Source organism: Kangiella shandongensis (assembly GCF_020005365.1).
In the GTDB taxonomy this organism is placed as follows: Bacteria; Pseudomonadota; Gammaproteobacteria; order Enterobacterales; family Kangiellaceae; genus Kangiella; species Kangiella shandongensis.
In genome coordinates this window covers 115,343-173,013 of the sequence record NZ_JACNML010000001.1, presented here as the reverse complement: position 1 = coordinate 173,013, position 57,671 = coordinate 115,343, and the positions used below count along the sequence as shown (strand labels likewise).

Sequence of the window (57,671 nt, the reverse complement as noted above, 5' to 3'; positions counted from 1 at the left end):
GTTGCTGAGTGGGAACTGGCGGCACTGGCCAGTGAAACACAGGCAAACGGAAGTCTTGAGTCTGGTTATAAACAACAGATATTGACTTGGTATAGCAAGCCCAGCCCAAAAACTCTACCGAGCGTTGGTGGGAGCCCTGCTAATTACTGGGGCGTTCATGACTTGCATGGCCTGGTCTGGGAGTGGACGGAAGATTTTAACTCGACGCTGGTCACAGGGGAGTCTCGCGAAGATAGCACCATAGATACCAAGCTCTTTTGTGCGGGAGGGGCGAGTGGTGCGGTCGACCCCGGAGATTATGCCGCTTTCATGCGGTATGGCTTCAGGAGTAGTTTAGAAGCCAAGTTTACATTATCAAACTTAGGCTTTCGTTGTGCTTCAGATATGAAATCAGCCAATGGAGATTAATATGAAACAATGGCTAACGAATATTCTAATTAGTAGTGTCTTAGGTCTTGCTGCTCATTCAGTAGTGATTGCTGGCGATATGCCTGGAGACTCTATTTACCAACTGGGTAGTCAGTGGACGACTCAAGATGAAGAGTCGCTAAACATTGGACAGTTAAAAGGCAAAAAGCAGGTAGTGAGTCTAATCTATACTCACTGTATGCATACCTGTCCAACAATTGTAGCGACGATGCAGGAAGTTCAAAAGTCACTTCCCAAAAATGAGCAGGAGCGAGTCGGTTTTGTGTTAATTTCATTAACACCAGACTCAGATACCCCTGAGGTGTTAAAGTCGTTCGCCAAACGGCGCAAGCTGGATCCGAAGAGCTGGACATTGCTAACCGGTTCAGAACAGGACGTTAGAAGTCTGGCCATGGCGCTGAATATTAAGTACAAAAAAAGCGATGATAACGAAGTCGCACACTCAAACTTGATGACAGTTTTAGACGAAAATGGGCGAGTTCTGTTTCAGGAAATCGGTGACATTGATAAAGCACAAGAAACTGTCCAGCGCATTATCAGCCGCTGAATCTAACCATTTATCCTTACATTTTACACTGTCATATAGAGCCGGTTAGTTACTAACTGGCTTTTTTTACTTTTCAGTTCTTAATCTTGCCTAAAGCGGCATATAAAAAAACACAAATAGTATTGAAGTCACAAATGAGAAGCGTTATCATTCGCGAAAATTTGATGCGATATTGCATTGTTGGGCTATAAAGCGAAGTTAAGGTTGAAGCATGTTGACAAAAAAAGTGTATGTTGCGGTGGCAGTAGTATTGGGGGCTTTGAGTATTCAGGGAGCCGATGCGGAAGAAAATACCACTAAGCAAGATGATGACAATCAAGAAACTGAAGTGATAGAAGTCGTTGGTGAAGGGATTGACGGAAACGGCGTTTATCTTGAGAAAGATGCCAGCAGCGCTACTGGCATGGGGCTTACGTTACGCGAAACACCGCAGGCGATTTCGGTTGTCACCCGTGCACAGATGGATGATTTTGCCCTGCAAAACATCAACGATGTGTTACAGGTCACCAGTGGCGTCAACGTTGAGAAAGTCGAAACGGATCGCACTTATTACAGTGCGCGAGGTTTTGATATCACGAACTTTGAATATGACGGTGTCGGTGTTCCTTTTGTCTACGGTAATACCTACGGTGACATTGATGTGGCGATCTATGATCGCATCGAAGTGATCCGTGGTGCTAACGGCCTGATGTCGGGTACCGGCAATCCGTCGGCAACCGTTAACTTTGTGCGTAAACGCCCAACGGATGACTTTCATGCTTCTATCGCTGCCATTGCTGGGTCATGGGATAATCAGCGTGTTGAAACGGATATCTCCGGTAGTCTGAATGAAGATGGTTCTATCCGAGGCCGTTTTGTTGGTGCCTATCAGAACAAAGACTCTTACTTGAATCGTTACTCTGTGGAGAAAGAGATCTTCTATGGGGTATTAGAGTTTGATTTGTCTGAAGACGCTATATTAACGGTGGGTCATACCTCGCAGGATAATAAGCCTAACAGCCCAATGTGGGGGGCTTTAACACTGAATTATACTGACGGGACTCAGGTCGATTATGACGTGTCGCGTAGCACTGCAACCGACTGGTCTTACTGGGATGGCACGATTAACCGTACCTTTGCCGAGCTAGTCTATAATCTGGGCCATGACTGGGAGCTGGTCACAACCATCAGCAAGCGAAAGGACACCATTAACAGCGCCTTATTTTACGCTTATTCTGCCGGTGGTTTGAATCCAGATCGAAGCGGTTTATTTGCTTATTCAAGTCTGTATGGCTATAAAAATGAACAACTGTTAGCCGATATTGCTTTGAACGGTTCTTTTAATCTGGCTGGGCGTTCGCATCAGGCGAATTTTGGTGTTAACTGGTCGCGCTCAGAAGCCGATGATGTATCTGTATACGGTCAGGATATCGGTACGTCATTACCATCGTTTGATGACTGGACTGGTGATTATCCAAGACCGGGCTTCGGACCTTATGAAAATGGCAGCGACTTTACCGATGAATTGAAAAGCTTTTATGCGGCAGCACGCTGGTCATTAGCGGATGAGTTGTCTTTGATTACTGGTTTCCGTTCAACCAGTATGGACTCGGAAGGAACCAGTTATGGTCAGCCGAAAGAGTACAATATTGATAATGAAATCACGCCGTATGCCGGTGTGGTTTATGACGTCAGTGATAACCTGTCATTGTATGGCAGTTATACTAAGATTTTTAACCCTCAACGTGAAAAAAATATTCATGGTGATCGTCTGGATCCAGTTGATGGCGTCAACTATGAGTTAGGCATCAAGGGTGAGTTCTTTGACGATATGCTGAACGTGAGCTTTGCCGTTTTTGATACTGAGCAAAACAACATTGCTGAATATGCAGGTACCGACACAACAACAGGTCAGGATTACTTTATTGGTGTCGATGGCGTGTCCAGTCAAGGCTATGAGTTTGACGTGATGGGGCAGGTGGCTAAAGGCTTGCAACTGTCAGGTGGTTTCACGCACGTGGATATCGAGGGGGCGAATGGTGAAGATGTTCGTACCTTTACACCGCGAAATACACTACGCTTATCGGGCTCATATACTTTCCCTGAGTTTGAAGCCTTACGATTGGGAATGAACGTCAGATGGCAGGATGATATCTATCGGGATCAGGGAGTTGCTACAACTGGTGTAAATGCAGGCCAGCCTTTCAGCGTTGAACAGGACAGTTATGCAGTCGTCGGTTTGATGGCAGGGTACGAAATTTCGGATAATCTCTCGGCAACCTTTAATGTTGACAACGTGACGGATGAAAAATACCTGACCAGTTTGTATTGGGCACAAGGCTACTACGGTGCACCACGCAACTATACACTGACCGTACGTTGGGGAATGTAAAACAAATCTTGTAGTCGTAAAAGGACTGGCACGGGCCTGTGAAAACAGGTTCCGTGCCTTTTCGTTAGTACTTTTCTTTAATCTGGGTTAGATAAAATGGCAATAAAAAATCGTCGTTTATGGTTTCAGGTTCATGGTTGGCTTTCGCTTCCCATCTGGATTTTGTTCAGTTTTATATGTTTAACGGGAACCATTGCTGTACTGAGTCATGAGCTTACGTGGCTGACCAATCCAAATGCTCGGGCTAATAATCCTCAGCAGCTGGAGGCTAAGCCGGTATACGAGCTGGTGGATGTGGTTAAAGAAGAAATACCCGATGCCAAGATTCAGGGGGTGATGGTGCTCGAGCCATATTTGGTGACACCGATTCGATTCAGTAGCAAAGATCACCCTGTCGGTATGGCTTATATCAATCAATATACTGGTGAGATCCAGGAAATTAACAATGGTTTCACTTTCGTCGAGTTTATGCGCTCATTGCATGGCTGGCTGTTATTTCCATGGCAGGAAGGCTACAGCATTGGATATTACCTGGTTTCGCTGATGTCCCTAGTGACTCTGGGTGCCTTGATCACTGGTTTGGTCGTTTATAAAAAGTTTTGGAAATCATTTACTCAGCCGCGTTTGCGGCGAAAGAAAGGCGCGCGGACTTTCTTTGGTGACTTTCATCGTTTGAGTGGTGTCTGGTCGATATGGTTTTTGATGGTGATGGGGGTGACTGGGCTCTGTTACTTTATACAAGCTATAGGCTGGCATAATGGCTCGGACGTCTGGGACGAACCCGAAGCCGTGATGATCCAGCAAGTGCCGACCAGCCAAAACCAGAAAGCGGTTCCGCAGCGAATTTCACTTGAAGCGGCAATGCACAGCGCCGAACAGGTCATGCCAGGGTTCGAGCCTTCCTATATCGCCATGCCAGAGCACCATCGTGGTCATTTCACGATCATGGGCTCGGGGGGCGAAGTATTTTATGATTCCTACAGCCACCAAGCTTACGTCAACCCCTGGACCGGGACAGTTGAGGAATTACGTCAGCCTGACACCATGAATGGGTTGCAAACCATCGTGCATATCACGGATCCATTGCACTACGGCACCTTGGGTGGGATCTGGACCAAGATTCTATGGTTCTTTTTTGGTCTGTTATTGAGCATGATGTCGATCAGCGGCTTTGTGATTTACAGTAAACGGACTGTAAAAAGCCCGAAGAAAGTAAAGTCCAAGACGTTACAGGAGGAATTGGCTAATGGCTAAACCTGCAAAAAAAGCAGCAACAAAACGCTGGAAATACTGCCTTAATGGGCTGTTGTTGATTTTGCCAATTTGGTATTTGTACCACCAGATGAATCCGACGTTCCCCGAGCCGTTAGAGCAAAAAGATATAGGTCCTTTTACCGTTCAGCCAATGCCGCTGAACAACGAAGCGGCTTACGATTATGGTGGTGGGTACCTCAAAGACTTCAGTTTGACGTTCTGCGAAGGCTGCACAGATAAAATCCGCTACGCCTACATGAGTGTCGGTGAATCACCAGCCCCCATGCCTGAAGGCGTAGACGGCGTGATCCACGGCGCCAGCGACCTCAAACACGCCCATGCACCTTTTCCCGAACAAGTGACTGAAAGCGATAAACTCTGGGTGACCGTGCAAGACTGGCAAGGTAAAAGTTACCATGCGTTTTGGGACTTAAAGTAATCAGAAGAAGCAACAAAAAAGGCCCACCTTTCGGTGAGCCTTTGTTTATTTGGTGGAGGCGGCGGGACTCGAACCCGCGTCCGCAAATCCTCTGCTTCAGAATCTACATGCTTAGAACCATTTTTAATTTAACCTTTAACGAGCCAATGGTCAGGCTTTCAAAGGCGGTCTCGAGGAAAGTTTAACAGTTGGCTGCCGAGCACAGTTACCTGCGAGTCCCTGTCTATGACTGTCTAGCTCCTACCAAGGACGCTCAGAGTAGACAGTTAGCCTTAAGCGGCTAAAGCGTAGTTGTCTTCGTTTGCAACTATAAGTTTTCAGCTTTGATTTTACGAGATTCGCTGAACATCTCGACATGCAACTAAAGTTTCGTAATCCACGTCGAAGCCAGATTCGCCCCCATGGAACAGTTCATTATAACTTATATGGGTACTATGTATATAGACTTCAAGTCACTAAAAGTAAATTGTGGCTTGGTTAACATTCCTAATGTAAGCAAACGGTTACACTCTGTGGGCTAGAGTAGGAGGGTTAATGTCACAACAAAAAACTCAACGCATTGCATCCGCAATGTTGTCTCATAAAGGTGTGTCTCGCCAAAATAACGACGATAAAGTGTATGGCTCATCCGAGTTAGGCTTATGGCTATTGTCTGATGGGGTTGGTGGTCTGAAGCAAGGCGAGCAGGCCAGTTTATACACGGTTAAAGAAATTAGAAAATCCATTATTGCCGGGGCAAACCTGTTTAATGCTGTCCATTCCGCTCACTCTGTGATTAAAGCGTATAATCGTCATGAAGAGCAAGACCGCGGGGCAACGGTGGTGGCTTTGCATTCGAAAGGTGATGCTTATGAGCTGGCCTGGGTTGGCGATAGCCGTGCTTATCTGTGGAATGAAATCACTGGTGAGTTAACGCAGTTGACTGAAGATCATACCTTAGTTCAAAAGTTGATGAATGCAGGATTACTGGAGCCCTCTCAAGCCAAACACCATCCGAAGCGTCACGTTATAACCCAATGCTTGGGGATTGAGAATGATCATCAATTAAATATTGGCTTTTTGACGCGAGAGTGGGATTATGGTGAACACATTCTATTAGCCAGTGATGGTTTATATGATGAATTATCGCGCACAGAGTTGATTGGTGCGTTACGCATGCAACGAGATAACCAAGCAAAAATAGAGTATATGGTCTCGCTTGCATGTAAAAATGGGGGTAGCGATAATGTCTCGGTCATTCTGTTGTCTTCGCCTGTTGTTGAACCGAAGAAACCTGAAAAAAAGAGTTTTATCGATCAAATTAAAGAATTATTAAAAATAGGTTAACGTGAGGTAAGTATGTCGTCACAAGATCCGTCAAAAAACAGACCTGTAAGAAAGAATAAAGAATATCGAGAAGATAAAGCAGGTCCGCAGGGAACATTGGTTTTTGACTCTAAAGAAGTTGATAGGATGATTGCTGCTGAAATTCAGAAGTTAGAAGATGATGGAACAAAAGTGCCTGCATTACTGGCAACGACCAAGCCTCATGCTGGTCAAACCTTTATTCTGGACTATGGTAAGAATGTTATTGGTCGTGGCAAAGGTAACGGAGTTACGATATATGACCCGGCAGCCTCTTCGACACACGCACAAATCACTTACTATAATGGTGAATGGAAAATTTTAAACCTGCTTTCGTCAAACGGTACTATCGTTAATGGTGAAAAGGTCTCTGAGCGAGAGTTGTCTTTCGGCGACAAGATTCAGGTAGGCCATACGGAGTTTTTATTTACTCTGGTCGATGCGCAGGAAAGTCAGGACGAAGAGCAGGCTGAAATCAACTGGATGTTGGTGGGTTCTCTTGGTGTTGCCGCGGTGTTGCTCATTGGCGTATTAATCTGGTTATTCCTTTAATCTTTTAATGTCAGATAAATTAACCATAGGTCGCTACGAACTGATTGAAGAAATCGGTCGTGGCGCTATGTCTGTTGTTTATTTGGCTAAGGATCCTGAAATTGGCCGCTCGTTGGCCATTAAACTATTGAAGCATGACTTAGTCGAGCAGGAAGAATATCGACAGCTCTTTCTTCGTGAGGCGAGAGCTGCTGGTGGCTTGAGTCACCCGGGCATTGTTACTATCTATGATGTTGGGATCTGGCAGGAGCGGCCCTATATTGCAATGGAGCTGCTGGAAGGTAAGAATCTGGATGATTATTTGAGCCATGAGGGGCCAATGTCACTGGATACCGCTTTGGAGCTAGCGTGCCAGCTGACTTCTGCTCTGCATTATGCCCATAAAAAAGGCGTGGTACACAGAGACATTAAGCCTGAGAATATCTTAGTTCTGGACGAAGGGAAACGATTCAAAATTACCGACTTTGGTATCGCGCGAATAGAGCATCAGTATCTGGAAGGGGAGAGTCAGGACGAGCAAGCTAAGGTTATGGGGACCCCGGCCTACATGTCTCCGGAGCAGATCTCGGGTAAAGGAACCGACTTTAAAAGTGATTTGTATTCTCTCGGCGTCATTTTATACAAGGTAACCAAGGGTGAGCTGCCATTTCAGGCCGCTAACTATGGTGCCATGATGCAAGCTGTTTTGCAGCAAAATCCAGAGCCATTAAATGCCTATTCTGAACAGGGTTTTATCTGGCAAAGCATCATTTTTCGCTTGCTGCAAAAAAATCCTGACCTTCGCTATAACGATACGGATGAATTAACCGAAGAATTACAAGAGCTTGCAAAAGAGGTTGAGCAAAGTGGGCAGGGTGTTGCCGGTATTCGGTTTTTCTCGATGCGGGCACGATGGGCTATTGCACTGTCCTCGTTGGTTTTCGTGGTAATGGTACTAGGCATGGTTTGGGTTTATGACCGTCAAAATGAACTGATGAGCCAGCTGGTTTATGATTATGGAAGTTCGATGGCGCAAATTATATCCAGTGAAACGGCAGAGCCCTTATTGTTGGGCGAGGATGTGGCTCTGCAGGCGATTACTCTGGATATTGTGGAAAACTCACAAATTTTATACCTCTCGATCCGAGATAAGTCGGATCAGATACAGAGTAGTAGCAGAGAGGAGTTGGTCGGTAGAAAGTTTGAAATTTTTGAAGGGAGTCGCCCGATTAGTGGGAGCAAGGGCAGCCGCATCTTTGAAAATAATGAGTCTTTTAGCCAAGATGCTTTTTTGTTTGATACTCCTATCTCATTTCAGGATAAGGGAATTGGCTACGCCACTATTGCGATTGGGCGAAATAACTTAATTAATGCAACGCGCTCTTCATTACTGACCATGATCATATGGATGTTTGTTATCATGTTAGCTGTGTTCTCGGGCGTCTATTGGCTCGCCAATAAATTCACTCAGCGTATTAATAAAGCGCGACAGGTCATTAAAGATATCAGAACCCACGGTCAGGCGGATTTGATTAGGGTTGATTCCCATGATGAGGTTGGTCGTCTACAGCAAGAAGTTAATGATTTAACTCAAAAGCTGGCAGGTTTGACCAAAACCCAGCATATGAGCATGGATGAGGTCAGCGAGTCGATTAAGGGACTGACCGAAATAGATAAAACGGTTTTGTTAGACTACTCGAACGATGACTCGAAACAGGAAGCCAATAATAAATGAATTAATTTATAGGTTATCCAGTTTATTTTGTAGGGCTTTTACCCTGTCTCTATACACCAGCGCCAGATCATCGTTTGGGTTAAAGGCTAAGATCTTTTTCCAGTAACCCAGGGCTTCTTCGAGCTCCTGATTTCGATAATGGCGTAATGCCTTTTGATGATAATGTTCAGAAACAGTGTTGCGTGAACCCGTGAATAAAATATTATCTTCTAACGGCTGCCCTATCTGTTGCCAAGCCCTCAATAGTATTATGTAGGCTTTATCAAATTCTTGATTATCAGCATAACGCTTAGCGTTAACAAGCTCCTGTTCAGCTGTTAGTACAGTTAGCTCTTTTTGCAAAGTATTTTTGTATGATGCATTTAATGAATCTTCTGCAATGAGCCCGGTCAGCAAGGTTTTGGCCTCATCTACTTTCTGTTGTCGTTTGTAAATCGTTACTTGTTGCTGAGCGCTGTCGACAAGCTTTTGTTGGAGTGCCGCATTACCAGCCCAGTCTTCTTGATTAAGAATCCACTGAATTGCCTGGTTGTATTGCTCATTCTTTATCAGCCTGGCCAAGTCTGGGTACTGTTCATGGTCGGCTGAAGCACTGCTGTCGTCCGTTTGAGAGGCGTCTTGCTGTGCCAGCTCTTTCTTTTCATTTGGTAGTTGTCTAAGTTCTTCTTGAGGAAGTTTTAACTTCTGACCAACATAGATGGCGTCATTAACATTCAGCTGATTAAGTTCTACTAATTCGGTGTAGCGGCTAGAGGCACCGAGAAATTTTTGTGCGATTAAGCCTAGCGTGTCACCGGATTGAACAGTATAGGTATGAGTTGAAGGCACTTCTTTCTTTTGCTTTTTAACAGGTTTGTGCTGAGACTGAACCTTTGCTGGGCTGGCATCAACAATAGGAACGATAACGTCGTCGCGCTCTTCCTTAAAAGAGCAGCCGCTAAGGATAAGTGCAGCACTGACGGCTGTTAATGTTGTCTTAGAAATACTTTGGGTTGCTTTCAACTGATTCAATTTCCTAATAATTTTGACAAATAATAGTAGCAGGATTTTTTTACGTTAACTGTGATGAGCCATTGTTTTTAGAACTGGGTCACACACTGTGCTTCATTAAGCGTTCTTTGGTTTTATTCCACTCACGTTCTTTTTCGGTAGCTCGTTTATCATGAAGCTTTTTACCTTTGGCCAGACCAATTTCAAGCTTTACCAAGGATTTCTTCCAATATAGCTTGAGAGCTATAACTGTGTGCCCCTGTTGTTCAACGCCACGGAATAGTTTTGCTATTTCATGATCGTGTAGTAGTAGCTTTCGTGTTCTCAAAGGGTCTGCTACAACATGAGTTGATGCACTAATTAACGGAGATATATGGCAGCCAAAGAGGAATGCTTCGCCATTTTTAAGGAGTACATAGCTTTCAGATAAGTTAACCTTGCCGGCTCTTAAACTCTTAACTTCCCAGCCCTGTAGCGCCAATCCCGCCTCAAAGGTTTCTTCTATGAAGTAATCATGGCGCGCCTTCTTGTTCAAGGCGATGGTATTACTCGACTGTTTGCTTTTACCTTTCTTTGCCACTCAATGTCTCTCTATGGTTAATGAAGATACTTCTCTAATATCAGGATTATAGGCTTCATGAGGCAGGGGCTCAATAGGTTAGGATTTTTCAATACGGCAATGTTACAATTGTTGTAAGTAATTTGATAGCGAGTTCCATGAAAACAATTAAGCGTGAGGCTTTGCTGCCCTATTCTGCGCAACAGATGTTTGAGTTAGTCGATGACATTGAAAAGTATCCTGAATTTTTACCGAATTGTGCAGGCGCTAAAGAGCTGGAGCGTTCTGCGAACACCGTTACAGCGAGCCTGGCGGTATCAAAGGGTGGCTTTGAGAAGGAGTTCACGACAAGAAATATCAATGCCCCGTATAAGACTATAGAGATGGAGTTGGTTGAAGGGCCTTTTAAGCATTTAAGTGGTTGCTGGACTTTTTCGAAACTCGATGAACAGGCGTGTAAGGTTGAATTGATCGTTTCGTTCGAGTTTACTAATCGCTTAGCAAGTATTGCTTTTAGCAATATTTTCAGCCACTTGGCTGAGTCTTTTGTGGATGCTTTTTCTGCTCGGGCTAAAGCTGTTTACGATCGGGTTTAAATTAAGACGGAGAAAGTTACAGTGGAGCAATCTTCTAAGAGCGATATTCAAGGAGCGGAAAACTGTAAGCTGAAGGTGGAAGTCGCTTATGCTTTACCAGAGAAACAAACCCTGTTGCAACTGGAAGTTCGAGCTGATGCAACCATTGAGGATGTGATTTCACAGTCAGGAATATTGGATTTATATCCAGAGATTGATTTAAATAAGCAGAAAGTTGGCATCTTCAGTAAACTGGCAAAGCTGGGTGACCATTTACACGATGGTGATCGAGTTGAAATTTATCGCCCCTTGTTGATTGACCCAAAAGAAGTTCGCAAGCAGCGAGCGCAAAAAGCCAGGCAAGAAACAAAAAAATAATAAGGATTAAGCATTGCTACGATTTATTTACACTCTCGTTTATTACCTGTGTGCCCCTCTGCTGTGCATTCGTTGGATTTATAAGAGTTTTAAGCCGCCACAGTATCGAGAACCTCTTCGTGAGCGTTTTGGTTTTGTTAAAAAACAAAGCAAACCGTCGATATGGTTTCATGCGGTTTCGATGGGAGAGGCGAACGCAGCCAAGGCAATTATTGACAGATTGCTTCAGGTGGAGCCTCAGCTTAATGTTGTCGTCACGACGACAACTCCAACCGGGGCAAAACAAATAATTGAAGGTCTTGGTGACAAGGTCACTCACCACTATTCTCCCTGCGATTTGCCTGGCGCCATTAAACGGTTTACCCGGCGTGTTAAGCCTAAGGCATTAATTATCATGGAAACGGAGTTGTGGCCAAACTGGCTTCACCATATGGAGAAGGTGCACATCCCTGTTGTACTGGCTAATGCCCGTATGTCGGCTAAGTCAGCCAGTAAATACCTTAAAATTGCTTCTTTAAGTCAACAGATGATGAGTACTTTTGAGCGAATCTTACCAGTAGGTAAAGAGGATGAAGCTCGCTTCATCAAACTGGGTGTAAGCAGTGATAAGTGTATGGTGACCGGAAATATAAAGTTTGATCAGGCTTTTGAACAGAACGGGAGACCATCCTTTTTTCCTCCATGGCAGGAGCAGGGCTATTTAGTATGGTTAGCCGCCAGTACCCATAAAGGGGAAGATGAGCTGTTGTTACAGGCCCACCAAAAAGTGAGAGAGGAATTACCTGACGTTAAGATGGTGCTTGTGCCGAGACATCCGGAGCGTTTTGATGAAGTGACAAAGCTGGTGACGTCTTATGGTTTTTCCTTTGCCCGCCGTTCTCAGCCAGAAGCATGGCAAGCTTCGGCTGACGTACTTGTTGGTGACTCTATGGGTGAGTTAATGCTGGCGTATCAGTTGTGTGATCTTGCGTTTGTCGCTGGTAGCTTAACCCCAATCGGTGGGCATAACATGATTGAACCTGCTTCAATTGGGAAACCTATTTTGTCCGGTCCATACGTGCATAACTTTGATGAAATATTTCATCAGTTAGAGCTGCATGGCGGGGCGGTGACTGTCGATAGTGTCGATGCTATCAGCACCATGGTTATTCAACTGCTGAAAGACCGAGAACAGCGCATGGAGATGGGACAAAAAGCGAAAGCGGTGGTTGAGCAGAGTCGAGGTGCCTTAGATAAGACGGTTGAAGCTTTAAGGCCTTTCCTTTAAAGCTTAGGGAAAGGCCCCAGCATCGAGCTAGTTATTCAGTAACCACTGGTTTACTTGCTCAAGATCTTGTTTCGTTAAGGTTCCAACCGCTTGCTTGAGCTGCAAGCCACTCTGTAAGTAGTCAAACTTAGCGCGGCTTAAAGAGCGTTCTGCGGCATAAACAGCGCGCGTGGCAGAAAGCACGTCAATGATGTTACGCGTACCAGCCTGATAACCGTCTTGCGTGGCTTCTAAGGAACTTTGGCTTGATTCAAGTACACGTTTATTGGCTTTGAATGATTGAATGGCTGCTTTTAAGGTTGAGTAAGCCGAACGAACATTTTTCTGAACCAGTCGAGCATTCTGCTCTAATTCGTGAGTTGCTTTTAAATAACCTTGTTTGGCCTGCTCTGTTTGAGCAGAGGTTCTAAAACCTGAGAATAGCGGGACTGATACGGTTATTCCTGCAGTGTAGCCATCGGACAGGGTGGATGAGTTGGTTATGGTCCCTGGCGGTAATGCAGGCGTTCCTGTTGTACCTTGAGGGAAAAGTCTTTCTGTATCTCTGTCTTGATCGCTATAACTGATCTTTAAGTTCGCGCTTGGATAATGCCCGCTGCGATTTCGTTTCACTTCATCTCGTGCAATCCGCACATTCATCTGCTGAGCTTTTAGGCCAAGGTTTGACTCATTGGCCACACGCATCCAGTCATCAACATTGTCTGGCGTTGGTTGCTGCATGGAAACACTGTTACCAATATCTTCAAGCTGGGAGTAGTATTTCCCCGTCAGTTCACGCAAAGTCTCCTGGGCATTGATCAAGTTGTTTTCCTGACTGATGACGTTGGCAACGGCTTGATCATAATTTGCCTGGGCATTGAGAAAGTCTGTAGCATTGGCCAGGCCTGCTTCGTATTGCTCTCGAGTCAGCTTGAGTTGTTGTTGCAGGGCTCCTTTTTCATTGACCGTTATGTCCAGAGCTTCTTCTGCGGATAATATATCGAAGTAGGCTTGAGTGGTGCGTAGCATCAGACTTTGTAAATTAGCTCCATGGCTTAACTCCGAAGCTCTGACCCGCATTTCAGCTTGATCTAAAGCTAACCATTGACTCCAGTCAAACAGTACCTGATCCAGTTGTACTCCATAGGTAGTGCTATTCACTACATTATTGAAGGGATCGGACGGGCTGCCATCGAGACCCTGACCTTCATTATCCGAGTCAGAACGTGAGCGGCTGATGCTACCATTAATTTGTGGCAATAAGTTAGAGCGTGTGATGCGGTATCCTTGCTCTGTGGATTTTAGATCCGCTGCACTGATCTTGTACTGAGTATCATTCTCTAATGCATCCGAATAGACCGTTAATAAGTCGGTGCTGGCAATGCTCAAGTTTGTCATTCCACCAAGCAAAGCAGCAGCGAGTAGTTTATAAGTGGTTGTCTGTTTCATTAAAAATGGTCTCTTAATGTGTTATTAATTTCCTGAGGAAGCAAACTCTAAAAGTTAAACTGTGGTTTTGGCTTACTATTAATCAGCTCTGGAATGACTGTTTCGTACAATGTTTCGTAGTGCCACTCTTCTTCTCCAAGGCGTGTAATCAGTTGAGCCTGCATAGCTGGCTTAGTTCCTGTTACACAGAATAGGCGACCACCTATCGACAGGTGTGTCATATAAGCCTCTGGTAACTGATAATAACTTCCGGTAATCGCTATGGCATCATAGGGCTTATGGTGCGGCCAGCCATTAACAGCATCACCTTCTTCAAACTCAATATTGGTAAGCCCTAAGCTCTTCGTTATAACGCTTGCGGACTCAATAAACTCTTCAATGATGTCCACGCTGTAAACTTTTTTTGCCAAGCTTGCCATTAAGGCTGTGCAGTAACCGGTCCCTGTGCCAATCTCTAACACTGAGTCCGTTGGTTGAATGGCCAGGGCTTGTAGCATTCGGGCTTCTTCCTTTGGAGTCATCATGATCTGACTATGACCAATATCGATTTGGGTATCTGCATAAGCAATGTCACAATACCTTTTCGGAACAAAACGGTCACGGGCTAACCCCTGGATTTTGTCCAGCACGCGCTGGTCAAGAACATTCCACGGGCGAATTTGTTGTTCTACCATGTTGTGTCGTGCCTGTTCGAAATCAGCGGCCATATCTGTCATGATTACCTCACGTTACCTTGTGCAAAGAATAGTCATTTCTAATATTTCAAACAACAGGGTAAGTGTAACAGATTATGAAAGAGTGGTATGCTCAATCTAATAGTGAGTCGAAATAAGGCTCTGCATTGCAAAATAAATAGAGGTATCATGTCCTGCTTTACACACGACGATATTAAATTTATTGATAGTGAAGATCTGTACAAGGGCTTTTTCTCGATGAAAAAGTACCGTTATCAGCATCGTCGTTATCAGGGTGATTGGAGCCCCGTTGTCGAGCGTGAAATTTTTGAACGAGGCAATGCGGTTGGGGTTTTACTGTATGATCCCGGTAAACAGAAGTTTATTATGGCCGAACAGTGTCGACCTGGCGCTTTAAAAGGTGACGATACCCCTTGGTTGGTCGAGATCGTGGCAGGTATGGTTGAAAAAGGCGAGAGTCCAGAGGATGTTGCAAAAAGGGAGTCACTAGAAGAGGTGGGCTGCCACATTCAACGGTTGATTCCAATGTCAGGCTACTGGGTCAGCCCGGGAGGAACGACAGAATATGTGGATTTATTCTTGGGTTTAGCCGATAGTGATGAGGTCGCCGATTACGCTGGGCTTGAAACTGAGCATGAAGACATTAAAGTATTAGTGCTCAGTCGAGCGGAAGTATTGAAATTATTAGAAGAAGGCCGCATTAATAATGCGATGGCGATTATTGCGATACAGTGGTTTTTATTAAATGAAAGTAAGCTGAGCTTACCCTGAATGATTATGTCGAGTCGAGTTAAGAGAAAGTATGTCCCTGATTTAAAAGAGTTTATGGCACTCTGTGCCAGTAACTATGCAAAACTCGCTCGTCTAATCAATTTAGCTGAGCTCGAGGTTGGGCAGGGCTTTGCTTTGCCCGTAGAAAAACAACCAGATTTACAGCTCTGCCTTAAACAGAAAAGTCAACATACTGCGACTTATGAGTTAAAGCAGGAGTCGTCTCAAATCAGTCTTCAGCGTAATTATTTGGTTCGTATGTACCATGATGCTAAGGTAGCCGAAGTATTGTCAGGGCTCAACAAAGGGATGCTGCCTCCAGTGTACCCCTATCCTAATAATAAAATGAAACAACCTGATGAAAAGATTCAATTGAACCGTTTTTTGTCAGAATGGTTAAATTTTTGTTTAGAATTTGGCCAACCTCACAGTTTCAATAGGACTCAATTGGTTTTTTTTGATTAGTGAACGCGAGATAATAATAAGTAAATAGAAAAGGGGTGCGTTTTGAACAAAGAGCAAACACGTCTTTTTATTGGGCGTCCCAACATGACTGTATTACATCTTTCCGATCCGCATCTCTTTGCCGATCGTGGTTCGACGTTGCTTGGAGTAAATACGAACGAAAGCCTGATGGCTGTCTTAGAAGATATTGATAATCGCAATATCCGTCCAGACTTGATAGTGGTTACTGGAGATATTTCACAAGACTATACTCCAGAGTCGTATCAAAACTTTATTCAGTACCTATCCCGTTACAACAAGCCCGTATTCAGCTTGGCGGGCAACCATGATGAGCGGCCTAAGCTCAAGCAGTATCTATCGACTTCCTTGTTCTCCACGGCTGAGCAGCTGATTACAGAGCATTGGCAAATGCTGATGTTAAATAGCCATGTTCCAGGTAAAGTTCATGGAGAAGTCAACCAGGACGAGTTGGCCTGGCTCGAAAAATGCCTGGATGAGAATAACGACTTACCTACGATGGTTTTCACACATCATCATCCTGTGCCCGTCGGTAGCATGTGGCTGGATAAGATTGGTATTGAAAACGGCCAGCAACTGGTTGAGCTATTATCACAGTACCCGCAAGTTCAGATGTGTGCCTTCGGCCATGTGCACCAATCATCGGCCATCGAGCATAAAACGGTCGATTATCGCTCTGTTCCGTCGACCTGTGTTCAGTTTAAAAAGCATTCTAAAGACTTCTCTGCAAGTGCGGAAAAACCGGGCTACAATATTTACCACTGTCGCAAAAATGGACAGATTGAGGTAGAAAGCTTCCGCGTTGATGATTATTTACCGTCGGTAAACCTGGCCATCTCCGGTTATTAACTGACGCAAACCTTAGCCGCCGAGTCTTCGGCTCAAGAGCTGATATTTTACTTGCACAAATAGATCCGCCTTTATAGGATAAGGCGTTATAACAATATTGCGTCTTTAAGACTCGACAATCACAAAACTACAAAGAATTTATGGCAAACAATCAATATACTGCTGATGATATTGAAGTCCTCAGCGGTTTAGATCCCGTTAAAAAGCGTCCCGGCATGTATACTGATACTTCGCGTCCTAACCACTTGGGGCAGGAAGTTATTGATAACAGTGTGGATGAAGCCTTGGCAGGTCATGCCAAAACCATCCTGGTGACGTTAAATAAAGATAACTCTCTGGAAATACAGGATGATGGTCGCGGTATGCCGGTGGATGTTCACCCTGAAGAAGGTGTTCCGGGCGTCGAGTTAATCATGAGTAAGCTGCACGCAGGTGGTAAGTTCTCTAACAAGAATTACCAGTTCTCAGGCGGTTTACATGGTGTGGGGATTTCCGTGGTCAATGCTTTGTCGACCCGTGTGGAAGTCAACGTCAAACGTGATGCCAAACAGTATTTTATGGCCTTTGAGAACGGCCTTAAGGTATCCGAGCTAGAAGTGGTCGGTGAGGTGGGTAAACGCAATACCGGGACATCAGTCAAGTTTTGGCCCGATCCTCAATATTTTGATAGCCCGAAATTTTCTATTTCAAAGCTAAAGCACCTACTCAAAGCAAAAGCCATACTATGCCCTGGTCTTAAGGTGGTATTCGATAACAAGAGCAGTGGTGAGAAAGATGAGTGGCACTACGAAGACGGGCTGACTGACTATTTACTAGAGCAGTCTGGAGACTTTGAAAAGCTGCCGGAAGAACCTTTTGTCGGCTCCTTGGCTGGCGACACAGAAGCCGTTGACTGGGCTTTTTTCTGGTTACCAGAAGGCGGAGAATGCCTGGCTGAAAGTTACGTTAACTTAATTCCGACACCACAAGGCGGAACTCATGTTAACGGTATGCGTAACGGGCTTTTAGAAGCCATGCGAGAGTTTTGTGAGTTCCGTAACTTATTGCCCAGAGGAGTGAAGTTAACCGCCGATGATGTCTGGGAGCGAATCAGTTATGTGCTATCGGTAAAACTCGATGATCCGCAGTTTTCCGGTCAAACCAAAGAACGCTTATCGTCCCGTCAGTGTGCAACTTTTGTCGCTGGAACGGTGAAAGATGCTTTCAGCTTATGGTTGAACCAAAACTCGGTTATCGGTGATGCATTAGCCGAAAAGGCTATCAGTAACGCCCATAAGCGAATGCGAGCGAGTAAGAAAGTGGTGCGTAAAAAGGTGACCCAGGGCCCTGCACTGCCGGGTAAACTGGCTGACTGTGTTGGCCAGGACAGCATGAGTAGCGAGCTGTTTTTAGTCGAGGGTGATTCGGCCGGTGGCTCAGCCAAGCAGGCGCGCGATAAGGAATATCAGGCGATTATGCCACTGCGCGGTAAGATCCTGAATACCTGGGAAGTGGAGCCAGAGCAAATTCTGGCGTCGCAGGAAGTGCATGATATTTCGGTCGCGATTGGTCTGGATCCAAATACTGATGACTTGTCTAAATTACGTTACGGCAAAATCTGCATTTTGGCGGATGCAGACTCGGATGGTTTACACATTGCAACCTTACTCTGCGCCCTATTCGTACGTCATTTCAGGCCTCTGGTTAAAGCCGGTCATGTCTATGTGGCGATGCCGCCGCTATACCGGGTGGATATTGGTAAAGAAGTTTTCTATGCGCTGGATGAAGACGAAAAGCAGGGTATTGTTGATCGTATTAAGGCTGAGAAAAAACGAGGGAAAATTCAGGTCACGCGTTTTAAAGGTCTGGGCGAGATGAACCCAAAGCAACTGCGTGAAACGACCATGGCGCCAGCTACCCGTCGCTTGGTTCAACTGACCCTCGAGAGCGGGGATAATTCAGAGCGAGTCATGGATATGCTGTTATCGAAAAAGCGCTCGGCAGACCGTAAAGACTGGTTACAAGAAAAAGGCAATAAAGCCGAAATCGAAGTATAGAAGAATAGTGAGTTAACGTGGAAGAAATAGATTACGAAGGTATTGAGAAGCGATCGCTAGCCGAATTTACAGAAGAGGCGTACTTAAATTATTCCATGTACGTCATCATGGATCGTGCTTTGCCGCATATCGGTGATGGTTTGAAGCCAGTGCAGCGCCGTATCGTGTATGCCATGAGCGAGCTGGGCTTAAAAGCAACGTCAAAGTATAAGAAGTCGGCGCGTACGGTGGGTGATGTCTTGGGTAAGTTCCATCCGCATGGTGATTCAGCCTGTTATGAAGCGATGGTTCTGATGGCGCAACCTTTCTCCTATCGTTATCCTTTAGTTGACGGGCAGGGCAACTGGGGAGCACCTGACGATCCAAAATCATTCGCGGCAATGCGATATACGGAATCCCGACTTGCGGCATACTCCGAAGTATTATTGAAAGAAGTTTCACAAGGCACGGTCGACTGGATCCCGAATTTTGATGGCACCATGCAGGAACCAAAGGTGTTACCGGCCCGCGTTCCGAATTTATTGCTGAATGGAACCACCGGCATTGCCGTAGGCATGGCTACCGATGTGCCGCCACACAACCTGACCGAAGTGGCTAATGCCTGTATACACATGCTGGATAATCCGAAAGCGACAGTTGAAGATTTGATGGAGCATGTCCAAGGGCCGGACTTTCCGACCGATGCTGAAATCATTACGTCGAAATCGGATATCCTGGAAATGTACCATAAAGGCCGTGGCTCGATTAGGATGCGCGCCTACTTTGAAAAAGAAGAGGGTGAGATTGTCATTACAGCGTTACCACACCAGGCTTCTGGTTCGAAAGTCCTGGAGCAAATTGCGAGCCAAATGCAGGCCAAGAAACTGCCCATGGTGAGTGACCTGCGCGATGAGTCGGATCATGAAAATCCTACACGCCTGGTGATTGTTCCTCGCTCCAATCGAGTGGATACCGACGAGTTAATGCGCCATCTGTTTGCGACAACGGATTTGGAAAAGACCTACCGTGTCAACATGAATATGATCGGTCTGGATGGCCGTCCTCAGGTGAAAAATCTGCAAGTGTTCATTAAAGAATGGCTGGATTATCGTCTGGAAACCGTGCGTCGTCGTTTGCAACACCGTTTAGACAAGGTGATGGATCGTCTGCATATTCTGGATGGCTTGCTGATTGCTTACCTCAATATTGATGAGGTCATTCATATTATTCGAACGGAAGATAAACCAAAGCCGAAGTTGATCGAACGCTTTAAACTATCGGATCGACAGGCAGAAGCCATTCTTGAGCTTAAGTTGCGTCATCTGGCTAAGCTTGAAGAAATGAAAATTAAAGGCGAGCAGGAAGAGCTGGAAGATGAAGCTGACTGGTTGCAATTAACGTTAGGCTCTAAGCAGCGTATGAAAACGGTGGTGAAAAAAGAGCTGAAAGAAGTCATCGACGAGCATGGTGATGAGCGTCGTTCGCCGATCGTTGAGCGAGATGAAGCCAAGGCGTTATCTGAAACTGCTCTGATACCTACGGAACCCGTTACTGTGGTCTTGTCAGAGAAAGGGTGGGTACGTTGCGCTAAGGGCCATGATGTGGATGCTGCTGGAATGAATTATCGTTCTGGTGACTCTTATCTCGATTCGTCTCAGGGCAAGAGTAATCAATATGCGGTATTTCTGGACTCGACTGGTAGAAGTTTTTCGCTACTGACAAATACGCTGCCTTCTGCCCGAGGTCTTGGCGAACCGGTAACTGGTCGAGTTAATCCTATTGCGGGCGCTGAGTTTTTAGCTACCATCATGGGAGAAGATGACGATAAGTTCCTGTTTGCCTCTGACGCCGGGTACGGCTTTGTAGCTAAGTTTAGCGACCTGGTGTCTAAAACGAAAAATGGTAAAGCCTTTTTAACGCTACCGTCAGGGGCCAAGGTGCTAAAGCCGAAACGGTTGCCTCAGGAAGGCGAGCTTTATTGCATCGCGGTTTCCAACGAGGGACGCATGCTGGTGTTTCCGCTGAAGGACTTGCCCGAGCTGGCAAAAGGTAAGGGAAATAAGATTATCAGCATACCAACTGCCAGAGCCAAGAGTCGCGAAGAGTTTGTGGTTTCGATCGCTGTGGTGACGGAGGGTGATAGTTTAGTGATTTACTCGGGAAAACGACACCTCACGTTAAAGCCAAAAGATTTGGAGCACTACCGAGGTGAGCGAGGCCGTCGAGGCAGTAAGCTGCCTCGTGGCTTCCAGCGGGTTGATTCTATGGCGGTTGAAACTAAGGCTTAATCGTCGCTAATAAAGCGAATCTGACGCTCAATCAGAGTTATCTGTTGGGCGTCGGGTTCGGGTAACTGACACAGCTCCACTATCTCTTTATCCTCTAATTCTATATCAATCGTTTTTTGAGCTGGCCAGGCTTCTTTTGAGCTTGATACTTTCAACGACTTTTCAAACCATATACCCGGCTCGATAATACTGAAAAAAGTTTGGCAAACATCCTGCCCAACGTCGAGCTCATGAAGAATAATTTTAGGTTCTAACTGAAGGTTCTTCAGACTTTGCTCTAAGGCATAGACAGGGTTTCTTCTTAATGGTGAGAAACTACTGTCTAAGCCGAGAATCAGTAAGTCACTGTTGAATTGGGTCGCAATAAGTCCATTTTGTGGCAGCCAGCGGCTGAGAATTCTTAACAGTTTATTGTTGGTTTGGTTATCCAGTTTTGTCCAGTCAGCCTTTATGATCAGCGAGCCATCAAAGTTGGCATCCTTACTTTGTTTTAGGTTTTGTTTTACCAATTGCTTCAGTAGCCTTGAGTTATCAGACTGGGCCAGTTTCTCGGCGTCAGTGGACTGGTGGTGCTGGTTTGTTTTTGGCGATGAGGTTAACCAGCGCTTGATATTTAACGCAATAAAGAAAAGTAACCAAACGCCTGCCCCTAGCAGCCAAATGACATTGCCCTGTAACCATACTTTATCTTGATCGGCAGTTAATTCTGATGATGGTAAAAAGTAGGCAATAAAATAACCATTATAATGATCGTCATAACTGATATTGGCTATGACTGGATCACTATGAGCTGTGGAGCTCTCACCTTCTTCATGTATTAATTCGCCGGTTCTTTGATATATTGCAACCTTTTGTATATTAGGGTGCTTTGACAGGCGCTGACCAATGTTACGGATAGCTTCAATATCACCATCTTCTATTAACTGGCCTAAGAATGAGGCCGTACTATCCGCCAACCCCTGGTTGTAAGTTACTGAGAAGCTATGCTGTTTATAATCAACGACTTTTTCATACCAGGAAGAAATCAAAAAGCATAGAGCGACAATCGCTAATGCTGAGGATATGAGTATCGGCAGGCGAATCGATTGAAGATAGGTTTTATTTTTACTGTTCTTATGGCTCACGAAGTTACATAGTGCGCTTATTTGTGGATAATATATCACAGATTATGTGGCAGAGAAGCACGACCCAGTTCGGCTTCGCAATGAATGTGGAAAAATGAAACAATACGAACACTATCGATGGTTACTCTTTTCGTTACAGCCCTTACCTTTGGAGAGGTTAGAGCTGTGGCTAAGAGAATCTCAGGAGTATTTGAACGAACTCGGGATTGTTGTTAAGCAGATTACAGAATGTGACGCCAGGCTACAACATTATAGCTCATGCAATGCGTTGATGATGACAACTGAAGAGCCAGATCATTTCCGTCGAGCGTTGTCTGAGTTAGCCCAGGAGTTACAGTGTGACTACTGTATTTTGGGGCAGGATTTCTACCTGGACAAGGTAGAGCTTGCAGTTTTTGATATGGACTCCACCTTGATCCCGATGGAGGTCATTGATGAGCTGGCTAAAGAAGCAGGTGTTGTGTCTCAGGTAGCAGCTATTACTGAGGCTGCAATGTTAGGGGAGCTGGACTTTAATCAAAGTTTTGAGAAAAGGCTGGCTTTGCTCCAGGGCATGCCGCAGGATGCGGTGGAAAAGGTCCTTGCTCGACTGTGTTTTAAGCCCGGGGTTGAGGACTTCCTTCGCTGGGTCATAAGTCAAGGGGCAGAGGTGGCTATTGCCTCAGGTGGTTTTGACGTCTTTGCTCGAGCGCTTTCTGAGTGGATCGACTTTAGTGAAGTTCGTTCCAATCAGCTAGACTTTGAGCAAGGGCGGTTAACGGGTCAAGCCTGCTATCCTATCGTTAACGGAACTGTTAAAGCGGAATCACTACTACAATGGCGGCAGGCCCGTCAGTTAAAGCCGCAGGCTACTATTGCCGTAGGCGATGGGGCTAATGACTTATTGATGCTTCAGGAGGCAGGATTTGGTATTGCCTATAAAGCAAAACCATTCCTGCGTGAGGGGGCGGACTGTGTGTTGCACTTCGCTGATATGAACGCCTTGCAGGATATTATCCTTACCGTTATGTCTGTCACTAACAAAAAAAGGCCCTGAATAACAGCAGGGCCTTTTTAACCGATGATTAGCATTCGTGTTAGAAGTCACTATCGGCAAAGTCATAATTGAGCTTAGGGATCGGTTTTGAAACATAGTTACCCATGACAAAATCAATACCTAGAGGCCATATCTGCGCTAATGTTGAAGCATCTTCTAAATTCGAGATAATGGTTTTGGCTTCTATATCTGCTGCGGCATCAATAACAGGCCGTACCTTTTCAGCACCCTCTTCTTTCAGTGTGTCGATAAAGCTTGGAGCAAAGGCCACGAACTGTGGTTTGATTGAACCTATCAGCTCACTATCTTCAATATCAATGCCTGACAGACAGAACGGCACTCCAGTTTTCTTAAGAGAGCTTTTCAGCTCAACCACTCTTTTCAGGTAAGTTTTAGCGATATGTCCTTTTAAAGTTAAGATAAGGTTTTCGCTATTAATACCGGCTGCAGAGACTAGTTTGTCTAACCAGCTCTCAAGATCCTCTCGCAATAAAGTATTTGGATTAAGCGCCAGGAATAACTTGTTATCGTTACCATTCGCTTGGTCTTTGGCCAATACTTTAAGGCTATGCTTTAGAGTGATTTTATCGATATCGGCATCAATTCCGATTTTTTCAAAAATTGGGAAAATATCTTCGCCCAGTCCCCAGCCGCCATCTTTGAGCTGATAGCGGAAGTAACACATGTACTGCTTTTTCGGGCTACCTTTTAGGCTCATCATAGGCTGATAGAACAGAGTCATCTTGCCTTCTTCACGAGCTAAGGTGAACTCTTCGTAAATTTTGCGCTCTTTTTCATTTAGCAGGCTGTCGATAGAAGGGTTGAATATCTGATATTTATTACCGCCTTCTTCCTGTAAGTTGTGAGCTACAGTTGTCGCATGAAGTAATAACTTGGTGGGCTCAACGTCATTGTCTTTACTTGGAACGCCACCGACGCTGAAGCTAACTTTTAGGGTCTGTCCAGAGACTTCAAATAATTGTTGCTCAATTTCTTGACACAGACGCTTAGGTAACTCTGTAGGTGCTTTTTCGGTATTGCTGAGTAGTATTGCGAAACTACTGTCGCTAATTCGTCCAATAACGTCGCTACTGTCCACATGATCACGCAACCAGTCGGCTGTATCTTTCAAGAGAACGTCACAATCGGCAATGCCAAATTTGCTTCGATAATCCATAAACTTGTCAATTTCTACAAGATAAAGCAGGGCTTCCTGCTTATTGCTTCGAGTCGTGAGTATGGTTTGCTCCAGATGTTCCATAAAGGCAGGGCGGTTTAATGCACCGGTCACCTGGTCAATCTGGCTGACTTCCTTAAGCTTTTTGATCAGTTCTTGTTGATCTCCAATATCCCGCACCAGCAGCTGGACACAGTCTTCATCATCGTAAATTGCAGAACTGATGATAAAGTCAGCTTCGAACTCTTCACCAGAAGCTGTTTTGCCTTTGAGTACTTCGCTAACTTCGGTTCCTTCCTGTGCCTGGCGTTTGAGGAGAGCTTTAATTTTATCTTTATCGTCGTCAGCAATGATGTCCATAATGGTCATAACGATAATCTCATCTTCTTCATAACCAAAACGTTTGGTATACGTTGGATTGGTATAAATGTGCATACCGTCATGAATATAAGCGATGGCGTCTTTTGAGCTGTCAAGAAGTAACTCGTTACGCTTATTGGTTTCGTAAACAATCTTATTCGCTTGCTCAAGAGACTGGAGACTATTTACCAGTTGTTGCTCTCGTTTGACCAATAATGCGAGCAGATCAAGTGATTTCGTCGGGATACAGTCTTTCAGGCCTTGCGCAATCGTCTCCAAGCGCTTTTCTTCGCTGTAGTGATTACTCAGTAGAATAGCCGGAACGGCATAAGGCTGGCTGCGCAGTTGTTTTAACGCTAACTTGATAGGTAGATTATCAAGCTCATCAATAAAAATAGCCTGCTGCCAGTGTTTGGTTTGTAGCGCGTCCTTTAGTTGCTCGCTATCTGAAATGACCTGATGGCGAATCGGCAGTCCCATATTTTTTAAATGGCTCGCCACCTGCTCGCTGTCATTAGGCGAGGAGGAAAAGATGATTGTATTAATCGGTGATTGTTTAACCTTTTCTTTCATCATTGCTATCTAGTCATTATTAATTATTCCCCAAGCCTACATTCTAAAGTGTTTCCTCGGGGGTTACTGTAACTGGCCCACAAATTCTACAATATTTCACGATTATGACAATCGTACGTAGGCTAAAACTGCTTTTGTTTCTGTCTGAACTGGAACTGGATGAAATTATCGGTTTCAATAACCTTCTTGTTAAGTTCTAATTTGAATTCATCGTCAGGAGTCATGATAGCAACGGTTTGTCCCGAGCGATATCCCAGCGGGGGCAAGATAATGGTTGCATCAATACCGACATTCGGCATCTCGGGTAGCAAGAGGCCATTGTGATGATAGGCTGGCTTTGCATAATCCCAATCTAGCGTCGCCCTTACCGGCGTTGGTTCCGGCGATATAATCTCAATGCCGATGAGGAATAGTGAATCTTTATGCCAACGATTCCAGCGAATCATGCCCAGGCTATACTGTTCCTGACGGTCTTTTAGGTTTTTGACGGTAATAAGCTCGTTGGCTTCGGCGTAGGACGAAGGAGCTTTATCAAATGCCAGGCAGAAACCAGCTGGGCTGGCATCACGCACGCTACCGGATGTCCATTGGTAGCGGGCTCTGGTCTTTATATTCTTAAATGGCTTATCTTCTTTGATATGTTGTTGATCTTCCTTGCTGATGGGTTTGTAGATAGAGGCGAAAGCATCCTTTTGCTGTTCACTACTGAGCCCCATCCCACTGGAGCGTGTTTTCCAGACAAAACTGTGCTGGCTATCACCTTCATCCTGGTCAAGCTGTAGTACTTCTGGTTCCAGTTCCATTGTTTTGTTTTTTTTCTGCCCAAAAAAACGCTCATGAACCTTTTTTCCTAATTTTTCGACCAGAAAGTGGTGAGAAGCTGCCAGTCCAATGCAAACTTCGGTGCTGGCTTGTGAGTTCATACGAATGAAGTTGCGGTTGAGCGTTTTGCTCCAGTGAGTAATCAGGTGCTCTGATAAATCGACATCTAACTCGAGCTGGGGGGGGGTCTTCTTAAAGCGGCTGAAAAAGCCTTCAGAATTACTTTTTAAGTTACGCTCCAAGGCTTTAACTGGTTGCTGTAAGTTAATACCAACTACCGTCAGTGACTCTTGTTCTACTGCATTGACTGGCTGTGGAGCTATATCGTTGTCAGGTAAAAAAGCAAATAAACAGCCCTGAGTGCCCTCAGGCTGCAGATCCGCCAGTTCGGCAAGTGCGTCCAGGCTGTTGTAAACTTCGTTTATTTCACCGTGTTTCAGCTGGTAAGGGTTGGATACCGGCAACATGAGATTGATCAGCAGTTGCTTTTTGATGGTGCCGAGTGATGCAGAGTCTTTTCTCAGCTTATGCTCGAGCAGATCGTACTTCTGGGCCAACTTATAGATAATGTTTTGTTGTACCCAGAGTTTGGAGCCAACGGTTTTATACAGCTGATAGCGCTGTAGTTGAATAAAGCCTTGAAACTGCAAACTGTTGGCACAAGCTGCAGGGAGTATGGTCTTCTGGTATTTCTCTATAGCTGCAGGATCGTCACAAATATCTTCGATTACCGTGTTAAAGCCGAAGACGGTTTCAGAGGCAATGGCATGCACCAGCTCTGAAGCTGACTGAAGTTTTTGAGAGTATTTTAATGGGCTGTGGATATATACCGTGGCCAAAGCGTTAAGAATGTTAAGACAAGACGGTTTGATCGCTTCTAGAATTTGTAAGCGGGTCTTGGGAGCCAACGAGGATTGGTTTAAATCATACAGATAGTGGAAAATTTTCGAGGCAGTTTCGCCCATATCCGCGACTGGTAGCATGTCTATCCAGTGCTTAGCTTCTTTTATCGATGAGGGTATATCAGGCACAGTCGAGTCATTCTGGACTCGAGTCGTTAGCCCCACAGTTCCTTGAGTAAGCGCCACTATCTTTCCCCGTATATTATGGCTGTTTAAGACTATCTTAGCGAAAAGTCACATGCGGTGCTAGTGGTTTGGGGCTTAACTTATTGATTATTATTGGCTAAATCAATCCAGGATTTGTGGGGCTTTCCAGCTTCTTCGCGGACTAATTTGGGTACCAGAAAACCGGCCAGTCGATACTGGAGTTGTTGCATAATATCAACGGCCACCGCTTCCTCGGTGTCAAAGTGATGTGAGCCCTTGACCTTGTCCAGTAAGTGCAGGTAATAAGGCAATATGTGGTTGTCGAATAGTTTTTCGCTCAAGTCGGCCAGAGTCTCGGCATTATCGTTGATATGCCTTAGTAACACTGTCTGGTTTAATAGGGTAATTCCGGTCTGGTGAAGACGCTGCATCGCTTTGCCCAACAATTCATCGATCTCATTGGGGTGATTGATATGTGTCACGAATACGCATTGCAGCCGACTTGAACTGAGCAGCTCAACTAATTTTGAGGTGATCCTTTGCGGAATAACCACGGGAAGGCGGCTGTGGATACGCAAGCGTTTAATGTGTTTTACAGTTTCTATTTGTTTGATAAATGCAGCTAGATAATCGTCATTGGCTATTAACGGATCGCCACCGCTGAGAATGACTTCGTTAATGTCTTCGTCTTGTTGCAAATAATTGATAATCGCTGTCCAGTCTCCTTTGCCCAGCTTGTTATCTGAGTAGGGAAACTCGCGGCGAAAGCAATAACGGCAATTGACGGCACAGGCGGTAGCCAGCATCACCAGTACTCGACTTTGGTATTTGTGCAGTAAGCCCGGTAACGTACTGTCATGTTCGCCTAAAGGATCCTCTACATAACCGTCGACTTCCTCTGCTTCTTGCGCCAGTGGCAATACCTGCAACAATAATGGATCATCAGGGTTACCGGCTTCCATACGATCAACGAACGGTTGAGGCACGCGCTGGCGAAATGGGTGATCGGGCAGAACCCGATAGGGCAGCTGCTCTGGAGCCAGTTCTAAGTGCTGCAGGAGGTTGTTTGGTGAAGAAAAAGCGCCAGAAAGCCACTTTTTCCACTCATTGTCCTGCCAATAAGAGTCATTTCGCGTTAAAATCTGCACGTTTTGAATCATAAATATATTCAGTATTAGAGGATTTCATGGGAACAATTACAACTAACGACCTACGCAATGGTACCAAAATCATGTTAGATGGCGAGCCTTGTACAGTGGTTGATAATCAATTTGTTCGTCCGGGTAAAGGCCAAGCCTTCAGTAAAACAAAGGTATTATACTTATTAACCGGGCGTACTGTTGAGAAAACTTTTAAGTCTGGCGAAAGTATCGAAACTGCTGATGTTATTGATACTGATATGGATTATATCTATAACGATGGAGAATTCTGGTATTTTATGGATCCGAATACTTTTGAGCAGGTCTCGGCAGATTCTAATGCCGTTGGGGATGCACAGTACTACCTGATTGAACAGGACAAGTGCCAGGTAACACTGTGGGATGGTCGTCCTATTGATGTTTCACCGCCAAACTTCGTTGTACTGGAAGTAACGGATACCGATCCTGGTTTACGTGGTGATACTTCCAGCGGTGGCTCTAAGCCAGCAACCATGCATACAGGTGCGGTCGTTAAAGTACCTTTGTTTGTGAATATTGGCGACAAACTGAAAATCGATACGCGTACCGGCGAATACGTTTCACGCGCCTAGCTTGTTAAAATATCCTTATGCTTTGTTATCAGGTTTGATTAGATGCTCATTTGCTAGAGCAAACTCCGCGTCTAATTAAACCGGATGCCTTGCCTAAGAATATTTTTCCTGCGCTAGGTGGTGGATTACATTCCGTGTTTCAAAAAGCAGTAAGTCTTGTCTAGCAAAAACTTTACTGAGCTAGCAAACGTAGGGTACCCAAAGGAACAGACCCTACCTTGTTATCGATATAGAGACCACCATGTCTGACTGGAAACCAACCGCTTCAATTGAAACCTTAAAGACTCGTGCTGAGCTGTTGGTACAGATCCGTCAGTTTTTTGCCGAGCGCGATATTCTTGAAGTTGAGACGCCACTTCTAAGTCATCATGGTGTGACGGATCGATATATGAAGTCGTTTCAGGTAGACGGCTTTGCGGGCGGCGTAGGCTTTTTGCAGACGTCGCCGGAGTACGCCATGAAGCGTCTGTTGGCAGCGGGTTCCGGCTCCATTTTCCAAATTTGTAAGTCCTTCCGTCAAGATGAGTTGGGTCAGCGGCATAATCCTGAGTTCACGATGCTCGAGTGGTATTGCGAAGGATTTGACCATCATCAATTGATGGAGCAGGTGTTTGAATTGTTGGAGGCATTAGCGCAAACGCAAGGCTTTTCGGTTGCTTTGAATAAAAGAAATTACACCGAAGTGTTTACTCACTATTTGAATATTAACCCTTTGTCGATAAGCGACTCTGAACTGGTAGAGTTGGCTGGAAACTTATTGGGCGATCTACCTTCGGAGCTGGAGCGTGATGATTATCTGGTGCTGTTGTTTGAGGATCGGATTGAGCCACTGCTCGGTCAGAATGGTGACATTGATTGTATTTACGATTACCCGGCGAGTCAGGCGGCATTGGCGCGTTTAAATCCTGATAATCCTGAAGTGGCTTGCCGTTTTGAGGTCTATTGGCAAGGTGTTGAGTTAGCCAATGGGTTTTATGAATTATCCGATGCCGCAGAGCAGCGTCGACGCTTTGAGGCGGATAACCAGTGGCGGGTGTCTCAGGGGTTGCCTCGGATGACTATCGATCAGCACCTGATTGCTGCATTAGAGCGCGGCCTCCCTGACTGCTCGGGAGTCGCACTTGGCGTTGATCGACTTTTAATGATTCTGCTTCAAGCAAACACACTGCAGGATGTTATCGCCTTTTCAGCGGACAGGGCTTGAATTACTAGGCCGCTGAGGGCGTTTTGTCTAATGGTATATCCGTTTCTCGTTGAACAGCTTGTACAATTTTGTTAAAAGTCCTGTCGTCGGTAGAGGCAACAAAGCGCCGACCATCCTTCAGTTTAGCCATAAAGAATGTTTGATCACGCTTGGCATTTTTTATGAACTCTTTGGTGCTATCACTGATATCTAAAAGCAGTAGGAGTTTTTCAGTGGCATTATTCAGAGCTGTGATTTGATTGGCTGCTACGGTCTCACATAAATAGTGATTCTCGTCTCCAGGTAGCGTGAAGTTTCGGATAGTGAAACGTCCAGCGCCGACAGGGAAGTCTCCAGCTAATATGGTCAATTTCGACATATATCTTACCTCATTGATTCCCCAGTTTTTGGTATTATGGTTCTTCGATATAAGATGTATTTTAGAACCATGTTTACAGTATTAGGGATCGTCAGGAGACCGTCAATTTTTTTGACACTCTTAAACGAAGAGTTGGGACAGAGTTGTTGTTTTTTGCAAATTTGACTTGTTTGTTCAGCTAACTTGTTGAGCTGAAATAGATTTTAGCATCGGTGCCAATGCTCGTGGACCTCTGAAGTTTCTGATCCTGCCCGTTACGCACGATTACCGAGATAAGAGGCCGGGGTTAGAGATAACTCTTCCAGGCTATTCTTTATTTTGTCGTAAGTCGCTTGATCCGTTTCCGCGATAAATCGTCTTTGATCGGCTAATCTGACCATAAAAAATACATCATCTTCGTCGGCAATACGAATTTTTTCTTCCAGCTCCAAGTGGATTTCTTCGGTTAACTCGGGATCTTTATTGAGTAAGAGAGCCATTTTCGGAGTGGCTTCGTTAAGAAACTCAACTTGTGTGATACACACAGTCTCGCAAAGGTAATGTTCTTCATCACCGGGCAATGTGAAGTTGCGGAAAGTGAAATGACCCGTCCCTCGTGGAAAGTCGCCTGCTAAAATTGTAACTGTCGACATAATTCTCCTTTCAAAGCGCCTGCTTGGGGTCGCTTTATGCCTATTTCGATCGTTACTCTGCTAAGAGCGCGTTTCCTTTCCAGCTATATTTTTAGAAGTGTATCGTTCTTTTTATACTATATTGTCTTTAGTGATACGTTAAATTGGTGCATTTTTCAAGTGATATCACCGATTCACACCCGGTTTGGATATAATTAGTCGGTATTCAGCCATTGATTAACTAAGGTACGTGAAATGGAATATTTAAAAGGTAGCACGAGCTTACCGTTTTCACTCTCTCGTCTTACTTCTTCTCTGGTAAACCATCGTGCATGCTCCAGTTCTTTATCCAGCAGCTTAACTGTGTCATGGTTTGCTTCCGCGGTAAATCCCACCATTAACGATTGAGGGAACGGCCATGGCTGGGATTGGTAATACTGGATGTTGCTGAGAGGTAAGCCCGTCTCTTCATAGGCTTCACGAGCAACAGCTTGTTCCAGGGTTTCACCTGGCTCAACAAAGCCGGCAATAACTGAATACAGGTGTTCCGGCCAATTCTTCTGACGTCCCAGCAACAGTCTATCCTGGTGGGTGATGGCGCAAATAACTGCGCTGTCAGTTCGTGGAAAATGCTCTGTTTCACATTGCGGATTGGAGCAGGTACGAACAAAGCCGGACTGGGTGGCATAAGTGGCATGGCCGCAGACACCGCAGTACTGATGGGTGTTATGCCAGTGCTCCAAAGCCACTGCTACATTGCACAGATGTGCCTGATTAGGTGAAAGGTGTTTAAATAATTGGCGCAGATCGGTCAGGACTACATTGTTATGTCGGGCGACCGCTGCAAAACCTTCCACCAGTGCTTTCGATTTTAAACGAAAGGTAAAATAGTGTTGCTGCTCCATCTCGCCCAGGTAAATCAAATGCTTTGTTTCGATATTTGAAATAACGGATTCCAGCTCTCCTTGTTTTAACAATAAAGGCTGCATTTTTCCGTCTGCGTCTTCAATGCTGAGGATAGACTGGCGAATCACGGGTAAAAAGCGTGTATTCGCCTGTTGTAAGCACCGTCGAATAAATTGTGAGGTGTGTCGGTTATGGCCGTGGCGGTTTAATGGATTGGTTTGGAAGGTAAACATAACGAGCTTACATACCTTTTGTATTTTTTAGAGCCAATACAGTACCACTAGCAATGTGCCAATGGATAGTATCAACCACAAAATGATTCCTAGTAACATTGCTTTGAAGGGGATGGCTTTTATGGCCTGTTTATTTAAGCTGGTGCCCATCCATAACAAACTCATGGCAAACAGGTTTTTGGCTGCTGGCTGAATATAGTTGGTCAATGGCGACATATCAAGCCAACTTCCAAGGCTACTGGCTAATAAGAAGAAAATGATAAAAAGCGGGATATTCAGTCGCCACTTTCCTGAATGAGCCACAATGGAGGCAATAAGCGCCACTGGGATAATCCACAGAGCTCGAGCCAGTTTGGTCGTTGTCGCAACTTCTAATGCCTGCTTGCCATAGTCGGCGGCGGCACCGACCACGCTGCTGGTATCGTGGATGCCTAACGCTGCCCAGACGCCGAACTGTTTTTGCCCCAGTTCGAGCCAGTGCCCTATTGCAGGGTAGGTAAACAGGGCTACGGCGTTGAGTAAAAACACGATTGCCAGCGATATCACCATTTGCTGCTGGTTGGCTTTGATGGATGAGCCAACTGCTGCAATAGCACTGCCGCCGCATATGGCTGTACCGGAGCTGATCAGCCAGTTCTGTTTATTATCGGTTTTCAGCAGCTTACCCAGAAGCAGGCCCAGCACAATTGCTCCACCGATAACCAGAACCGTGAGCCAGAAGTTTCCGCCGGCGTTAGACACCAGTTCATCGAAAGGTAGGGTGAAGCCAAGTAAGACAATGGCGACTTTTAATAGTAGTCCTGCCCAGGAGCCAAGCGGCAAAGAATGGCTTCCGGCAAAAAACCACCCCCAGATCAGCCCAAGCGCCAACGCATAGCTTGCTTTAAGCAAACCGGCAATACATAAAATGGATAATAAGATCAGTAAAGAGTTAGCAACAAGCTCAAACTTTTTATTGCTATCCAGGGCCATGGGTTATATTAGAAAGTCTTAAACTTTGGCGCACAGTGTACTCGGGTTGAGATTAATCTGCATCTCTTTTTGCTTTCTGCATAAAAATAATACAAAAAAGTGCTTTACTGATTAGGTGTTGTATGTAAGTATAACACCATAATCGGTATGGCAGTGATGGTGAAACCAGTCATATTGAATCGAAACTAGCCTACAGAATGACTTATAAGTCAGTGGCTTACAAAGGTACTAAGAGTATGCAAATACAGTGGGATGACTCACAGCCAATTTATCTCCAGCTTAGGGATCGTGTCCAGAACATGATTCTGGAAGGCAATTTAGCAGAAGGGGAGGCTTTACCATCGGTCAGAACGGTATCAGCTGAGTATCAGTTAAACCCGATAACCGTATCGAAAGCTTACCAGTTGTTAGTGGATGATCAGTTGGCAGAGAAAAAACGAGGACTGGGTATGTTTGTGGTGGAAGGTGCAAAAGATAAGTTATTGCAGCAGGAGAGAGAAATGTTCTTAACGACAGAGTTGCCTGCACTGATAAGAAAATTGAAAAGGCTCAACATAACAAAAGAACAATTCATGGAAGCCTTTGATAAGGAGGAATCGGATCATGGCTAATGTCATTTCAGCAAAACAGCTCAACAAGTTTTACGGCGACTTTCAGGCGCTTAATGATGTTAGCTTTGATGTGAAAAAAGGTAGTATCTTGGGACTGATTGGTCCTAATGGGGCCGGTAAGACGACGTTGTTAAAAGCGCTACTTGGTTTGACCAACTATTCCGGCGATCTGAAGGTATTAGGGCTGGATCCACATACGCAGCGCGATGAGTTGATGAAACGAGTATGTTTTGTGGCGGATGTAGCGGTATTGCCGCGCTGGATCAAAGTGGAGCAGGCGATTGAATTTGTGGAGGGAGTCCACCCTAAGTTTAATCGTGAGCTTTGTGAGAAGTATTTATCTGAAACCAAGATTAAACGTGAGAGTAAAGTGAAGTCATTGTCCAAAGGCATGGTCGCTCAATTGCACCTGGCTTTGATTATGGCGATTGATGCAGACTTACTGATTCTCGACGAACCGACCCTTGGCTTGGACATTCTCTATCGTAAATCCTTTTATGAAACGTTGCTGAACGATTACTTTGACGGTGAGCGAACCATTCTTATCACGACGCATCAGGTAGAAGAGATCGAGCATATTTTAAGCGATCTGGTATTTATTCAGGATGGTCGCATTGTGCTTGATGACAGCATGGAAGAAGTTGCTCAGTCTTACTTCGAAGTGATGGTTGAGAAAGAGTTTGAAGAAGCAGCATTGGCACTTAAACCGATGAATGTTCGTGACGTATTTGGACAGAAGGTCTGCTTATTCAATGGTGTTGAGCGAGCACAGTTGGAAGAAATGGGTAAGGTAAGAAAGCCAAGCGTTGCCGACCTGTTCGTGGCGAAGATGAAAGGGGAGGTAGCATGAATACATTTGGAACATTGCTGAAACGTGAGTTTTGGGAAAACAAAACGGGGTTCTACTGGGTTCCTCTGGTTATTACGGGCATATCATTATTTACTGCCATACTTGGTTTGATTATTGTATCGAACGGCAATATTGAAACCGTTAATTATGGTTCGCACGATTTGAGCAGCTTGTTCAAACTGTACGATGTCACGGTGGATAATGATATTAAGGCATTTGCTACCCAGAGTGCGCTCTACTCAGCGATATATAGCTATTATATAGTGCTTGGCATCGTCGGCTTCTTTTATTGTCTGGGTTCACTTTACGACGATCGTAAGGATAAGAGTATTCTGTTCTGGAAGTCGATGCCAATTTCTGATACCCAGACCGTCTTATCCAAAGTTGTTGCAGTGGCAGTTATCGCGCCCTTTATATACTGGCTGGTGATTATCGCGACAAACTTTGTCATGTTAATTATTGCAACAATTTTTGCCTGGGTATCTGACGTTAACGCCTGGTCAACGCTATGGGCGAACTCGGGTTTCATTAAGGTGTCGCTATACCAGTTGGCTGCCATCTATATGGCGATGTTATGGGCGATACCATTTATCGGCTATTTGTTGCTGGTGTCCAGCTGGACCAAGAAGGTGCCATTTTTGGTTGCAACGGTACCGCCAGTATTGGTTATTATCGCTGAAGGGATGATCTTTAAAACGGGCCACGTCTTAAGCTTCCTTGGTGAAAAATTATTTGGTGTGGTGCAGGCGCTGATGGCCCCATTTAACGCTCTGGCAAGAGAATTCTCACAAAAGCGGGCAGAGGTCGATGATGATCTATCGTTCATAGCTGACGAATTAGAGTTCATGAGTTTTGGTGGTCAGCTGAGTGATACCGGGTTCTGGGTGGGTATCGTACTGGGTGTCATCATGATTGGTGCCGCTATTTATATCCGTCGCTTTAGAGATGAAGCATTTTAATTGAGTGCAGTTAACGTAAATTTAAGGAGGCACTTATGACCTACAACAGGAAATCGAGTAAACGGATTAGCCGAATCTGTTTATACATTGCTCTGGCGGCTATTGGTTATACCATCGCGGCGAAGCTGGATCGAGTACAGCCAGAAGTCGGCTTACTGAATACTCTGGAAACGGTGCAAACTATTCATCATGGCGTAAAAAACCTTTTTGTGAGTCAGGTTGATTAGTTTCTGACCTTCATCAGGTTATCGTGAGCAACCAGCTAAGTTTACCTATCAGGCTTGGCTGGTTTTTTGTATCTGGGTATTGCATCTCCCTTAGCGGCTAACAGAGTTGTAGAGAGGGCATATATTGCTTTGATTTTCCGCAAAAAGTTGCATTTAGCCATCTAAATCCGTCTCTCCGTTATATTTCTTGCTAAAAAGTGGACATTATTGATAGTATGCAGTTTAGCAAGTGGTATGACGTCTTGGAAAAGCCGCTTCCGGAATAATGTAATAAACAGCTAATTCCTGTCGATGGGGGAAGGAATTGTATGAAAAGAAATAAACCAATAATGACCTTGTCAAAGATTGCAGCGGGTGTCTCTTTGGCTGTTGCTGCTACTGCATCGAACGCTGTCAGTTGGGAAAGTGAAAGCTTTGAATTTAGCTTTGACTCCACCATCTCAGTCGGTGGGAGCATGCGTGTTGAAGAGCGTGACCGCAATCTAGTCGGTAAAGCTAACCTGTATCAACTGGAAACTGGCATGCCAGTTACCTCTCTTTATGGATCAGGTACCGTGCCTGATGGCGCCTGGTCGAACAACTCAGACGATGGCAACCTGAACTTTGACAAAGGGGACTTCTTCTCTCAAGTTATCAAAGGGACTCACGAATTAGATATCCGCCATGAAGACGGTGATTATGGTTTGTTTGCCCGTGGCTTGTGGTACTACGATCGCGTTTTAATGGATAAAGAACTCCGTTTCCGTGACCTCGACACCTATCCTGCAGGAGCTTATGCTGCTGGTGAAACAACAGTCCGTAAAGAACAGGGTTATGATGCACGCATGTTAGACGTGTATGCCTGGGCAACCTGGGACCTGAGTGACTATAGCGTTATGCAAGTACGTTTAGGTGAGCAGGTGGTCAGCTGGGGCGAAAGTACCTTTATTCAACACAGTCTATCAGAAGCCAATGCCGTTGATTTAAGAACTTTGCGTAACCCAGGAGCCGAGCTGAAAGAAGCATTTATTCCATCCAGCATGCTGTGGGCATCGGGTGAGTGGATTAGCGATAGCGGCAGCAGCTTTACTCTTGAAGGTTTCTATCAGTTTGAGTGGGAGCCTGTTCGTACCGATGAACCTGGTACTTATTTTGCCACACGTGACTTCTTAGGCCTGAAGGGCTCCGAAGTACATTTGGGCTTTGCACAATTCCCGGAAGGGCAGCCAGGAACGGTTGCTATCAGAAGGGACACACGTCCAGCCGATGATAACGGTCAATACGGTGTTAAATTAGGCTACTTTTCTGAAATGGGAACCGAGTGGGGTTTCTATTACATGAATTACCACAACCGTCGTCCAATTATCTCTGCTAACGCAGCCGATCAAACTGGTACGGTATTTGGCTTCCTGGAGTATCCGGAAGACGTCCAAATGCTGGGGGTTAGTGTGAATACGGCGACTGATGGTGGTGTTTCGGTTGCGGGTGAAATTTCATACCGTATCGATGAGCCGCTGCAGGTTGATGATGTTGAGCTGCTATTTGCAACTCTGGAACCTATCGGCCAAATTCCAAGCGGTACCAGCCAGGTGGCGAATGGTGTCGGTCTGGGTGAAGAAATTTCAGGTTACCGTCTGCATGATACTATTCAGGCACAAATGACACTGACCAACCTGTTGGGTTCTGTATGGGGCTCCGATCAAACGGTCTTCTTAGTCGAAGTGGGCATGAATCAGATCTTGAATATGCCTGAGGAAAATGAGTTGCGCTATGAAGCCGAGGGTACTTTCCGTTCAGGTAACCCGGCTCGTGCCGTTGACGCCAATGGTAACGGTACTGTTGGAGGTTTATTTGAACTGGCTCCTCCTGGCAGCACGCCTTGTGGCTTTACTAACCCGGCTACAGGTAATCGTGTAACGACCGAATGTGAAGGCATGACAGATGGCTTTGCCACCGACTTCTCATGGGGTTATCGCGTTGCCATGCGTTGGGAGTATAACGATGTCTTTAGTGGCTGGAATATGAAGCCTCGTGTGGTTTTCCAGCATGATGTCAAGGGTAATACACCAGCTCCGATTTCGAACTTCCTCGAAGATCGCCAGTCTATCGCTCTAGGTACAAGTTTTGACTACCAAAGCCGTTGGAAAGTCGACTTTGCTTACAATGTATTTATGGGTGCCGAAGACAAAAACTTAATCTCAGATCGTGATTATGTCTCTCTGGCACTAAGTTACTCATTCTAATAAAAGGGTATTAACAGTTTATGGCTAAGATGATGAATAAATGGTTATTGGCGAGTGCAGTCGCTTCGGTACTCTTTTCTGGTGTAGCAACTGCTAAGGTAACAGCAGAAAAAGCAGCGGAGCTTGGCGGTGATGTTTATACCCCGATGGGCTCGGAGAAAGCGGGTAATGAAGATGGCTCTATTCCGGCCTGGACTGGTGGTATACAGGAAGTACCAGCCGGTTATGAAGCGGGTGATCACCATCCGGATCCATTTGCGGAGGATGAAGTCTTATTCACTATTACAGCATCTAACTATAAGGATTATGAAGATTACTTAACGGTTGGACAGGTTGCGCTATTTAAAACCTATCCTGAAAGCTACAAGATGCACGTGTATCAAACACGTCGCTCGGCTTCATTTCCACAGCACGTTTACGATGCGATCAAAGTGAACGCTCCTCGCGCGGAGCTGGTCCAAGGCGGTAATGGTATCTCAGGCGCATCTATAGGTGTTCCTTTCCCATTCCCTGAAAATGGCTTACAGCTTATCTGGAACTCATTAACTCGTTATCGCGGTGTATCGGTTGAGCGTGAAGTGGGTCAGGCAACACCGCTTCCTGACGGTGACTATGTATTGGTCAAGTTGAAAGATCAGCTACATCACATTTACAACGAACCTGAAATGACCCCGGAGAAACTGACGGAAGGTAATGTGCTGTTCTTGTTCCGTCAAATCGTTGAAGCGCCAGCACGATTAGCTGGCACTGCATTGTTAGTCCATGAAACCATGGACCAGGTGAAAGAGCCGCGTAAGGCTTGGACTTATAATCCGGGTCAGCGTCGTGTGCGTCGAGCTCCGAATGTAGCTTATGATGCACCGGGTACAGCATCGGATGGTCTTCGTACTACTGATGATTTCGATATGTTCAATGGTGCGCCTGATCGTTATAACTGGACGATTAAAGGTAAGAAGGAAATGTACATCCCTTACAATAATTATAAGCTACACTCAGATGAGGTGGAGTATGATGATATCGTAAAGCCGGGTGTGATTAACTCTGATCTGGTACGCTATGAAAAGCATCGCGTTTGGGTTCTGGAAGCTAACCTGAAATCAGATACTCGTCACCAGTATAAAAAGCGTGTGTTCTACATTGATGAAGACAGTTACCAAATCGTAGCTGAAGAGATGTATGACGAGCGTGATGAGTTGTGGCGTGTCGCTATGGCATACCCGATTAATTACTATGATGTTCCGACTCTTTGGTCGACCTTGGAAACTTATTATGATTTACCATCGGGTCGTTACTTAGTACTTGGTCTGGATAACCAGGAAGACATGTACGATTTTGAAATAGAGTTTAATGCTTCGCATTTCACTCCATCGGCACTGCGTAGAATTGGCCGCCGATAATCGTTACGTTAACAGCGGTCGGGTTCACCGGCCGCTTTGCTATTAACCCCATAGAAATACTAATCACAAATGAAAACCGTCCTACAACTTCTTTGCCTTAGCCTGATGTTTGTTATGTCATGTACCGGGCAGGCTAAACCTGCAGTCATTGCGCCAAAAGCAGATTCCTCGTTACTTCTCGATATAGTTAAGGTATCGGAAGGGCGCTATATCACTGTCGGTGAGCGTGGTCATATACTCATTTCAGAGGATAAAGGTGCGAGCTGGCGTCAGGTCGAGGTGCCTGTAGATGTTAATTTAGCCGCGGTTGACTTCCTGGATGAGCAACATGGAGTTGCCGTAGGCTTTGACCAAACTATTTTGCTCACAGAAGACGCTGGCGAGACCTGGACTATAAGCCACCAGCAAGTATCCAATTATCAGCCTGCACTGTTCAGTGTATTGTATGCATCCAGCGATAACATTACTGCGGTTGGCTCTTATGGTTTATATCTGGAAACCAACGATGGTGGTGATAATTGGCAGGTACGTGAGATAACCAGTTTGAGCGATGTTTATGATGGCTTCAGCCATTTTTATGACTTGGAAAAACGGTCTGACGAAACCTGGTTTATGGCTGGCGAAAAATATATTGCTGAAGCGAATGATATTGGTGAAGAGTTTAGTAAAGGCATGGTGGCTGTTACCCGGGATGCCGGCAAAACCTGGGAAAAGATAAACTCCCCTTATGAAGGTTCCTTTTTTGGAATCAGCGTAACCAATGGTGATTTGTATGTGTATGGTTTGAGGGGGAATTTGTTTCATTCTGAGGATCAGGGTGGTAGCTGGAAGAAGCTCAAGCTGGCAAATGAAGCTGGTTTGCATGATATGTTAATTACGGAAAATAATGGCTTGGTGCTGGTTGGCACCGGTGGCGTTCTGGTTCATAAGCAGGGTGACAATATATCTGTGGCCAAACGATCTGATCTGAAAGGACGGGCAGCTCTAGTGAGTCTGGGTAATGAACGTTTTATCATTGTTGGCGAAGGTGGTGTTGAAACTTATGATGCTAATAATGAAAAGAAAGCTTCTGCAGTGAAAGGTCAATAATATGGCAAAGAATAAATTAGAACCTTTGGTTAAGAGTATTTTATTTAGCAAGCGCGGTTTATGGGTAGCTGTATTCGCCGCAGTTACAGCTATTATGGCGTATTTCGTTTCACAGCTTCGAGTTGATGCCAGTTTTGAAAAGAATATTCCCCTGAAACATGAGTATATGCAGACCTATTTGCAGTATCAGGATGAATTCGGTGGTGCAAACCGGGTGTTCGTTGCTTTGGAAGCAAAGCAGGGGGAAATTTTTAATAATGAGTTCTTTAATGCGTTAAAAGAAGCCGATGATATTGTTGAAGGGATCGAAGGGGTTAATCAGTCTCAGGTAAAGTCCTTATTCTCACCGTCAGTTCGCTATATTGAAGCCAGCGAACAGGGCTTAGAAGGTGGGCCGGTCATTCCTCCTGAGTTTGAGCAGGTTGATAAAGAGCAAGCATTTTCTAAAGTACGAGAAAATATCCTTAAAGCTGGCATTCGAGGTCGCTTAGTCTCCAATGACTTTACCTCGGCAATGATCTCCGCCCAACTTTTTTCTGAGTATAACGATCCAGATGCTGAACTGACGTTGGATGGTAATGGTCAGGTAGCGTCGCAGATGGTGAAGACCGACTATGTTAAAGTCGCACATCAGCTGGAAACGCTGAGAACCGATATCGAAGCTAAATACCCGAATATCGAAGTTCATATCATTGGTTTTGCCAAAATGATCGGTGATGTCAGTGATGGTGCCGGTAACGTTATTTTCTTCTTCTTGATCGCATTCCTGATTACTGCGTTGCTGGTCTATTGGTATTCGCGTTCTATTAAGCTGACCTTATTGCCGTTGCTGACATCGAGTGTTGCAGTGGTTTGGCAGCTGGGCATATTAACAGCTCTGGGTTACGGCATCGATCCTATGTCGATCCTGATTCCATTCTTGATTTTTGCCATTGGTGTCAGTCACGGCGTGCAGATGATCAATGGTGTGCAGCATAATGTGGGCAAAGGCTTTAAGGTTTATGATGCGGCCATTGCGGCATGCGCTGGTCTGATCGTTCCCGGTGGCGTCGCTTTGTTGAGTGATACCATTGGCTTTTTAACGTTGCAGCTTATTGAAATTGATATTATCCGCGAACTTGCCATTACTGCGAGTATCGGTGTGGCGGTATTGATTTTAACTAACCTCATTCTGCTGCCGCTGCTGCTTTCTTACACTCACTTCCCACAATCTTTTGTTAAAAGTGTACAGCAACGGGAAAAGTCGCATGAAAAGTGGTGGGGGAAATTGTCGGTTTTTGCTAAACGTCCCATGGCTACCGTTATCGTTGTTGTTGGTATTATACTGGGATTGATTGGTTATTGGGGAGCCGAGAATATGAAGGTGGGCGATCTGCATGCGGGTGCGCCTGCCCTGAAGCAAAACTCACCTTATAATCTGGATACCAAGTACGTTACTGAAAAGTACTCGATAGGTACGGATGTCATTTCGATCTTGGCAGAGACCCGTGCTGACGGTTGTACCTTCTACAATATTATGGAGACCATTGATGACTTCCAGTGGCAGCTTTCCAATATCAAAGGGGTTCAATCGACACTTAGCCTGCCGCAAATATCAAAAGTAGTTAACGGTTTGCTGAGTGAAGGTAACCTGAAGTGGAAAATGTTACCGAAAGATGAAGCGGTACTGCCGTACACCATTGCCCGAGTAGAAACCAGTACCGGCCTCCTTAACTCTGGCTGTAGTGTTATGCCGATCATGGTGTTCCTGACCGATCACAAAGCAGAAACTATTGAGCGAGTGGTTGGCTCGGTCAAGTCGTTTCAGAGTGATTACCTTGACGCTGAAAAATCGAAAGTCATGACTTTAGTTGATACAAGTTTTGGTTCACTGGAAAGCTCTGAAAGAGAGGTTATCAAGTCGGAACTGGCGCCAGTGTTAGACGGTTATAGTGAGCTTTCGTACCATGAGGATGATGCTAAGCCTGAGCTCGAAGAATATGTTACTGATCAGCTCAGTGGTTCAGAGACGATAAGTGAGGATCAATTAAAGCAGCTAACTTCAGCACTTGAGGACGAACTGCCGGCAAGTGGCTTCAAGCCAGTGAAGTTCCGTTTGGCGACGGGAGCCGTAGGGGTCATGGCGGCAACTAACGAAGCGGTTGCAGCGGCACAAATGCCGATGATGATCTGGGTATATCTGGCAGTAACTTTATTATGCTTAATTAGTTTCCGCTCGGTTCGTGGCACTATCTGTGTGGTATTGCCTCTGGTAGTGGTTTCCCTATTAGCGCAGGCTTTGATGACCTGGCTAGAAATTGGTCTCACCGTGGCGACCTTGCCAGTGATTGCTCTTGGTGTGGGTATCGGGGTTGATTACGGTATTTATATTTTCTCGCGCATGGTCGGCTTTATACGGGAAGGTCGCAGCGTCTCGGAAGCATATTTTGAAACTTTGAAGCTGACAGGTAATGCAGTGTTATTTACTGGTTTAACTCTGGCCATTGGTGTCAGCACCTGGATTTTCTCAGCACTACAATATCAGGCTGACATGGGGATCATGTTAACTTTTATGTTCCTGGTGAACATGCTGGGTGCGATCTTCCTGTTACCTGCACTCGCTTCGATATTTTACCGTCGCTAGAAACAACATAGCACTGGTATTAGCAGTGTAAAAAATGGCACCTTTATCGTAAATTAAGGTGCCATTTTGTATATAAATGTCCTAGAATTAGGTAACGTTTAAAACAGCGTTGATTTAACCCATATATTATTCTTGGACAGGACAATGGCCAGTGTAAGTAATTCTTCCGAATTGTTGGAAAAAGTCCAGCAAATCTGTGAAAAGCAATTCTCAAAACGTCAAGCAGAGCTTGTTAAGCAATTCTCCGAATTAATCTATCTTAGTGTTTCTGAAGATGAGTTTGTTGAACGCAGCCCTCAGCACATTTTTGATTCTATCAGTAGTTTATGGAAATTTATTCAGGACTTTGATGGTTCCAGTAAAGTAAGAATATTTAACCCCGACGAAAAAACTGATGGTTGGGAGTCCCGCTACAGTATTATCGAAATTAATCATAAAGATATTCCATTTTTGGTTGATTCGATTCGAATGGAACTAAATCGTCATGGTATTGACGTCCACCTTCATATTCATGTGCCGATGTACATTAAGCGTACAAAAACAGGCCGAGTGTCCGCTCTTCATGTTTCTTATGACAAAGATAGCGCTCATAATGAGAATATTGAAACGCCAATGTATCTCGAAGTGGATCGCATCATTGATCCAAAGGTGATGAAAACTGTTGAGGAGGATCTCGTCAGGGTTTTACACGATGTCCGCTCGACGGTTTCGGACTGGAAGCCGATGCGGGATAAGATGGGGGGGATTGTCACTGAGCTTGAATCCGATCCACCGCCATTAAGGCAGGACCGTATTGAAGAAGCCGTTGATTTTTTACGCTGGGTTAAGGAAAACCACTTTGTCTTCATGGGCGCGAGAACTTATGACTTGTTAGGCGAAGGGGATGAGCTCCACCTTAAATCGGTGAAGGGCTCTGGTCTCGGGATTCTTTCTGATGAACGTAAGTATTCTGAGTATCACTTATCACGCTCTCCGAAAGGTGCTAAAAAGTTGGCCCTGTCAACCGAGCATATTCTAGTGTTGACGAAAACCAGTAGCTTATCGACGGTTCACCGCTCCAGCCATATTGATTATATCGGCGTTAAACGCTTTAACGATAAAGGCGAGGTTATCGGTGAGCACCGCTTCTTTGGTTTATTCACATCTGCTGCCTATAACATGGATCCACAGCTGATCCCGGTATTGCGTAAAAAGATTAATAATGTTCTGACCGAGTCTAAGTTGAAACCCGGCGGCCACGACTATAAGGCGCTAAAAAATATTCTGGAAACTTATCCTCGAGATGAGTTATTCCAGATCCCAACCTTGAAGCTGTTGGATATCGTTATGGGTATTCTGCATATTCAGGAGCGACGTCAGGTTAGAGCTTTTGTTCGCCGCGATCCTTTCGGTCGTTATTTTTCCGTGCTAACTTTTGTTCCGAGAGATACTTACAATACACGTATTCGTCTGAAAATGACGGACATTCTCTCCGAAACCTTTAGTAGTAAAGGCGAAATTGAGTTTACAACCTATTTTTCTGAGTCGAATCTGGTTCGAACTCACTACCGTGTGCCGGTAGAGAATACAGAGTCAATTACCTATGATCTAGATGAGCTTCAAGCCAGACTGGAGCGTGCGGCACTAAGTTGGGAAGAAGTACTGAGTGACGAAATCAATAAACGTTGCTCTGGAGAAAAAGCTGCATTATTACTGAAGAAATATCGTGAAGCCTTTCCACCAAGTTTCCAGAATCAGCAAAGTGTCGATTCAGCCATGGTGGACATCGATAATATCGAAGACTTAAGCGATGACTGGCCGCTCGGTATGTTCTTATACCGCTCCGGTGAAGATAAATCCTTGCGCTTTAAGCTCTATCATAAAGACACGCCGTTACCATTATCAGCCGTCATGCCAATGCTGGAGAACATGGGGCTGACGGTGATCGATGAAACGCCTTATGAAGTTTCGTCAGAACTGCTTGGTGACTATCGTATTCTTGATTTCGATGTGCGCTATGATGCTGCTGAAATTGATGTGGACACGGTTCGTGATAGTTTCCACAAAGCATTTGCCAAGGCCTGGTATAAGCAGGCCGAGAACGATGGCTTTAATCGCTTAATTTTAGCTGCTGGCCTTGATTGGCGGCAGGTCGCTATGCTGCGTGCCTACGCTAAGTACATGTGGCAAATCAACTTTACCTTTAGTCAGGTATATATTGAGCAAACGCTGGTGCAATACCCAGAAATCGCCACTGGTTTAGTCGAATTATTTGAGCTCAAGTTTAATCCTCATGATGAGTACAGTCAGCGTCGTTATGCTTTGAAAAAAAGTCAATTATTGAAAGCTGTACAAGATGTTAAAAGCCTTGATCAGGATAAGATTATTAACAAGTATGTTGAATTAATTGAAGCAACGTTACGTACGAACTTCTTCCAGGCTGACGAACAAGGCAAGGACAAGCCGTATATTTCCTTTAAACTGAATCCAAGCATTATTACTGAGATGCCAAAGCCAGTCTTAATGTATGAGATTTTTGTTTATTCACCGCGTGTCGAAGGTGTTCATTTGCGTGGCGGCAAAGTCGCCCGAGGCGGTTTACGCTGGTCAGATCGTCGTGAGGATTTCCGTACAGAGATCCTGGGACTGGTCAAAGCGCAACAGGTTAAAAACTCGGTCATTGTCCCGGTTGGAGCCAAAGGTGGCTTTGTTTGTAAGCAGTTACCAACCAGTGGTGGCAGAGAAGCCTTCTTTGCTGAAGGTGTCGAGTGTTATAAAACGTTCATCCGAGCCTTGCTGGATATTACCGACAATTATGTCAACGATAAGCTGGTACACCCGCGTGACGTGGTGGTACATGATGAGGCTGACGCCTATCTGGTGGTGGCGGCGGATAAAGGGACCGCGACCTTCTCGGATATCGCCAACGGCATTTCTGAAGAATATGGCCACTGGCTGGGTGATGCTTTTGCTTCAGGCGGTAGCAATGGTTATGACCATAAAGTGATGGGCATTACGGCTAAAGGTGCCTGGGAGTCGGTAAAGCAACATTTCCGTGAAATGGGCGTCGATTGTCAGAATGAAGACTTTACCGTGGTGGCCTGTGGTGACATGTCAGGTGACGTTTTCGGTAATGGCATGCTGTTGTCGAAGCATATTCGGCTACAGGTAGCGTTTAACCATATGCATATCTTCGTCGATCCAAACCCTGATGCTGCATCCAGTTATCAAGAACGTGAGCGTTTATTTAACTTGCCACGTTCCGGCTGGAATGATTATAACGCGGATTTAATCTCAAAGGGCGGTGGTATTTTTGAGCGGAGTGCAAAAAAGATCGAACTGACCCCTGAGATCCAGGAGATGTTGGGCGTTAAGGTGAAGAGCCTGTCGCCAACCGAGTTTATCCATGCTGCCTTAAAAATGAAGGCTGATCTGTTCTGGAATGGCGGGATTGGTACCTATGTTAAGTCCAGTCAGGAAACTCACCAGCAGGTTGGCGATAAAGCAAATGACAGTCTGCGTGTTGATGGTAAGGACATGCAGGTCAAAGTTGTCGGAGAGGGTGGAAACCTGGGCTGTACCCAGTTGGGGCGTATCGAGTATATGCAGCACGGTGGTCGAGCCAATGCTGATTTTATTGATAATGCGGGTGGTGTGAACTGCTCGGACAATGAAGTTAACATCAAAATTCTGCTAAATGGCATTGTGAGTGACGAAGGCCTAACGGTGAAACGCCGTAATAACTTACTGGCACGAATGACTGATGAAGTATCGGATATTGTGATTCAGGATAATTATCGTCAGACCCAGTCTATTAGCATTACTGAATCACGTGCTCCGGCGATGGTGAAAGAGCATATGCGTTTTATCCACGGACTGGAAAGAAGGGTCAATCTGGATCGTAAGCTGGAATTTTTGCCGTCGGATGAGGAGTTGCTTGAGCGCGAAGCGAATGGTCGTGGTTTGACTCGAGCCGAACTGGCGGTTTTATTAGCCTACGGCAAGATAGAATTAAAGGATTCTCTCTGTATTCCTGAAGTAACCGAAAATTCTTATTTTGAGAGTTACTTACTAGAGTACTTCCCTAAGCCATTGCGCAACAAGTATGTCGATAACATGTTGAAGCATCCGCTGAAGGATGAAATTATTGCCATGAGTCTCGCCAACGAGATGGTTAATCTCATGGGCACGAATTTTGCCTTCCGGGTTATTGATGAAGTTGGTGCCAATATTGGTGAGGTGGCCCAGTGCTACGTTATGGCTAAGGAAACCTTTGATTTGAAGGGGCTTTTCGAGAGTATCGAAGCGCTGGATAACGTTGTTCCGGCGAGCATCCAGACCAAGATGATGTTCCAGGCCCGTCGCATTGTGCGCCGTGCAACCCGCTGGTTTGTGCGTAATCGCAGTAAAGACCAGACCATTGAAGAGGTGGTTAATTACTTCAGAAAAGGCGTTGCTGAGTTACAGAAAAATGTGCATAAAACGCTCGAAGCAAAAGAAGCCGAAGGCATTGATAAGGAAATTAAAGAACTGGTTGAGCAAGGCGTGCCTCAGAAGCTGGCGAAGCAAGTTAGTTATTTGAGTACTATGTTCTCAGCGATGGATATCATTGAGCTGGCGGTGCAGTACGATCTACCCATCCTAACGGTTGCAGAAGTCTACTATAAGCTGGGTGCCAAGGTTGAGTTGCACTGGTTCCTCAACCAGATTATTGCGCAACCTGTCAGTAACCACTGGCAAGCCTTTGCCAGAGCCGCTTTCCGTGAAGAATTGGATTTCCAACAGCGTAATCTGATTGAAGCCGTGTTGCCGCTGACAGCCAAGTACAAATCACCTGAGACGCGGATCAAGCACTTCCTGGCAGATCATGATGATGTGTTATCTCGTTGGCGAGAAATGGTCACTGATTTCAAGCAAAGCAGTACGCATGAGTTTGCTAAGTTTTCGGTAGCCCTGAGGGAGCTGCAGATTCTGGTCCAACGTAGCCATAGGCTCGTCAAATAAGTGCTCTATAAGCACATGGGACTCCATGTGCTTTGCCTAACTTGCTTTGTTATAGTGAAGAAAGGAAGCAGGGCTATGTTCGTTTGCCTATAGCAGCTTCCTTAAGCCCTTTTAGCGTTGGCGATATGGGAAGTCTATGAGCAAGTTTAAGACGCATTTTGAAAATCAGGGGGCGTTACTTCCGCCTAAAATTATGGGCAGAATACTGAGGCTGCTGCTAGGTATTGCCTGTCTACACTTGGTATGGCAGCTTGTTTAGGTCAGTGATGACTTACTAATGGGAAAAAGTCTATTTTCGAGAAATAGCATCTGGTTGCCATTGCTCCTGGTTTTATTCTGCTCCCTCCGGTTTTTAATATCGGTATGGGCTTAAATACAAAGCGCTGGCCTCAAGCGGTCGTTCTAGGGATTACTATAACTCTCTTAGGGGTAAACTCCTTAAGCGAACTGAGCGCGGTCACGCTAGTGTTAAATGGTTTTAGTCTGCTTTGGCTACTTTACGTTTTTGTCCACCTGGGTATTTCCTTTATCCTTGCAGCGTTAATCGCCACTCCAGGCTGTGAAATGCGGGCAATTCCACATGCTTACAGCCTGTTGACCGGACGACAGTACCGGGAGCACTTTTGCCCCGGCTTTCTTGATCGTGTCGATAAGTGGGAACGAGGGTTTTGGTAAGCGATGCTTTTTTATAAGGAGTGCCCAAGCGAGCTAACTGACTGATTTAAAGGTAGCCACGAACAAAAGGAAGCAAAAAGCCATAATTGCCATAATTCGCCATAATTGATTCATTGAAACTTCAGATTCCTTTGTTCTACTAGACCCATAAAATATTTCATAACTGATTTTTGGAGTCGACAATGTGTGTATTAGTAGTGCCTGAAGAGATGAAGCAATCAAAAGAATACACCGAAGTATTCGAAGCTTACTGGAAAGAGCAGCAAAGAGATCGTGTGGAGCTGGTCGCGGCAGAGCGTGGTCAGGACCGTTCTTTTTTGAATATGGTGAAAAAAAGCACCAAACAATAATATCTGGCGCTTTTTATAAACAGCTAAACAGTGCCCTTTGTCAGGGTTACTGTAAACGAGCTGCAGCGTCCAGACGAATTGTCGTGCCATTAAGGTAGGCATTTTCAGCAATATGCTGAACTAGCTCCGCGTATTCTTGTGGCTTACCGAAACGGGATGGGTTAGGAATACCGGCGGCAATTTCTTCGCAAACTTCCGGCGTGATTTTTTCCATCATTGGAGTTTCAAAGACGCCTGGCGCAACAGCCATTACTCGCACCTTGATACGGGCAAATTCTCGAGCTAAGGGTAATACCATGCCTGTTATGGCAGACTTGGTTGCTGAGTAGGCTGTTTGACCGACTTGACCTTCATAGGCTGCGATGGATGCCGTATGGATAATGACTCCGCGTTCACCGTTCACTTCTTCATTTTCCTGCATGTGTCGCGAAGCGGCACGCGTCAGCAGAAAGCTACCAACCAGATTAATATCCACGACTTTTTGGAAATAATCAGCAGGCATGGGGCCCTTTTTGCTATGAATCAGGCCTGCTCCAAGAATGCCGGCACAACCAACGGCAAGATTAATACCACCCATGAACTCGGCTGCTTTGTCTGCAGCTGCCTCAACCTGTTGTTCCTGACTGATGTCGGTGGTGATAAAGATGGCATTATCACCCAACTCTTTCGCGGCAGCATCGCCTTGTTCCTGATTGATATCTAATAGAGCTACTTTACCGCCTTGAGCAATAATATGTTTTGCTGTTGCCAGACCGAGGCCAGAAGCACCGCCACTGATAAGGGCTTTGGTTTGTGCGAAATCCATAGTATGTCCTACTCATTGTTTATCTGAATCGTTAAGGACGGGCATTGTACCAACCCGTTACTCTTCTGCCAATTTAGTCGGCTTTAATCATAGAGGCCGGGTAATGCTGCTGTGCCTTTTCGTTTAAAGTCCGTTGTGAGCTGAGGAAGCAGACGTGCGAGTTCGCTTCCTTGCCACGGTTTGGAGGTATCTGGGCCAGCATACAGGTTCTTCTGTAGAGCTTTTAACTCTTGAGCAAGCTTGTCCAGCTGGTGCTGCTGGCAGTAATCAATAAGCTGGTTGAGATTATGGATATGTTGTAGTGACGCCTGCTGTTCCACCCAGTTTAGCAGGGCCTTTGAGGTGGCACGGGCATCATTGTTATTAGCCATCGAGGTCGCTCTTTTTAGGGTGCTGGGAGCTACCGGCGACCTTACCTGGGATTCTCCCGTAGCTATCGTATGACTGTGTCGGCGTTGTCTTTGTTTAAACCAGACGAATAGCGTGAGCAACCAGAGAGCGGCTAGAGAGAGGCTGATATACATCCAGTAATTCTTTTGAGATGCAGAGGAGTCTGTTTGCTGCGTCTGATCACTGGACAGCTCAGAGCTGTCGATGCTCCCCACTTGCTGTGAGTCGGGAATAACCGTTTGTTGATTGTTCTGGCTAAGCTGCTTATTGCTTGGGTTTACCCGAAAAGTCATTGCCGGCAAGGTCGCATATTCCTGCTGATCGGTGTCCACATTCCACCAGGGGATCGTTAACTCTGGGATTGTGACTTCGCCAGACAGGCTTGGGATAACGGCAATTTTTTCAAAATGGTAGCTATTAACGCCAAAACGGTTAAAGCGTTGACGATACTGTGGTGTATCGCGGTAAATGGTGATGCCTTCCTGTTCGGGGAAGGTTAACGGAGGCAGTTGTGTTTTAAGCAGACCGGTACCTTTGATGATTAAGTCAAGGTTTGCGGGTTCACCCACTCTGAATGTCTGGTTGGCCGGTTGCCAGCTTGCTTCCAGCTCTAGGTTCTTGGCTGGTAACCAGGGTTCGACTGCATTTTGTGGTTTAGGTTTTACTGAAATGGTGTATTTTTGCGTGCTTAAACTGACTGGTTTTAATTGGGAGCGTTGCCAGGGAGAACGACTGTTGTTGTCTTCCAATATGGTGGCGCTATAGGTTAGAGGCTCAATGACCATGTCACCACTTTGTTGAGGGAAAATGGCGTAACGTTGTTCTACCACCTGGAAGTTATTACCATCTTTAACCACATCGAAACTGGAATTATCACCAAGCTGTTCTACCAGTGCATTACTAACGCGAATGGGGGTGATTTTTTGATTACGGGCCACTACTGAGCGGTAAATACGAACGGTAAAAATAAGCTGTTGTTGCACATAGACTTCTTCGTCACTGATAGTGGCACGCAGCTTTATTTTTGCGTTTTTAGTATCCGATAAGTCGTCCTTTTGCGGTAAAATGCGGATGGTAAAAGGTTGTGAGCGCTCATTACCGATAGATAGCGCGGGTATAGTATAGGTGCCAGCTTTTTCCGCCAGTAGCTCAAAATCCCAGCCACGCTGTGAATTATATTGACCGTTAACGATAACGCTGCTGTTATATTCCTGTCGGCTACGAATGGTGATTTCATCGGGAATAAAGTTTTCTGTGGCGCCCTGCCTTAAGGTGTTTGACTCTTCGACCTGAACTCTGAGGTGAAAGGTTTCATGCTCGTGAATATCAGTTCGATCTAAAGACAAGGTGATCTTAGCTGAAGCCGTAGCCGTCAGGAGTAGAGATAAAGCTAATAGTAGAAACTTAGCAAAAATGTTTAACCGTATATTTTGAGCCATCATTGTTATTTACCAACTTTTTTCAACTTGCTGCCTGTGTCCACGACGCTGATATTCACGGTACATTTTACGCCGCAACAGGCCGCCGGGATCATCCGGTAGACGTCGTAACCACTGTTCCATTTCTTGATCTTTCTCTTCCTCTTTGAACTGCTCTTCAAGCTCTTGCTCGGTCAGCTCGGGTTGTTGCTTTTGTTCCTGCTGCTCCTGTTGAGTCTGTTGCTGCTGTTCTTGTTGTTGTTCCTGAGACTCTTGTTCTGACTGCTGTTCAGAGCTTTGTTTATCCTGTTGCTGCTGCTCTCTGTCTGAGTCTCCCTGCTTATCTTGCTCCTGCTGGTTTTGTTGCTGCTGCTCCTGCTGTTGCTTTAATTTTTCTACCACCTTTTTATTGTATCGGGCATCCTCATGCTCCGGCTGTTGTGCTAGTGCCTGTTCATATGCCTCAATCGCTTTATCATACTGTCCATTAAGCGCTAGTGCATTACCTTGGTTATAAAAGTCATCCGCTGTCAGAGTTTCCTGCGGAATCTTTTCTAAAAGGTTATTGGACGCATCGTAGCTGCCCATGCGGTAGGCGGACAGGGCTTTCCAGCGAGGATCGTTAAAGGTGCTATAAGCTTCGGAATATGCCTGCTCATCCAATAATTTCTTACCTTGCTGATCCGAATTCAGGAAAAAGTTTTCAATAGCGTCGGCTTTAGCTTGAGGTGACAGCACCGAGCACAAACTCAGCAGACAGATACAGCCCAACAAGGTGCGATGCTTGAAGCTTAATAACACTAGCGGTAACAGAAATAGAACGAGCCAGTAGCCTAAATCAAACCAGTCATCGACAAACTTGTTGTCAACGTCGGCATTATCTGCTGTTGCGATATTAGAAGCCTGTACAAAGAGTTTTACATCCTGATTATCAACGGTTACAGAGGTTAGTACTGCATTGGTCTTTTCTGCGAATGATGCCAGTTGAGCATAGTTCATTTGCGGGATAACAATGTTGCCGCGATTGTCCTTTAAAAAGCCTTCTTCTTCCGATAGTTTTATGGGCGCACCATCCTCGGTTCCAATGGCGAGAATATTCAGTTGGTATGGCGTATCTTCGATTTGATCTTCGATCGCTTCCAGACTTTCACTCTCTGCGCCGTCGGTAAACCACAGAATCTTACCTTGAGCCAGGCCACTGTTATCCAGTAGTTCTATGGCTTTTTTAAAGCCACGCTCGGGACGGCTGCCAAGGAGAGGCATGATCTTGGTTGACAAGGCTCCCAGTAGATTCTCAATGGTGTCTTTGTCGCTGGTCAAGGGGCTTAGTATAAAGCCGTCACCGGCATAAACGACTAAACCGGTTAATCCTTCGTTATGCAGCTTAAGGTAATCTTTGATTTTAAACTTAGCACGCTCCAGACGCGATGGTTTGATATCATCGCTGTCCATCGATAGTGATAGATCCAATAGTATTACCTGGGTGGCTTTGCTGGAGAAAACCGGTTGTGGTGTCTTTTTCCAGGTTGGCCCGGCTAATGCTATGGCTGCGATAATCCAGAAGGTTAATAGTAATCGCGGTAAATACTTCTGGTGCCTACCCTGTTCGGAGTGGGGGACCAGCCAGCTCAACAAATGTTGATCGATGAGTGCTGCCCAACCTTCCTGCGAGCTGGCGTGCTTGCGATAAAACCAAAACAGTAGCAACGCCGGTACTATCAATAATAATGCCCAGGGGCGTATAAAGTGGAATAAACTCAAATCAGGCATGCTCTACCTCACTACTTGAGCGGGCTTTGCTGGAGCGAGAAACAAGCACGCTGTAGAGTACCCGAATAAAGCTGAGCACGATGGCGAAGAACAAAGGAATATAAAACAAAGCCTTGCTGGGGCGGTAACTCTGGTCTATATCTTCGACAGGCTCCAGCTCGTCCAGCTTGCCATAAATTTGCTCTAGCTCCTGCGTATTTCTGGCCCGAAAGTATTGACCTCCCGTTTTCTTTGCTACAGCCATTAACGTTTCTTCATCTAGTTCCTTGGACGGGTTAACGGTACGGTTACCAAAGAAGCTGTTACGTACCACCATTTTATCGGCACCGACGCCAATGGTATAGATAGTAATACCGGCGTGTTCGGCCAGTTCGGCAGCTTGAACCGGATTAAGCACTCCCGTATTGTTCTGACCGTCAGTGAGGAGGATGAGAACACGGTTATCAGCATCCCGATCTTTTAAGCGTTTGACCGCTAAACCGATGCTGTCGCCAATGGCCGTACGCGATGAACCCGCCAGGCCAATTTCGGTTTCATCCAACATCAGCTGAACCGTTTTAAGATCAAACGTCAATGGTGTTTGTAGATAAGCCTGCTCACCAAACAGAATCAGTCCGAGGCGATCGCCACCACGACGTTTAATAAAGTCGGTCATTAAGGCTTTTACGGCGGCCAGGCGGTTGACCTGCCGGTTTTGAAGCATCATATCTTCCATTTCCATAGAGCCGGAAATATCAACACTGACCATTAAGTCACGACCGCTGCTGGGCAAAGCCACCGAGTCTCCGACCCAGGTGGGGCGAGCAACGGCAATGATAAGCAGTAACCACAGAATGAAATTATACCAGGGGAAATGGCTTTTACGCTTATTGCCTTGCTGATGCTGGACTTTCCAATACAGAAACAGGGGAGCTTTGAGCGCTTGCTGACGCTGTTTGCGTTCTTCAAACCACCAGACGATTAACGGCAAAGGAAGTAGCAATAAAAGCCAGGGCCACTGAAATTCAAACATCGTCGTTTTCTCCAGTATCCAACGGCCAGCGTTTACTCTGTACTGGCAGTTGTGATGTCCAGTCAATGACTTCATTCAGGACTTGCACCCGGTTGAGATCAGATGAGGCTCTTGCTGGCTTATATGGCAAGTCGACAAATGCTTCGAGTGTCTGCTCACTTAAGCTTCTGTTATTGGTTGCTCGTAGTAGTTCCTGCCATTCCGTTTGGGCCAGTTGTTTAATGTCTTGTGGTGGCAGGTAACATAGGCTGACACGGCGCATGATATTTTGTGCTTTGGCCAACCAGCGTGGCTCGTGACTCGTTTTGAGTTGTTCGAGCTCGGCAATGGCCAGACGAGAGTAACGATAGTAGCGTTTTTTCAAGTATAGCTTTATAGCAAATAATACGGCAAGCAAGATGACCAAGCCGATAATAACCCACCAGCCGGGGGCCAGTGGCCACCAGTCGACAGTTGCGGGTGCATGAACATCCCGTAACTGTTCAAGTAATTGTGTTTGTTGCTTTGAGTTAGTTGCTGCATTATTCATGATTTATACTTGCACCCGGTTCCGCTGGTTGACATGGCTTATGCTGGGATCCAAGGCTAAATCTGTCATAGAATCTGCCGTTGAACACCAGGTAAAGGTCGACTGGGTCTGCGTAAACTGCTGCTGAATCGACACTACTTTCTGTTGAAAGTGTGCTTCATGACGCTGCATGTCACGGGTGTTGGTAGCGTCAATGTGTACATGCTGTAAGCCGTCGGTCAAAGTATATTGACCGGGAACTGGTATCTTCGACTCCAGTGGATCGTAAATCATTACGCCATAAATATCATTATGTTGTGCCAAGTAGGTCAGGTGCTGCTGACATTCCGGATTGAGATTCATAAAGTCGCTAAAAATATAAATCAGGCTGCCGCCTTTGACCAGGTGCCTTAGGCGCAGCAAGGTATCACTCAACGAGGATTGGTTAATCTGGTAAGCGTCGTTATCGCTATAAACCTGTCTTAAACGCTGGTTGTGTAACTCCATCAGGTGTTGCAGTAGGCGTAGACCATTCTGGCGGCGGTTGGAAGGTTTTAACTCAATATGCTTGTTAGCGGTACTGAATAAGCCTGCTACGCGGTTGCCGCTGTTAAATGCAGCCCAAAAAGCCCGTGCCGACTGTAAGCAGGCCAGCGTGGATTTGAAGCGGTTTTTTGAGCCAAAGAACATGGTGTCCTGCAAATCGGTCACAATATATACCGGGCGTTCACGTTCTTCCTGAAAAACTTTGGTATGGACTTTGCCGGTACGAGCCGTCACGCGCCAGTCAATGGTGCGAATATCATCACCGGGCTGGTATTGTCTGACCTCGGCAAACTCCATACCGCGCCCTTTAAACGGTGACAGATGACCCCCGACCAGGTGGGCTCGTGTCTTCTTATGTGGTAATGGGATCGACTCTTTAGCCCAGTACTGACAGGCGATCAGCTGCTCGAGGCTAAGTTCGATGCTGTGCTGTCTGGCCTGTTGTGCTGTAACGTTGTGTTCGGTCATGTGATTAACTGCCGTTAAGGCGTAGGAATCAGTTCGATAAGCTTATTGATGACGTCGTTAGTGGTCACGCCTTCGGCTTCTGCCTGATAGCTCAGGATAATGCGGTGGCGTAAAATTTCGCCGAGGATAGCCTGGACATCGCCGGGAGTAACATAGTCTCGGTTATCCAGCCAGGCGTAAGCGCGGGCGCAACGATCCAGGGCAATGGTAGCACGTGGACTGGCGCCATACTCGATATAGTGTGCTAGCTCTGCTGCGTGCTGCTCCGGTGCACGAGTCGCAATGATGAGCTGAATCAGGTATTGCTCAACTTCTTCCGCCATATGGACGGCAAGCACTTCCTTACGCGCGGCAAACAGTTCCTTCTGACTAATGGTTAGCATTGTTGGGGTTTCGCCTGATAAGGCTTCCTGCCGATTAACGGTAAGAATTTGCGCTTCAGCTGCATGATCAGGGTAATCCACTTCGACGTGCATTAAGAAGCGATCAAGTTGAGCTTCCGGCAATGGATAAGTGCCTTCCTGCTCGATGGGATTTTGCGTGGCCATGACCAGGAAAAAGTCTGGTAAGGGAAAGCTGTCTCTGCCCACGGTTATCTGCCTTTCTGCCATGGCTTCGAGTAAAGCCGACTGGACCTTGGCGGGAGCCCGGTTAATCTCATCGGCAAGGATAAGGTTATGGAACAGAGGCCCTTTCTGGAAGTGGAAGCTACCATCCTGAGGACGATAGATTTCTGTTCCGGTTAAGTCTGCAGGCAATAAGTCTGGAGTAAACTGAACACGGTGGAAGGTTCCTTCCATCGCCGTGGATAGCTCTTTGATGGCTCGGGTTTTGGCTAAGCCTGGCGCGCCTTCTACCAGTATGTGGCCATCAGCGAGCAGGGCGATGATCATTCGGTGAACCAGACTCTCCTGACCAATAATGCGGGATTTTAAAAATTCATCAAGCTGGATAAATTGTTCTTTTGTACTCATGAATTGCCTTTCTGCACGTAAAATGTGTTTATACCCAGTCAGCATGGGAAATAGTGAACTGAGTTAATGTAAAGCATCTGCAGGCTGTTTTGTATCAAAAAACCATAAAAAGTTGCAACTATTTGTTAATACAGGACGATTGGGGCCTTCGTGCTTATATATCTGATTCAAACATTCGTTTGAAATCCTGCGGTGTTTCGGTAGAATCAGGTGAGAACACTTTATTAGGAGACATCATGAGCGAAAACACCACAAAGAAGACAACCCGCTCCAAGAAAGAGGACCGTGTTGCTATTGTGTCCGGACTCAGAACCCCATTTGCCAAGCAGGCGACCCATTTCAGGGGGATTAACGCTATTGAGTTAGGCAAAATGGTGGTTAACGAACTAATGCAGAAAACGGAGCTTGAACCTAAGTTGATTGAGCGCGTGGTTTTTGGACAGGTAGTCGTTTTGCCGGAAGCACCGAACATCGCTCGTGAAATTGTATTGGGTACGCCGATGGATGTGCATACCGACGCTTTTTCCGTATCACGTGCTTGCGCTACCAGTTTCCAGAGTGTTGCCTGCCTGGCTGAGTCCATTATGGTGGGTGACGTTTCGGTCGGTATTGCCGGTGGTGCTGATTCCTCATCGGTCGTACCCATTGGAGTCAGTAAAAAGCTGTCTTTG

The 57,671-nt window shown here is 45.6% G+C and carries 50 protein-coding genes and 1 other RNA gene (2 of these 51 running past the window's edge); 31 read left to right on the top strand and 20 right to left on the bottom strand.

Annotated features, from left to right (window positions below; genetic code table 11):
• The 5 genes from H7708_RS00750 to H7708_RS00730 all read left to right on the top strand — a co-directional run.
• Window positions 1-408 carry the 3' portion of a formylglycine-generating enzyme family protein gene (locus H7708_RS00750; protein ID WP_223668551.1) on the top strand. 366 nt of this gene lie to the left of the window's left edge, so the window shows 408 of its 774 coding nt (coding positions 367-774); the start codon falls outside the window, past its left edge; it ends in the stop codon at window positions 406-408.
• Window position 409: 1 nt separating this feature from the next.
• A complete protein-coding gene (locus H7708_RS00745) occupies window positions 410-976 on the top strand; it encodes an SCO family protein (RefSeq protein ID WP_223668550.1) in 567 nt (188 codons plus the stop codon).
• A gap of 211 nt (window positions 977-1,187) precedes the next feature.
• Entirely contained in the window at window positions 1,188-3,347 is a 2,160-nt protein-coding gene (locus H7708_RS00740; protein ID WP_223668549.1) for a TonB-dependent siderophore receptor, read from the top strand.
• Between the two features lie 96 nt (window positions 3,348-3,443).
• Entirely contained in the window at window positions 3,444-4,601 is a 1,158-nt protein-coding gene (locus tag H7708_RS00735; RefSeq protein WP_223668548.1) for a PepSY-associated TM helix domain-containing protein, read from the top strand.
• A complete protein-coding gene (locus tag H7708_RS00730) occupies window positions 4,594-5,040 on the top strand; it encodes a hypothetical protein (protein WP_223668547.1) in 447 nt (148 codons plus the stop codon). Before H7708_RS00735 ends, H7708_RS00730 begins: the two co-directional genes overlap by 8 nt.
• Before the next feature lie 50 nt (window positions 5,041-5,090).
• Here H7708_RS00730 and ssrA read toward each other — a convergent pair.
• Window positions 5,091-5,441, bottom strand: a transfer-messenger RNA (tmRNA) gene (gene ssrA / locus H7708_RS00725).
• A 133-nt stretch (window positions 5,442-5,574) separates the two neighbouring features.
• Between ssrA and H7708_RS00720 the strand changes: the two genes are divergently transcribed.
• From H7708_RS00720 to H7708_RS00710, 3 genes are read left to right on the top strand one after another with little or no spacing between them, the layout of a single operon-like run.
• The gene (locus H7708_RS00720; protein ID WP_223668546.1) at window positions 5,575-6,366 is read left to right on the top strand and encodes a PP2C family protein-serine/threonine phosphatase; all 792 of its coding nucleotides are present in this window, start codon (window positions 5,575-5,577) and stop codon (window positions 6,364-6,366) included.
• Between the two features lie 12 nt (window positions 6,367-6,378).
• Window positions 6,379-6,936, top strand: a complete 558-nt coding sequence (locus H7708_RS00715; RefSeq protein ID WP_223668545.1) for an FHA domain-containing protein — start codon at window positions 6,379-6,381, stop codon at window positions 6,934-6,936.
• A 7-nt stretch (window positions 6,937-6,943) separates the two neighbouring features.
• Entirely contained in the window at window positions 6,944-8,650 is a 1,707-nt protein-coding gene (locus tag H7708_RS00710) for a serine/threonine protein kinase (protein WP_223668544.1), read from the top strand.
• A 6-nt stretch (window positions 8,651-8,656) separates the two neighbouring features.
• On the opposite strand, the gene H7708_RS00705 is transcribed toward H7708_RS00710, so the two are convergent.
• Window positions 8,657-9,652, bottom strand: a complete 996-nt coding sequence (locus H7708_RS00705; RefSeq protein ID WP_223668543.1) for a LysM peptidoglycan-binding domain-containing protein — start codon at window positions 9,650-9,652, stop codon at window positions 8,657-8,659.
• Window positions 9,653-9,740: 88 nt separating this feature from the next.
• Complete coding sequence (gene smpB / locus H7708_RS00700; protein ID WP_223668542.1) at window positions 9,741-10,220, bottom strand: SsrA-binding protein SmpB; 480 nt, start codon at window positions 10,218-10,220, stop codon at window positions 9,741-9,743.
• Window positions 10,221-10,357: 137 nt separating this feature from the next.
• On the opposite strand from smpB, the gene H7708_RS00695 reads away from it, so the two are divergent.
• Genes H7708_RS00695 through waaA form a run of 3 tightly spaced genes read left to right on the top strand, consistent with a single transcriptional unit; the run spans window position 10,358 to window position 12,419 of the window.
• Window positions 10,358-10,795 (top strand): type II toxin-antitoxin system RatA family toxin, encoded by a 438-nt coding sequence (locus tag H7708_RS00695; protein ID WP_223668541.1) that lies wholly within the window; start codon window positions 10,358-10,360, stop codon window positions 10,793-10,795.
• 21 nt (window positions 10,796-10,816) lie between these two features.
• On the top strand, window positions 10,817-11,152 hold the full coding sequence (locus tag H7708_RS00690; RefSeq protein ID WP_223668540.1) for an RnfH family protein: 336 nt from the start codon (window positions 10,817-10,819) through the stop codon (window positions 11,150-11,152).
• Window positions 11,153-11,165: 13 nt separating this feature from the next.
• Window positions 11,166-12,419 (top strand): lipid IV(A) 3-deoxy-D-manno-octulosonic acid transferase, encoded by a 1,254-nt coding sequence (gene waaA, locus H7708_RS00685; protein ID WP_223668539.1) that lies wholly within the window; start codon window positions 11,166-11,168, stop codon window positions 12,417-12,419.
• A gap of 27 nt (window positions 12,420-12,446) precedes the next feature.
• On the opposite strand, the gene H7708_RS00680 is transcribed toward waaA, so the two are convergent.
• Window positions 12,447-13,847, bottom strand: coding sequence for a TolC family outer membrane protein (locus H7708_RS00680; protein WP_223668538.1), 1,401 nt, complete (start codon window positions 13,845-13,847; stop codon window positions 12,447-12,449).
• Window positions 13,848-13,894: 47 nt separating this feature from the next.
• Window positions 13,895-14,563, bottom strand: coding sequence for a protein-L-isoaspartate O-methyltransferase family protein (locus H7708_RS00675; RefSeq protein ID WP_223668537.1), 669 nt, complete (start codon window positions 14,561-14,563; stop codon window positions 13,895-13,897).
• A 147-nt stretch (window positions 14,564-14,710) separates the two neighbouring features.
• On the opposite strand from H7708_RS00675, the gene H7708_RS00670 reads away from it, so the two are divergent.
• From H7708_RS00670 to parC, 5 genes are all read left to right on the top strand, one after another.
• The gene (locus tag H7708_RS00670) at window positions 14,711-15,313 is read left to right on the top strand and encodes an NUDIX domain-containing protein (protein WP_223668536.1); all 603 of its coding nucleotides are present in this window, start codon (window positions 14,711-14,713) and stop codon (window positions 15,311-15,313) included.
• A gap of 6 nt (window positions 15,314-15,319) precedes the next feature.
• Window positions 15,320-15,778, top strand: a complete 459-nt coding sequence (locus H7708_RS00665; protein WP_223668535.1) for a DUF1249 domain-containing protein — start codon at window positions 15,320-15,322, stop codon at window positions 15,776-15,778.
• Between the two features lie 42 nt (window positions 15,779-15,820).
• Window positions 15,821-16,645 (top strand): 3',5'-cyclic-AMP phosphodiesterase, encoded by an 825-nt coding sequence (gene cpdA / locus H7708_RS00660; protein WP_223668534.1) that lies wholly within the window; start codon window positions 15,821-15,823, stop codon window positions 16,643-16,645.
• A gap of 140 nt (window positions 16,646-16,785) precedes the next feature.
• The gene (gene parE / locus H7708_RS00655) at window positions 16,786-18,681 is read left to right on the top strand and encodes a DNA topoisomerase IV subunit B (protein WP_223668533.1); all 1,896 of its coding nucleotides are present in this window, start codon (window positions 16,786-16,788) and stop codon (window positions 18,679-18,681) included.
• A gap of 26 nt (window positions 18,682-18,707) precedes the next feature.
• Window positions 18,708-20,948: a DNA topoisomerase IV subunit A gene (gene parC, locus H7708_RS00650; protein WP_223668780.1), complete on the top strand. Its 2,241-nt coding sequence runs from the start codon at window positions 18,708-18,710 to the stop codon at window positions 20,946-20,948.
• Here parC and H7708_RS00645 read toward each other — a convergent pair.
• Window positions 20,945-22,072 carry a hypothetical protein gene (locus H7708_RS00645; protein ID WP_223668532.1) on the bottom strand — a complete coding sequence of 376 codons (1,128 nt, stop codon included), beginning with the start codon at window positions 22,070-22,072 and terminating at the stop codon, window positions 20,945-20,947. The genes parC and H7708_RS00645 overlap by 4 nt on opposite strands.
• 94 nt (window positions 22,073-22,166) lie before the next feature.
• Here H7708_RS00645 and serB point away from each other — a divergent pair, with 94 nt between their 5' ends.
• Complete coding sequence (serB, locus tag H7708_RS00640; RefSeq protein ID WP_223668531.1) at window positions 22,167-23,108, top strand: phosphoserine phosphatase SerB; 942 nt, start codon at window positions 22,167-22,169, stop codon at window positions 23,106-23,108.
• A gap of 40 nt (window positions 23,109-23,148) precedes the next feature.
• Here serB and H7708_RS00635 read toward each other — a convergent pair whose 3' ends face one another.
• The 3 genes from H7708_RS00635 to epmB all read right to left on the bottom strand — a co-directional run bounded on the left by H7708_RS00635 (window position 23,149) and on the right by epmB (window position 28,249).
• Window positions 23,149-25,221 carry an EAL domain-containing protein gene (locus H7708_RS00635; protein ID WP_223668530.1) on the bottom strand — a complete coding sequence of 691 codons (2,073 nt, stop codon included), beginning with the start codon at window positions 25,219-25,221 and terminating at the stop codon, window positions 23,149-23,151.
• 119 nt (window positions 25,222-25,340) lie between these two features.
• Entirely contained in the window at window positions 25,341-27,128 is a 1,788-nt protein-coding gene (locus H7708_RS00630; protein WP_223668529.1) for a hypothetical protein, read from the bottom strand.
• An 80-nt stretch (window positions 27,129-27,208) separates the two neighbouring features.
• Window positions 27,209-28,249 carry an EF-P beta-lysylation protein EpmB gene (gene epmB / locus H7708_RS00625; protein WP_223668528.1) on the bottom strand — a complete coding sequence of 347 codons (1,041 nt, stop codon included), beginning with the start codon at window positions 28,247-28,249 and terminating at the stop codon, window positions 27,209-27,211.
• A gap of 26 nt (window positions 28,250-28,275) precedes the next feature.
• On the opposite strand from epmB, the gene efp reads away from it, so the two are divergent.
• Window positions 28,276-28,839 carry an elongation factor P gene (gene efp, locus H7708_RS00620; protein WP_223668527.1) on the top strand — a complete coding sequence of 188 codons (564 nt, stop codon included), beginning with the start codon at window positions 28,276-28,278 and terminating at the stop codon, window positions 28,837-28,839.
• A 241-nt stretch (window positions 28,840-29,080) separates the two neighbouring features.
• Window positions 29,081-30,043: an EF-P lysine aminoacylase EpmA gene (epmA, locus tag H7708_RS00615; RefSeq protein WP_223668526.1), complete on the top strand. Its 963-nt coding sequence runs from the start codon at window positions 29,081-29,083 to the stop codon at window positions 30,041-30,043.
• 4 nt (window positions 30,044-30,047) lie between these two features.
• Here epmA and H7708_RS00610 read toward each other — a convergent pair whose 3' ends face one another.
• The 4 genes from H7708_RS00610 to H7708_RS00595 all read right to left on the bottom strand — a co-directional run bounded on the left by H7708_RS00610 (window position 30,048) and on the right by H7708_RS00595 (window position 33,123).
• Complete coding sequence (locus H7708_RS00610; protein ID WP_223668525.1) at window positions 30,048-30,401, bottom strand: hypothetical protein; 354 nt, start codon at window positions 30,399-30,401, stop codon at window positions 30,048-30,050.
• 254 nt (window positions 30,402-30,655) lie between these two features.
• Entirely contained in the window at window positions 30,656-31,033 is a 378-nt protein-coding gene (locus H7708_RS00605; protein WP_223668524.1) for a hypothetical protein, read from the bottom strand.
• 194 nt (window positions 31,034-31,227) lie between these two features.
• Window positions 31,228-32,151 carry an NAD(+) diphosphatase gene (nudC, locus tag H7708_RS00600; protein ID WP_223668523.1) on the bottom strand — a complete coding sequence of 308 codons (924 nt, stop codon included), beginning with the start codon at window positions 32,149-32,151 and terminating at the stop codon, window positions 31,228-31,230.
• Between the two features lie 27 nt (window positions 32,152-32,178).
• Window positions 32,179-33,123 (bottom strand): YeiH family protein, encoded by a 945-nt coding sequence (locus H7708_RS00595; protein ID WP_223668522.1) that lies wholly within the window; start codon window positions 33,121-33,123, stop codon window positions 32,179-32,181.
• Window positions 33,124-33,359: 236 nt separating this feature from the next.
• Here H7708_RS00595 and H7708_RS00590 point away from each other — a divergent pair, with 236 nt between their 5' ends.
• The 11 genes from H7708_RS00590 to H7708_RS00540 all read left to right on the top strand — a co-directional run bounded on the left by H7708_RS00590 (window position 33,360) and on the right by H7708_RS00540 (window position 49,109).
• Window positions 33,360-33,734 carry a GntR family transcriptional regulator gene (locus H7708_RS00590; RefSeq protein ID WP_223668521.1) on the top strand — a complete coding sequence of 125 codons (375 nt, stop codon included), beginning with the start codon at window positions 33,360-33,362 and terminating at the stop codon, window positions 33,732-33,734.
• Complete coding sequence (locus tag H7708_RS00585) at window positions 33,727-34,584, top strand: ABC transporter ATP-binding protein (RefSeq protein ID WP_223668520.1); 858 nt, start codon at window positions 33,727-33,729, stop codon at window positions 34,582-34,584. Before H7708_RS00590 ends, H7708_RS00585 begins: the two co-directional genes overlap by 8 nt.
• Entirely contained in the window at window positions 34,581-35,543 is a 963-nt protein-coding gene (locus H7708_RS00580; protein ID WP_223668519.1) for a hypothetical protein, read from the top strand. Before H7708_RS00585 ends, H7708_RS00580 begins: the two co-directional genes overlap by 4 nt.
• Window positions 35,544-35,578: 35 nt before the next feature.
• Complete coding sequence (locus tag H7708_RS00575; protein WP_223668518.1) at window positions 35,579-35,770, top strand: hypothetical protein; 192 nt, start codon at window positions 35,579-35,581, stop codon at window positions 35,768-35,770.
• Between the two features lie 308 nt (window positions 35,771-36,078).
• Window positions 36,079-37,992, top strand: coding sequence for a DUF1302 domain-containing protein (locus tag H7708_RS00570; protein WP_223668517.1), 1,914 nt, complete (start codon window positions 36,079-36,081; stop codon window positions 37,990-37,992).
• Between the two features lie 20 nt (window positions 37,993-38,012).
• On the top strand, window positions 38,013-39,389 hold the full coding sequence (locus H7708_RS00565; RefSeq protein WP_223668516.1) for a DUF1329 domain-containing protein: 1,377 nt from the start codon (window positions 38,013-38,015) through the stop codon (window positions 39,387-39,389).
• A 69-nt stretch (window positions 39,390-39,458) separates the two neighbouring features.
• Window positions 39,459-40,478: a WD40/YVTN/BNR-like repeat-containing protein gene (locus H7708_RS00560; protein ID WP_223668515.1), complete on the top strand. Its 1,020-nt coding sequence runs from the start codon at window positions 39,459-39,461 to the stop codon at window positions 40,476-40,478.
• 1 nt (window position 40,479) lies between these two features.
• Entirely contained in the window at window positions 40,480-43,101 is a 2,622-nt protein-coding gene (locus H7708_RS00555) for an efflux RND transporter permease subunit (RefSeq protein WP_223668514.1), read from the top strand.
• 144 nt (window positions 43,102-43,245) lie between these two features.
• Window positions 43,246-48,084, top strand: a complete 4,839-nt coding sequence (locus H7708_RS00550) for an NAD-glutamate dehydrogenase (protein ID WP_223668513.1) — start codon at window positions 43,246-43,248, stop codon at window positions 48,082-48,084.
• Window positions 48,085-48,447: 363 nt separating this feature from the next.
• Complete coding sequence (locus H7708_RS00545) at window positions 48,448-48,759, top strand: hypothetical protein (RefSeq protein ID WP_223668512.1); 312 nt, start codon at window positions 48,448-48,450, stop codon at window positions 48,757-48,759.
• Between the two features lie 182 nt (window positions 48,760-48,941).
• Window positions 48,942-49,109, top strand: coding sequence for a hypothetical protein (locus H7708_RS00540; protein WP_223668511.1), 168 nt, complete (start codon window positions 48,942-48,944; stop codon window positions 49,107-49,109).
• 46 nt (window positions 49,110-49,155) lie between these two features.
• Here H7708_RS00540 and H7708_RS00535 read toward each other — a convergent pair whose 3' ends face one another.
• From H7708_RS00535 to H7708_RS00505, 7 genes are all read right to left on the bottom strand, one after another.
• A complete protein-coding gene (locus H7708_RS00535; RefSeq protein ID WP_223668510.1) occupies window positions 49,156-49,914 on the bottom strand; it encodes an SDR family NAD(P)-dependent oxidoreductase in 759 nt (252 codons plus the stop codon).
• 83 nt (window positions 49,915-49,997) lie between these two features.
• Window positions 49,998-51,746, bottom strand: coding sequence for a BatD family protein (locus tag H7708_RS00530; RefSeq protein ID WP_223668509.1), 1,749 nt, complete (start codon window positions 51,744-51,746; stop codon window positions 49,998-50,000).
• A 6-nt stretch (window positions 51,747-51,752) separates the two neighbouring features.
• Complete coding sequence (locus H7708_RS00525) at window positions 51,753-53,492, bottom strand: VWA domain-containing protein (protein ID WP_223668508.1); 1,740 nt, start codon at window positions 53,490-53,492, stop codon at window positions 51,753-51,755.
• Window positions 53,485-54,504: a vWA domain-containing protein gene (locus tag H7708_RS00520; RefSeq protein WP_223668507.1), complete on the bottom strand. Its 1,020-nt coding sequence runs from the start codon at window positions 54,502-54,504 to the stop codon at window positions 53,485-53,487. Before H7708_RS00520 ends, H7708_RS00525 begins: the two co-directional genes overlap by 8 nt.
• On the bottom strand, window positions 54,497-55,033 hold the full coding sequence (locus H7708_RS00515) for a DUF4381 domain-containing protein (RefSeq protein ID WP_223668506.1): 537 nt from the start codon (window positions 55,031-55,033) through the stop codon (window positions 54,497-54,499). The genes H7708_RS00520 and H7708_RS00515 overlap by 8 nt, the downstream gene beginning before the upstream one ends.
• A gap of 3 nt (window positions 55,034-55,036) precedes the next feature.
• Entirely contained in the window at window positions 55,037-56,026 is a 990-nt protein-coding gene (locus H7708_RS00510; protein ID WP_223668505.1) for a DUF58 domain-containing protein, read from the bottom strand.
• Between the two features lie 14 nt (window positions 56,027-56,040).
• The gene (locus H7708_RS00505; protein WP_223668504.1) at window positions 56,041-57,000 is read right to left on the bottom strand and encodes an AAA family ATPase; all 960 of its coding nucleotides are present in this window, start codon (window positions 56,998-57,000) and stop codon (window positions 56,041-56,043) included.
• 236 nt (window positions 57,001-57,236) lie between these two features.
• On the opposite strand from H7708_RS00505, the gene fadI reads away from it, so the two are divergent.
• On the top strand, window positions 57,237-57,671 hold the start of the coding sequence (fadI, locus tag H7708_RS00500) for an acetyl-CoA C-acyltransferase FadI (RefSeq protein WP_223668503.1). The gene runs 888 nt beyond the window's last position; the window shows 435 of its 1,323 coding nt (coding positions 1-435); the start codon lies at window positions 57,237-57,239; its stop codon lies off the right edge, out of view.

Excerpts from the sequence above, each read along its gene's own strand:
- H7708_RS00745 (WP_223668550.1), top strand. The coding sequence starts at position 410 with ATGAAACAATGGCTAACGAATATTCTAATTAGTAGTGTCTTAGGTCTT.
- H7708_RS00740 (WP_223668549.1), top strand. The coding sequence starts at position 1,188 with ATGTTGACAAAAAAAGTGTATGTTGCGGTGGCAGTAGTATTGGGGGCT.
- H7708_RS00735 (WP_223668548.1), top strand. The coding sequence starts at position 3,444 with ATGGCAATAAAAAATCGTCGTTTATGGTTTCAGGTTCATGGTTGGCTT.
- H7708_RS00730 (WP_223668547.1), top strand. The coding sequence starts at position 4,594 with ATGGCTAAACCTGCAAAAAAAGCAGCAACAAAACGCTGGAAATACTGC.
- H7708_RS00720 (WP_223668546.1), top strand. The coding sequence starts at position 5,575 with ATGTCACAACAAAAAACTCAACGCATTGCATCCGCAATGTTGTCTCAT.
- H7708_RS00715 (WP_223668545.1), top strand. The coding sequence starts at position 6,379 with ATGTCGTCACAAGATCCGTCAAAAAACAGACCTGTAAGAAAGAATAAA.
- H7708_RS00710 (WP_223668544.1), top strand. The coding sequence starts at position 6,944 with ATGTCAGATAAATTAACCATAGGTCGCTACGAACTGATTGAAGAAATC.
- H7708_RS00695 (WP_223668541.1), top strand. The coding sequence starts at position 10,358 with ATGAAAACAATTAAGCGTGAGGCTTTGCTGCCCTATTCTGCGCAACAG.
- H7708_RS00680 (WP_223668538.1), bottom strand. The coding sequence starts at position 13,847 with ATGAAACAGACAACCACTTATAAACTACTCGCTGCTGCTTTGCTTGGT.
- H7708_RS00675 (WP_223668537.1), bottom strand. The coding sequence starts at position 14,563 with ATGACAGATATGGCCGCTGATTTCGAACAGGCACGACACAACATGGTA.
- H7708_RS00670 (WP_223668536.1), top strand. The coding sequence starts at position 14,711 with ATGTCCTGCTTTACACACGACGATATTAAATTTATTGATAGTGAAGAT.
- H7708_RS00665 (WP_223668535.1), top strand. The coding sequence starts at position 15,320 with ATGTCGAGTCGAGTTAAGAGAAAGTATGTCCCTGATTTAAAAGAGTTT.
- parE (WP_223668533.1), top strand. The coding sequence starts at position 16,786 with ATGGCAAACAATCAATATACTGCTGATGATATTGAAGTCCTCAGCGGT.
- serB (WP_223668531.1), top strand. The coding sequence starts at position 22,167 with ATGAAACAATACGAACACTATCGATGGTTACTCTTTTCGTTACAGCCC.
- H7708_RS00635 (WP_223668530.1), bottom strand. The coding sequence starts at position 25,221 with ATGATGAAAGAAAAGGTTAAACAATCACCGATTAATACAATCATCTTT.
- epmB (WP_223668528.1), bottom strand. The coding sequence starts at position 28,249 with ATGATTCAAAACGTGCAGATTTTAACGCGAAATGACTCTTATTGGCAG.
- efp (WP_223668527.1), top strand. The coding sequence starts at position 28,276 with ATGGGAACAATTACAACTAACGACCTACGCAATGGTACCAAAATCATG.
- epmA (WP_223668526.1), top strand. The coding sequence starts at position 29,081 with ATGTCTGACTGGAAACCAACCGCTTCAATTGAAACCTTAAAGACTCGT.
- H7708_RS00610 (WP_223668525.1), bottom strand. The coding sequence starts at position 30,401 with ATGTCGAAATTGACCATATTAGCTGGAGACTTCCCTGTCGGCGCTGGA.
- H7708_RS00605 (WP_223668524.1), bottom strand. The coding sequence starts at position 31,033 with ATGTCGACAGTTACAATTTTAGCAGGCGACTTTCCACGAGGGACGGGT.
- nudC (WP_223668523.1), bottom strand. The coding sequence starts at position 32,151 with ATGTTTACCTTCCAAACCAATCCATTAAACCGCCACGGCCATAACCGA.
- H7708_RS00595 (WP_223668522.1), bottom strand. The coding sequence starts at position 33,123 with ATGGCCCTGGATAGCAATAAAAAGTTTGAGCTTGTTGCTAACTCTTTA.
- H7708_RS00590 (WP_223668521.1), top strand. The coding sequence starts at position 33,360 with ATGCAAATACAGTGGGATGACTCACAGCCAATTTATCTCCAGCTTAGG.
- H7708_RS00585 (WP_223668520.1), top strand. The coding sequence starts at position 33,727 with ATGGCTAATGTCATTTCAGCAAAACAGCTCAACAAGTTTTACGGCGAC.
- H7708_RS00580 (WP_223668519.1), top strand. The coding sequence starts at position 34,581 with ATGAATACATTTGGAACATTGCTGAAACGTGAGTTTTGGGAAAACAAA.
- H7708_RS00575 (WP_223668518.1), top strand. The coding sequence starts at position 35,579 with ATGACCTACAACAGGAAATCGAGTAAACGGATTAGCCGAATCTGTTTA.
- H7708_RS00570 (WP_223668517.1), top strand. The coding sequence starts at position 36,079 with ATGAAAAGAAATAAACCAATAATGACCTTGTCAAAGATTGCAGCGGGT.
- H7708_RS00565 (WP_223668516.1), top strand. The coding sequence starts at position 38,013 with ATGGCTAAGATGATGAATAAATGGTTATTGGCGAGTGCAGTCGCTTCG.
- H7708_RS00560 (WP_223668515.1), top strand. The coding sequence starts at position 39,459 with ATGAAAACCGTCCTACAACTTCTTTGCCTTAGCCTGATGTTTGTTATG.
- H7708_RS00555 (WP_223668514.1), top strand. The coding sequence starts at position 40,480 with ATGGCAAAGAATAAATTAGAACCTTTGGTTAAGAGTATTTTATTTAGC.
- H7708_RS00550 (WP_223668513.1), top strand. The coding sequence starts at position 43,246 with ATGGCCAGTGTAAGTAATTCTTCCGAATTGTTGGAAAAAGTCCAGCAA.
- H7708_RS00545 (WP_223668512.1), top strand. The coding sequence starts at position 48,448 with ATGGGCTTAAATACAAAGCGCTGGCCTCAAGCGGTCGTTCTAGGGATT.
- H7708_RS00540 (WP_223668511.1), top strand. The coding sequence starts at position 48,942 with ATGTGTGTATTAGTAGTGCCTGAAGAGATGAAGCAATCAAAAGAATAC.
- H7708_RS00535 (WP_223668510.1), bottom strand. The coding sequence starts at position 49,914 with ATGGATTTCGCACAAACCAAAGCCCTTATCAGTGGCGGTGCTTCTGGC.
- H7708_RS00530 (WP_223668509.1), bottom strand. The coding sequence starts at position 51,746 with ATGATGGCTCAAAATATACGGTTAAACATTTTTGCTAAGTTTCTACTA.
- H7708_RS00525 (WP_223668508.1), bottom strand. The coding sequence starts at position 53,492 with ATGCCTGATTTGAGTTTATTCCACTTTATACGCCCCTGGGCATTATTA.
- H7708_RS00520 (WP_223668507.1), bottom strand. The coding sequence starts at position 54,504 with ATGTTTGAATTTCAGTGGCCCTGGCTTTTATTGCTACTTCCTTTGCCG.
- H7708_RS00515 (WP_223668506.1), bottom strand. The coding sequence starts at position 55,033 with ATGAATAATGCAGCAACTAACTCAAAGCAACAAACACAATTACTTGAA.
- H7708_RS00510 (WP_223668505.1), bottom strand. The coding sequence starts at position 56,026 with ATGACCGAACACAACGTTACAGCACAACAGGCCAGACAGCACAGCATC.
- H7708_RS00505 (WP_223668504.1), bottom strand. The coding sequence starts at position 57,000 with ATGAGTACAAAAGAACAATTTATCCAGCTTGATGAATTTTTAAAATCC.